This is a genomic window from Planococcus kocurii, from assembly GCF_001465835.2.
Lineage (GTDB): Bacteria > Bacillota > Bacilli > Bacillales_A > Planococcaceae > Planococcus > Planococcus kocurii.
In genome coordinates this window covers 2326108-2383778 of the sequence record NZ_CP013661.2, presented here as the reverse complement: position 1 = coordinate 2383778, position 57671 = coordinate 2326108, and the positions used below count along the sequence as shown (strand labels likewise).

The window sequence follows — 57671 nt, the reverse complement described above, 5'->3', positions numbered from 1 at the left end:
CTGGTCAGCTTACCCAAGTATGGACCAGGGCCAAGTACGTGGCGCACTTGCTCGTACAGGTTTGAAAAACGAGCATATCTCACGTCCAATGACGCAGTTGAGCGGTGGCGAACAAGCTAAAGTTCGACTGTGCAAGTTGATGATGGAAGAAAGCAATTGGCTCATTTTCGATGAGCCTACGAATCACTTGGACATCGATGCAAAAGCTGAATTAAAACGTGCGATGCAAGCATATAAAGGCACAATTGTTTTGGTCAGCCACGAGCCTGAATTTTACGAAGGACTGGCAACAAAAGTCTGGGATGTTGAAGAATGGATTTCTGCGGGTAAACCGGAAGAAGTTTAAGAACCGAAAAAATGCCTCTTCTGGTTTTCCAGAAGAGGCATTTTTTTAATAAGTCGTTAACTTAAACAGTTTTTGGAAGCCATAAATTCCACGTTGCCAAAAGCTGAAATCATCTTGATATTCTTCGACATCGAGTGTATAAAGCGCATCCTCGTTACTCCATAGCCGATCGAAATACTGAGTCATTTCTGTAGTCAGTTCACTGTCATTCGGTGCTTCGATGCGTAATGTACTTTCAAGGTTGTAGTCATTGAATGCTCGTTCCGTATAATTCGTTGAGCCGCCCATGACGACTGTTTCATCTTGCCTTTGAATCATAATAGATTTTGTATGAAACTGGCCGACGACTGCATTATACCAACGCACTTGCAAATGGTCATCTGATTCGGCAAGCATTTCATTCACTACAGGTCGGTTCGGCAATCCTGTTTTTTCGGTACCAAAAGCATTTTCGTTGGCATCTAGTATCAGGTGCACGTCGACCCCGCGATTAGCCGCATCCATTAACGCATTGACCACACTCGTCTCTGAGATATAGAACATCGCCAGTTGAATCGAGTCTCCTTTTTTTGTTTGTTCAATATCGGAAAGTAACGCATCTAACACTTTTCGCTCTGTCAGGTATTGAACTTCGTATTGACCTTGTTGTTCAGTTGCTTTGATTCTCGGAAAGTCCGGTCCGCCTGAAAACCGGGACACGGCTTCTTCAGCTGCTAGTATATCATTGATGATCGGACCACTGACTTTGAAAGCCATATTGCTATGTAACCCACTGGCATTGTGAGGGTTTGCTGAGCTGATGATTGCTTCTTTTTCGGTAATGACCGCTTTTCTGTGATTGGCTTTAATATTCATCATTTCCAGATAAGAAGATGCCGTTAAATCAGGTGCATCACTCGACATGCCGTTTGGTATCCATCCCTTTCCACTGTTATCGAACCATTGAAAAATGATACGGTAAAATCCGGAATAAAGTGGTGTGGAATCGCGTAGCTTGTCCAGATCCGTCACAATGACTTCAACGCCTTCAGTTTCTAATGTATCTAGAAATTGGCTGTCATAAGATCCATAACCGTAATTTAATGGATCGGTGATAAAATAGATTGGCAGATTCGGATTTTTTTCTTTTTTATCTAATAAGTGATCTGTTAAAGTTTCTGCTACTGCTGGAAAATCTGTTTTTTGGTCATTGTAATTATCGAAAAGGAAAAGGTCTATGACGATGAATTCTTCTGCTTGATCAATCATTGCGTAAATTTCATTGAATATCTGCAGTTCACTTTCTGTTTCCGTACCTTCTTTGTCTTGTGCATACGACAAGTCATAGATCATTTCAACTTGGTCTACTTTGTGAAGATCACCTGCAGTTGAAACTCCTTCAGGTAAAGGCTTAAATGTCTGCCAAGCGATAACTGCGATATAAAGGAACGCCAGAACACCGAGACTTCTCATAATAATTCTTTTTCTTTTGCTCCCACTTTTAAACGTTCTCTTTTTCATAGACTTTCCCCCTTAAGTCCATTATAACCAGCAAAAGATTAAAATTCTTATAATTTTTTCCATAAAAAAAGCAACCGAAAATTCGGTTGCTTTTTTAAATGGCTACGACGTACTCGCGTGTCCGAGCATCATCCATCAACATGTCTTTTAAGCGTTGTTTGCCGCGGAACAAACGAGATTTCACCGTACCGATTGACACTTTCATGACATCGGCAATTTCAATCAACGAGTATTGGTGAACATAAAAATACAAAATTGTCGTACGGTAAATCGAATCTAGCTCTGAAATTTTATGTCGAATCATAACGGAAACATCTTGTTTTTCCAACAATTCAGCTACACCTTCTGAATCCGAAGCGATTAGATCAAGCAAAGAAACGTCCAAGCCTTCTGGCTGTTGTATCAAGTGCTTGCTGCGTCTTACATTTTTGCGGTAACGATCACGGAACGTATTCATACAGATGGTTGTCAGCCATGCTTTGACATGGTCCACCTCAGCAATAGAGGATTCGTAGCGTACAACTTTTAGCCAAACTTCTTGCATTAAATCTTCCGCTTCTGCTTTATTGCGTGTTAGTTTTAAGCATAAATGGTAGATGTATCGATTGTATTCTGTATATAACGTTTCCATGATCGTGCCCCCGTCCGTTCTGATTGTCCAGCGAAGCCATCAACGCTTCCGCTTTGTCTTATATCCTTATATTGACGGAAATTTTGCTTTCACTCTATCGCTTGTACTTTCATTCTCCTTACAAATGTGTAATATTGGGAACCTGCAATTTGAAATTGTATAAATTGAACTAATAACTGACAGCTGGAAAGTTTCGGTTGTGGGCACTTCTCAAGTTAGATAAGTTAAATGAAAGAAACCGAATTTCTACACCGCTTTAGGCATGACTTCCGTGGGTAAGTGAACTGCCGAACTCACTTGTGCGTCCAGCCAAAGTGAGTTCGGCGCAAGCCCTTGGCAACTGATACCGTGACGTCCTTTCGCACCAGATGCATATCCCACATCCTATAGGCCCAAAAACACAGCTGTTTTGCGGAATATCGACAAGTAGAAATTATTAGTTCAACCTATTTCTAAATTTCTACTCTGCCCGCTTCCCTACAATAGTATGACTATAGATGATTTCTCTAGTCATCTATCAAAAAAAACCTCTGTCCGGAGACAGAGGTTTTTTAGACTGAGACTTCTTCTTTATCTATTTTTGTAATGGTTAAGCGAACAATCCGGTTACGATCCATTTCGTTGATTTCAACGTAAAGATTTTCATAGGTAAACTGTTCGCCTTCTTCTGGCACATGACCCAGTTGCTGCATGACAAATCCTGCAATGGTGTCATGATCATTTGGCACTTCGACGTTGAACATGTCGTTGACGTCTTCAATTTCAAGACGCCCATGACAAGACAACATCTTGTCGGTCATTTCAAAAACTAATTCATCATCATCTTCATCTGTTTCATCTTCGATATCCTGACCAATCATTTCTTCGATAATGTCTTCGTGTGTAACGATGCCTAGTGTGCCACCGTACTCGTCTAAAATAACAGCCATATGCTTTTTCTTCGACATCATCATCTTAAAGACTTTTTCCACACTAACCGATTGGACGACGAACAGTGGATTATCGTCCATCAATTCTTCTAAGGTCAAATTCGGATTCATCGACCATTCAATCAATTTTTTCGAATAAAACAAGCCAACGACATTATCCATGCTTTCTTCGTAAACAGGATAACGCGTATAAGACGAATCTAAGATTAGATCGCGAACTTCTTCATAGGTTGAGTCAATGGAAATTCCTACCGTATCTGTTCGGTGAGTAGACATAACATCTGATACGTCTTTATGAGGGAAATCCAAAACTCCTTTGATACGTTCGGATTCATCTTCTTCAAAAGTGCCTTCTGTCGATGCAATATCAACCATCGTTCGCAATTCCTCTTTCGTCATAGTCGCTTCTTTTACTGTACCTTTTGAAATGATACGAATAAAAATATTCGTAAATTGCGCCAGCAACCAAGTTAACGGCAGCAATGCAACGACCATAAAACTGATAACTGGGAAAACAATATAAGCCACTTTATCAGCAAATGTAGCTGAAATGGTTTTAGGTAACACTTCTCCAAAAATAATTAAAATGACCGTCAAAATGGCAGTGGCAACTCCGACTTCCCATCCTCTAGTAATAGCGATTGTCGTTACCAGCGTTGGCAACATAATATTGGCAATATTATTACCGATTAAGATTGTTGTAATCATTCGGTCCGGCTTCGCAATCAATTTCTGCAGTTTCTGCGCCTTGGCGTCACCCTGCTCTGCGCGAAGATGGACCTTCATCCTATTTACTGCGGTCAATGCCGTTTCGCTTCCCGATAAGAAAAACGACATGAATAAAAAGATACCTAATGCTATAAACAATTTTATTTCCTCCAGTGTCATAAACACAAAATTTTACGAACTCTTTCCGTAATAAACACTATACCATAGCCAATTTCCACTTGTCGAAAACCAAAACCTGGTATGTTATACTTTTTTTATACGTAAATTTAACGAATCGAGGGATCCTGATGAACATTCAAGCTGTAGACCAATACTTTAAAGACAACCGGGAAACACATTTAGACGAATTAAAAACGTTTTTACGCATTCCTTCAGTAAGTTCTTTATCTGAACACAAAGCCGATATGCACAAAGCTGCAGAATGGCTGGTCACTGCGATGGAACATGTAGGTTTGGAAAATGTTAAAATCGACCAAACTGATGGACATCCTGTTGTTTATGCAGACTGGCTTCATGCAGAAGGCAAACCCACTGTACTCGTATACGGCCATTACGATGTGCAGCCAGTAGACCCTCTACACCTTTGGGAATCAGCTCCTTTTGAGCCACAAGTGCGCGATAACAAATTGTTTGCTCGCGGTGCAAGTGACGACAAAGGACAAGTTTTTATGCACGTCAAAGCCGTGGAAGCTTTACTCAAGTTAAACGATGAATTGCCAGTGAACATTAAATTCATTATCGAAGGTGAAGAAGAAATCGGCAGTCCGAATCTTCCGAAATACGTCGAAGAAAACCAAGAATTATTAAAGGCGGATATCATCGTCATTTCCGATACAGGCATGCAAGGACATGGGCGTCCTGCTGTATGCTATGGTTTGCGCGGACTTGCTGGTATTCAAATTGATGTCAAAGGACCAAAAGGCGATTTGCATTCTGGTCTTTACGGCGGCGCAGTCCAAAACCCATTGCATGCTATTGTGGAAATCTTACAATCGTTCCGCGACAAAGAAGGCTTAATTCAAGTAGACGGTTTTTATGACGACGTTATCGAAGTATCAGACAAAGAGCGCGAAGAATTTGCCGCACTTGAATTTGATCTTGAACACGAAAAACAGGAAATTGGTATTTCGGAGGACTTTGGTGAGGTAGGCTATTCTTTTGTTGAGCGCACCTGGATTCGCCCGACACTTGAAGTAAACGGCATTACTGGGGGCTTCTCAGGTGAAGGCATCAAAACTGTGCTTCCTGCTGAAGCTAGCACAAAAATTACCTGTCGCTTAGTGCCTAATCAAGACCCAGACGACATCGTAGCGAAACTAAAAGCACATGTTGAATCCCATAAACCTGCCGGCGTAACTGTTGAAATTACGGAGTTTGATAAAGGAAAACCTTTCTTGACACCGTTCGATCACCCTGCCATTCAAGCAGCCGGACGTTCTTACGAGAAAGTTTACGGAGTGCCAACTGCCTTTACACGGATGGGCGGATCGATTCCAATTGTTGCTGCATTCGACGAAATTCTTGGCTTGCCTGTTGTCTTAATGGGCTTCGGACTGGCATCTGAAAATTTTCATGCACCCAATGAACATTTCCATTTGGAGAACTTTGATAAAGGACTTCGCGTCATTAGCGACTACCTTTTCGAAGCAGCCAAGCTAAATTAATCTATTCTATAAAGGCCTTCCTGATATGCAGGGAAGGCCTTTATACTTTGAGCTATTTTTGGAATTGGGGGACTTTCTATGATTGTTTACTGGCTAGTATCCTATTTAATCGGTAATTTCCTAACTGCTTGGTGGATTGGTAAATGGAAAGGCGTTGATTTACGTCAGCAACGCAGCGGTAATCTCGGCGCGCGAAATGCCGGCGCTATTCTCGGAAAATCCGCGTTTGTTTTGACTTTTCTCGGCGATGCTGGAAAAGGCGCGTTGGTTGTCTGGATTGGTTTCTTTTTTAATTTTTCTATTTGGGCAATAGCTGTCGCCGGTTTGGCTGTTATTCTCGGTCACTTGTTTCCTTTTTGGCTCAAGTACCGAGGTGGCAAAGGAATTGCTGCTTTTGTCGGTGTAACTTTTTGTTTAACACCGGATTTATTTTTAGTTATGTTTATTTTATTTTTGGCGTTTTATCCTTGGTTCAAAAGCGCCACCTTATCCATGCTTGCAAGTTTTACCGGGTTTGTAGCAATGGCGTTACTCTTGCAGGTATGGTTTGTCATCTGGCCGCTATTTATAGCGATTATCGTTATTGTAATTAAGCATAAATCAGATATCGAAAAATCATTCAATAGCCGATTCCGCTGATTTTCTCATTCGTTAGGAGTAGTTTTTCAACTCGTACTATCGTTGAAATATTATCCATGGTATAGTTTTTGTATTCAAATTATTCTAAAAAAGATAGGGGTTTTTTTATGAAAAAGCCGATAGCGTGGATTATGGATACGACTGGCTTTGTAACTGAAGAATTTAAAGCACATCCGGACGTTTATATCGTTCCACTGAATATTCATTTTGGCACAGAAGAGTTTGTTGACGATGGCATTGATTTGACGAACGATGAACTTTATAAACGTATTAAAGAAGCGACCAGTTTCCCAAAAACTTCTCAGCCATCTGCTGGAAAATTCGCGGAGTTGTATGACAAATTAAAAAATGACTATGAATGCGCTATTGCTGTCCATGCTTCGACAAAACTCAGCGGAACCATTGCCTCTTCTACTGCTGGTGCGGAAATGAGTGACTTTAAAATCTATGCCATCGATTCACTAGCGTTATCCTATGGCTTATCTGGCTTGATTGAACGTGGACTTACGCTTGAAAAACAAGGGCTCGAAGCTATGGAAATTGCGCAGCGATTGGAAAAGGAAACAGCGGATTTCCGTAATTATATTTTAATCGGTAATCTGTCCCAACTTTATAAAGGTGGACGAATGAGTGGCGCTCAATATTATTTGGGAAGTTTGTTGCAGATTAAACCGATTGTTCAGCTGACCCCTGATGGTGAATTAAAACCGATTGATAAAGTTCGCTCACATAAAAAAGCCATTCAGTATTTAATAAATCATGCGAAAAAAGATCATGATGAGTATGGTGTTCAACGCTTCCAAATCATGCATGGTCACGTCATGAAAGAGGCTGAAAGTCTAAAACAAGAGCTCCTAAAAGAAATTCCGGCTGCGGCTATTTTAATTGGTGACTTGAGTTCATCACTGGCCGTTCATGCTGGAGAAGGGACAGTTGCTTTGCAATGGCGAAAACCAGTTTTGTCGAATTAGCATAGGACTAATGACCTGATAGCCATTTAATCTTTTCAGACTTTCCAACTGAATCCACCCGTCCTAAAAGGATATTTAGTATTTGTTCTGCTACAATAAGAGTAGAAGAATGATGGTGAGGTGGATTTAATGCAACATGTAGAACGAGAGCTTACTGAATTTGTAAAACTTTGTGATGCAAGAGGCAAATTAAATCCAAAAGCGATTGGATATGCAAAGCAACCTTTGGTAGAAAGTAATTTACGTGGTAATTTTATGCGTAAAAAAAAATGGAATTCATGGTGCATATTCGGTGATGAAATTTTGTTTTCAGCAACTATTTCTCATCTCGATTACGCGACTGTTTGTGTTGTTTATTTCCTTAATTATGAAACACAACGATTTTATGAAAAAACAGTCATCATGCCATTCACGCGCCATGTGAAATTACCCGAAAACGCATTGGCTCCTTGCTATTTCCGTAGCGATTCTATGACGATTGAATCTATACATAGCCAGAACGCAACCCATCTTACTGTCAACGCGAAAGAATTTGACGGAGAAGATTTAGAAGCGATTTTGGTTATTAGGCACCCTAAAGATTATGACTCGTTGAATGTCGTTGTCCCCTGGAATCGTCATACTTTCCAGTTCACCGGTAAGCATATGTCTTTACCCGTAACTGGCATGGTTAAAATTGGCAGTCAGAATTTTAAGTTTGATCCTCTAGACAGCTTTGCCGTATTGGACTTCGGACGAGGTGTTTGGCCCCGAGAATCTCTTCGGAATTGGGCGATGACTTCCCAACGATCGCTCGGAAAAGTGATCGGCTTGAATTTAGGCGGCAAGTGGACAGATGGCACAGGAATGACAGAAAATGCTTTTTTCGTTAACGGTAAGATGACGAAAATCCATGAAGATGTCTTGTTTCACTATGACCGCCAAGACTACAAAAGACCTTGGTTGATTCATAGTAGGTTTTCTGATGATGTCAGATTGACCTTTTCTCCGTTTTTTGAACGTGTGTCCGCAAATGATGCGCGGCTCGTTAAGTCGGAAATTCATCAACTTTTTGGCTATTACAATGGCTACGTACGCTATGCTGATGGCAAAAAACTAAAAATTACGCAACTTCTCGGCTCTATCGAGGAGAATTATGCTAAATGGTAATTCAAAAAAGCCGAATTGGAAAAATCCAATTCGGCTTTTTTGCCGTTCACTTTTGTGATAAATATCATTTTATTCAGCTTGCTAGTTTTAGTTGTTCACCCAAAATGGGCGAGCATTTTTTCTGGATAATCCGTAAAGATGCCATGAACTCCAATTCTTTGTAATTCCTCTGCATAGCTAATGTCATTGACTGTATAAACATAAACAATCGCGCCTTTTCTCAATGCGTCGGTAGTCATTCTTCTAAAAGCTGATGGCAAGGAAACATTGATCCGCTTTGTCCCAATGACGCGCGCGTAATCATAGACGTCTACCATTACTTCAAATGTTAGGATAGCACTTTCCACTTGTTTTCCTTGCACAACTGTTTGAATGTCTTCGTGATTAAAAGAAGAAATCAATACACGATTCGTAAATCCTCGCTTAGCAGCCAAATCAATTACTCCATCGACTAAGCCGTCATATGGAAAGACATCCGATTTTAACTCGATATTCAGTCGGTGGTTGGTCTCTTGAAAAATGTCGAACACTTCGTCCAACGTAAGAATTTTTTCATCGCTCCACTCTTCAGAATACCAAGAGCCACAATCAAGCTCTTTTAATTCTTTTAACGTTAAGTCTTTTACGTAGCCTTTGCCGTTGGTCGTGCGGTTAACTTTTTCATCGTGGATGACGACAATTTGACCATCTTTGGTCAAATGAACATCAATTTCTACGCCTGTGATTGGCAATTCAGCCGCTGCACGAAAAGCTACTGCTGTATTTTCTGGATAACTACCCGAGCACCCTCTATGTGCATAAATTTTCACAAAAACCCTCCTAGATATCTGTTCGTATTTCCCACAGTTCAGGGAAAAAGTATTGATCTAATACTTTTTTCAAGTAATTAACTCCAGATGAACCTCCAGTTCCTTGCTTGAATCCAATAATCCGTTCTACTGTCTTCATGTGGCGGAAACGCCATTGCTGTAGCCAATCTTCAATATCGACTAATTTCTCCGCTAATTGATACAACTCCCAGTAAGTATCCACGTCACGATAAACCGTTTTCCAAGCTTCACGGACGCTATCATTAGATTCATAAACCATACTGACATCGCGTTGCAATACTTCTTCATCGATCACAAATCCACTTCTTGCCAGTTTCTGAATCGCCGCATCGTAAAGACCGGGAGCATTGAACGCTTTTTCAAGCTGTGCGTGAAGCGGTGCGTCTTTTTCATAAATTTTCAATACGTGTTTCGTTTTATAACCCAGAGCAAATTCAATCATACGGTATTGATAAGATTGAAATCCACTGGCGTTACCAAGATCATCACGAAACTCCATATATTCAGCAGGGGTCAATGTAGACAAGACGTCCCATCCTTGGATAATCTGCGCTTGAATCCGCGATACCCTTGCCAATTGCTTGAATGCTGGCTGCAAATCGTCTTTCGTAATGTTATCGATAGCTGATTGCAACTCATGCAAAATTAGCTTCATCCATAGTTCTGATACTTGGTGAATGATGATAAACAAAGTTTCATCATGATGTCCGCTAACGCCATCTTGTGCTGTTAACAGCTTATCTAAATGCAAGTAGTCCCCATAGGTCATACTTTCTTTAAAATCTGTACGAATATTCTTTTCGGTTGCAGCTGCGATATTTTGTCCGTTTTCGTAATTGTTCATTCAAATCACTCCGTTTGTTCTCAGCTTAGGCTCTGCTAGTCTCAGTTGTAAGGTCTTCTGTAAACAATTGAGTAACCCCTAAAAATCCGGGAATATACACAGTATAAGCTAAATGTAAGGGTGAAGTCAGATGATTTTTAATAACAAGAATACATTGCCTCTACTGCTATCTTCTGTTTGGCTGCTTGCTGTGTGGAGATGATAAACAGGTAACTGACCCTGTAACCAATGACAATCACGTACAACCTCCCCATTCGGACAGTGGTTTGGACCAAAATCATATTGGAGGTAACACATTCGGCTTTATTGAGTTTGATGTCAACGTCGACTATCTAGGGATGGACGATGAAATTGAAGTCGAAGTTACGTATCCGGACGGCATAAAAAAAGAATACAAACAAATCAGCAACTGATTTGTTGAGTAGACTGTCAGTTGCAACGTACTCCAGAAAATCGTTCGCTGATGCGGATGATTTTTTGATTATACAGTTTCGTGTTTCCAGTAAGAAATGGTCTGTATTCTTTGAAATCCGGATTTTTCGTAAACATATAGTGCGTCATTATCCGTTTCGACGTCTAGCAGCACTTCCGTAAGTCCCCGCTGAAACGCCAACTGCCGACACCACGTTAAAAACTGTTGACCATACCCACGGCCTTGCTGATCCGGATGAACGGCAAATGCAGTTACCCATAAGGCGTTCTCTTCGATCACAAGCGTTGCAGTCGCGATTAACTGCTGGTCTTTTTGCAGCAGCCAAATCTCTCTTTCTGGATCTACCATATTGTGCTCCATAATTGGTGTCATTGTATCGTCAAATGACGCGGTCAACAACTCCATTAATTCTTTCGCTGCACCTGCATAAGGAACAAACTCGACGCCTTCAGTTTCTTTATCATCTCGTAATGGCTTAGCAGAAAGCACTATTTCATTAAAGTCTGGGTGATAGTTGATACTTTCCATAAACGCAGAAATTTCCATATCTCCGGCGAAAGCCGCTAGCTTACTTTCCGCTTGGCGCTGTTCCAGGGCATGAGAAACACCATCTGCTAGAGCGGTTCCAAGTGAATGTCTTCGGTAATCCGGATGAACAAATAGTGACCATTCATAATGATGCAACCCGACCATATCTGCTGCTGCGGCAATGCCAATCAACTCTTCTTGATCTGTGTAGGCAATCACGGCAAACCCTCTTGAATCAGCAGCTCTCCACAAGTTGGGATGAAGAACCGTTTGATGCTCAGTCGGCAAGTCGCTCAACAACTGCTCCATATCCCTGGCTGTTTGTTCGTCTACTGGAAATGAAAGGATTGATAACGACAATTCCATCTTACGACCTCCTAAAAATTTAAATTCCACTAAAGCGGTTTGCAGAAAAAATTTTACTATCTCCCTGTATTTTATCCTATCATACAGTAGCGGAATCCGGTATTCGCCTCAAAAGGACAAATAAAGACGGTTAAACCAAAAGGCCTGTTCCGTATTAACCGGAACAGACCTTTTTCTCCAATTAGACTATCTGTACTAGAGCGAATCTGACTTGGAGAAACTCATTTTTATGACTTCGCATCTGCCAGCATAGTGGCATAAATACCGTTTTTATTTAACAACTGCTGTTGTGTTCCCGATTCAACCAGTTTTCCCATCTCCATAACCAGCACCAAATCAGCTTTTCGAACGGTATTCAATCTGTGCGCAATGACGAAGCTCGTTCGGCCCGACATAAGATGCTCAAGTGCTTCTTGTATTTTCAGCTCAGTAACGGTATCAATACTGCTCGTCGCCTCATCGAGCAATAGAATAACCGGATCAGCAATCAATGCTCGTGCAATTGACAGCAATTGTTTCTGTCCTTGACTAATCATCGACCCGTCTCCAGTTAAAATGGTATCGTAGCCATTCGGCAGGTTCGCGATAAAGTCGTGTGCATTGGCACCTTTTGCGGCGGCTATTACTTCTTCGTCGGTCGCGTCCAATTTTCCATAGCGGATATTGTCGCTGACCGTCGCCTCAAACAAGAAAGGATCCTGCAACACAAAAGCGATTTGTTTACGTAAGGTTTCGCGAGGCATAAAAGAAATCGGCGTGCCATCTAGACGGATTTCACCTTTATTGGCATCATAAAAGCGTGCTAACAATTGCATGACGGTCGTTTTCCCTGCTCCCGTTGCACCAACGAGCGCTACTGTTTGACCAATGCCAACGGTAAAACTGACATCGCGAATAGTCCACGCTTCTTCTGAACCTTCGTATTTAAAAGAAACTTGGTCAAAGACGACTTGCCCTTCTAATTTTTTCTCCACATTCAAAACTTGATCGTCTTTTTCTTCTACCTCATCCATAATCGAGAAAACACGCTCAGCCCCTGCTATTGCTGACAACACCGTATTAAACTGGTTGGCCAGATCGTTTAACGGCCGCGTAAATTGCCGTGAATACTCGGTGAAAATAACGATGACACCTATTGAGATGGATCCATTAAAAGCAAGAATTCCTCCTACACCAGCTACTACAGCAAAGCTTCCGTTATTAAGAAAGTTCATCACTTTTGGAATAAATCCAGCATAAGTCCAAGCCCAAAATCCAGCGTGTCGAAGCCGTTCACTTTTTTCTCTGAAATCCTCCATAACACGCGGTTCTTGTGAAAACGCCTTTATGATTTTTTGTCCAGAAATCGTTTCCTCAATCATGCCATTTAATTCACCAATTGCTTTTTGTTGCTCTTTATAAAGACGGCTAGTTCGTTTCGTAATCCATTGAATGGAAATGTACATGAGCGGAATAATAATCAACGTGAATAACGTCAACAAAGGACTAAGTGTTAGCATGACGATCGCTGTACCCGTTAAAGTTAAAATACTTGAAAACACTTGGATAAATGAAGTATTTAATGTCGAAGAAACATTTTCAATATCATTAGTCATCCGACTCATCAATTCACCGTGTTGTCGCTTGTCAAAAAAAGTTACAGGCAGCCGTTGAAGATGTGAGAAGAGTCTTGTTCGTAATCGGTAAATAACTTGTTGGGCAATTCCCACCATCCAAAAATTTTGCAAATACAAAGATGCGGAATGGCCCATATACACAACAATTAACCATAGCACCACAATGCCCATACCCGCAAAAGTTTGCGGGACAATATACTGATCAATAATAAAGCCGATTAAATAAGGACCTAGTAACGCTAGAGATGAGCTGACAAAAACGAGCGCCAACACTACAATGAGTAAGGTTCGTTGTTCGTCCACTAACTTCCAAATTCGCAGCAGTGTCGATTTCCAATTTTCAGCACGTTCATTTTTCTTTTCTTTGTTTTTACTCAAGTCTTCTTTTGTCAGAATCGGTTCATGACCGAAAGGACGACGAATAGCATCAAACATATTCATCCACCTCCTCCTCTTGTTGGGACATCGTAATTTGACGATACAACTCCGAACTCCTCATGAGCTGTTCATGGGTTCCATAACCTGACACGATGCCATCCTCTAGTAGTAAAATCCAATCTGCTCTCATTGCCGTCCGAATTTTTTGAGTGACTATGAGCATCGTTGCATTTTCACGGTCCAGTTCTGCCCATAATGCAGCTTCGGTTTTTACATCCAGTGCACTCGTGCTGTCGTCTAAAATCAAAATAGAAGGCTTGCGTACCAAAGCACGCGCTATAGACAAACGCTGCTTTTGACCACCAGACAAATTGACCCCTTTTTGGCCAACCCGTGTAAAATATCCTTTGGGGAAACGCTCGACGGTTTCATGAATCTGAGCTTTAATCGCGGCATCAGCCAGTTCATCCTGCGCCACTTCATCTTTCCCCCATGAGAGATTGTTAGAAATTGTTCCTGTAAATAACAGTGATTGCTGTGGCACAATGCCAATCGTTTTGCGCAGTGCGCGCAGCGACCACTCTGTGACATCCCGGCCGTGCACCGACACAGTTCCTTCAGTCGCGTCATAAAAACGCGGAAGCAGTTGCAGTAAAGAAGATTTCCCAGATCCTGTCGCCCCCATAATTGCCAGTTTTTCATTGGCTCTTAAATGGAAAGAAACGTCTTTTAGAACTGGTTGCGCAGTTTCAGGATAAGCGAACGATACATGCTCAAATCGGACTTCTCCGCGACGAATAGCTTTGACCTCGCCAATTTCATCTTGTTCATGAACATCTTCTGCTAGCAACACTTCTTCAATTCGCTCAGAAGAAGCTTTTGCTCGTGCAAAAATCATAATGATAAAAGAAAACATCGAGAACGCACCCGTCATTCGCATGGCATAGTTGACGATAGCTACCAATTCACCAATTTGCGCTCCACCACTACGAATCTCAAAAGCACCAAACCATAGAACCGCCAATAAAGAAAGGTTCATGCCAAATAATAAAATCGGCAAAATAATTTCCATAACCCTGAATGCTTTTACCGTATCAACTTTTAATGCTCCCGCCACTTCAGAAAAACGGTTAGATTCATATTTCCCTCGTAGATATGCTTTGATCAACCGCACTGCTTGCAGGTTTTCTTGAACAATACGGTTAACACGGTCTAAGCGTTTTTGAACAAAGCCAAAATAGCTAACGCCTTTTTTAACCATGACGTACAGAAAAATTAGTAGAATAGGAAAAACAATGACTAAATAAAGAGCTAGTTTTGGATTAACGACAAATGCCATAATCATACTGCCCACTACTAGCAAAGGGGCTCGTAGCATAATCCGTAATCCCATGTAGAGAACTTGCTGAACCATCGTTATGTCACTGGTCAACCGTGTGATTAAACCAGAAGCTGGAAATTTATTGAACATGGCCAATGAAAAAGATTGAATGCGCCCATAGAGAGCCTGTCGGAGATCAAACGAAAAGCTGTGTGATGCATGCGCGGCAAAATACGAGTTAACAATACCCGAAATAAAAGCGATGACGGATAAAGCCATCAGTACAATTCCTAATTGAATGATGACACCTTGATCTTTCGCAACAATTCCTTCATCAATGATACGAGCGATGACAAGTGGCTGTATCAATTCAACTATTAATTCCAGAAGCATTAAAATCAACGCAATAACAATGTAAAATTTATATGGTTTAGCGTATGAGAAAACGGTTTTCATGTGAATGCCTCCTAAACGTTTCGAAACTCGAACCTTTATACTCAATAGTATGCCATAATTTTCTGATATCGAATAGGAATTTCTATTTTAAACCAGAAAAACGATGCCTATAAAAAGGCATCGTTCTCTTCAAATCAATACAGACTAGAAAACCAGACAAGAATTATCCTATTAATAAGTTAAAATACAACTATTTTGCGTAATATCAGCGAGTGGAAATGATACGTTCAACCTATATAGTGGAGAATTACTCCATAGTTTGTGGCAAATCAACCTGCTTTTTTTCCTTTTTTGGATTTCCAGCAAGCGATAGCCAAGCCACAAATACTAGCATTGCCAGTGCACCAAATAACTGAATCTTCGTCAATACTTGGCCAAACCAGAACATTGAAATAACCATTGCCGTCAATGGTTCAAGTGACGAAAGAATACTCGTTTCAACTGCAGTAATATAGCGCATGCTGCTGAGGAATAGCACAAAAGCAGCTGTTCCGATAACAATAATAGCAAGTATGGACACAGCAACTGCTGGCTCAGCTAAAATTGGCCATTCATCTGATAAAAAGATTGGATTTACTAACCCTAAGAAAATCCCAGCAAACAGCATTGACCAACCGACAACAACTAATACTCCCCATTCCTGCATAAGACGCGCAGGATAAAGTGTATAAAAAGTAAACGCTAGACCTACTAAGATCCCCCAAAAAACAGCTTCTCCGCTAATAATCAGTTGGTCAGGCTTGCCATTAGTTAACAGTAAAAACAACCCAGCTAACGTGCCTAGCATCCCGATAATTTGATAAACAGGTGGCATTTTTTTATGAGTAATGGAAACAAAAACAATAATGTAAACGGGAGCAAGAAACTGCATTAACGTTGCAACTACTGCGTTACTTGCTTCAATGGCCGCAACAAAACTATATTGAACACCGAGCATTCCAAGAATAGAAAAAATCAGCAAAGGTCGGATCCAGTATTTATTGCGAAAAACGGCTGTGATATGAACTCCTTTTAACTTTAGAAATAATAGCAATAATAAGCCCGCAACCGACAGCCGTATCGTAATAAGAAACGGCACCGTGATAGCATAATTATTCATTATCCACTCCATCAAAGGGCCTGTTGCTCCCCACATCATCGCACCAATCAATATCATTGAAATTCCTTTTAAACGATCCATCTCCGCATCCCTCCACATAGAAAAACCAATCCCGAAAGATTGGCCCGTAATTACTCAAAACGACAGATTCAACATCAATCCTATATAAAAGCAACTGATAAATCCTACACTAAAAAACAGCGACAACCAAGTATTTAATTGTCGGTAAAAGCCGACAACCATTAATGCTAGTAATAACAAACTGAGACCCATTAGTAGAGAGCCGTTCAAAGTCACATCGAGCTCGGCAGCAATGGGAATATAAAACGGACCTGTGAGCTTGTCGATAAACCAGCCGCTTCCTTCAATCCGCAATGTATCATTAACATCATGAGGCGGCGCTTGTTTGCTCATAAAAGCTGTAAACACAAAGACTACCAGTAACAGTAAGCTCTCGACCTTTAGCCAGGTTGGCTGAAAATCTTTTTTCTTGTTAAGAAAACCATTTATGAGAGCGGCTAGCAAAACGGGTACGATGCTTACATGCTTGAGCAACAGCAACTGACCATACGGCAGGGCCCAAGAATTTGTGTAATCCGCAGGTGCTACGAAAAAAAACATAATGATAATTCCGCTGGCAATTACTCCTGCTACACAAAATAAGGCAAGTGGCGTGAACCACACAAGAAACTTGCGCCAGTTCGCTCCATCTTTTGCAAACCACGCTACGTGAAGCAAAACTCCTGTCCAAATCGACATTAAAAGAATATGACTTGAATGAAGAGCAAACCCAACCCATAGATCAATCGTTGAAATGTGGCTGTAAAACCCGACAGTTAATATAAGTAGAAGCAAATACAAGGCTTGAATATAACGGCTGCCATTTAAATAAATTACTATTGCCAAAATGATACTAAGCAATAAGGTAATTAACCATCCTTGTCCTATTCGAAACTCAGTAATAGCATTTTGATAAGCTTCTACTAGCCCCTGACTGCTCTGCAAAAATACAGTCAATTCAAACACAGGGACAAATGACAGCAAAGCTATTCCTGCAATACTAATTAGCAACAAAACTTTAGAGGTAGACAGCGACGGTTTTCGGTCTTCTGGTATGAATTGCAACACAACAAAACCTGCAAGATAGGAAAAAGCAATATACAACAAGACATCAGCAAATCCAGTAAAAAAAATCATTTTTTCTTCAACAGCAATTTATAAATGCCGTAAACCACTAAAATTGCAGCAAGAACCAGTAAGATTGTTACGAGTAGATTGCTGTCACTTTCAGTTTGAGTTTCCGCTACTGTTTCTGAAGCTGCTGTAGTTTTTGCTTCTGGCTCTTCTGTCTTTTCAGATACCACTGCAGGCGTCACTTCTTCTTCAATTTCGATAGAGACCCCAAAAGTAATCTCTCCTTCAATCGGATGACCATCTTCTCCGATGATATTCCAAAGGATACGGTAAGATCCGTTAGGCAATGCTTCATTAAGGGTTCCAACTAACGAATCATCTCCAACGACAATACGGTCAAATTCAAAAGAACCGCTTTCTCCCTCGATGGTCATGGTGCTGCCTTCTTCAATTTTTGTACCAAAAACTAATTGTACTTCTTTTAAAGCTTCCATAATATTCTCGCCTTCAGCAGGTGTCGAAGACAATAAAGTTGTGTGTGCTTGAACTGAAACAGGAACAAGTAAGAGTAGGAATACAAATACAAAAAACTTCTTATACATTTTTTTACCTCAATTTTCATATGATTTATGCCTATTCTCTCACGATTTTCGCGGAAAGGACAGCAAAAATTCTACAAATCTCACTAGAGAATATTTGGAAAAGGATGACGATAGACCTTTTCTTCTCTATAATGAAAGTAAACTACGGTTAAGGAGCGTCAACGAATGAATGAACTGCAAAAAAAACTAACTGACACCCTTGTCTTCAACCATATTCCCTTCCCTATCATCATTAATGACAAAAACGGCTTGATTACGTGGTGTAACCAGCATGCAGAGCGCGTTTTCCAAATACAATCTGAAGCGGTTACAGGAAAAATCTCTCCTTATATGAATCCTGAGAAGGCAGCTCTAAGCAAGCATTCGTGGGATAAGTTATTACATGCCGAGGAACCGGTGAGATTTGAAGATATTGAAATCGAATTAGGTGAAGGAATTAAGGCATATACGACTGTCGTAGCTAAATCCTACACATTCGAAGACCAACAGTTTGTGATGACCATCTATGAAATGGATGAAGCAGATAAAGATGACTCTTCCTCGAAAGAATTAAATCATTTGAGAAATGGTTTAGATGATTCTTTCATGATGCTGTATTTCGATCAAGAATTTTTAATTACCTATGCAAATCCATTATTTTTAAAGCTAAGTAAATGGACACCTAAACGCATTTTAAGCAAGCCTGTATGGCATATGTTTGGAGAGAGCGAAACAGATGTCCGTTTTGTCGACTCAGTTATTACCACTTTACGAGAAGGTAAAATTTGGAACGGCGAAGCAAAAAAAGTAAAAAAAGATGGCGAACTTTACTGGGTAGATCTAACAGCTATTCCTATGCAACTTTCTAATGAAGATACTTATTATATTTTTCTAGAAAAAGACATTACAGCCACTAAACAAGCTCAACAGCATCTTGAGGAAATTGCTTTTATCGATCCGGTCACAGGCTTGGAAAATCGTCATCGTCTTGAGCAGATAGTCAATGAATACATAGAAGAAGGACGCCATTTCTCCTTTATTTTTCTTGATATTGACCGTTTTTATACCTTACGTGATGTGTCGGACACAGCTACTGAAAATGAGTTACTTATTGAATTCACTAAACGTCTACGCATGTATTTTTCCGATTCTATTATTACACGCGCTGGTTTACATGAATTTGCTTTAGTAACGCCATTAAGCAATTGGTTTATTGAAGGATTTCTCCATTATTTGCAACAGCACCCCATCTACTTAGGTGGAACAGCCATGCCACTCACAGTCAGTGGAGCCATTACAAAATATCCGGAAGATCAGCAAAATTTTATGCATCTAATCAAAGCTTCTTATGCGACCATCAAGAAAGTGAAAGATCGTGGAGGCAGCGCAATTTCTGCATTGACATCCGACGATCATGAGCGCTTGAGCCGAAAAGCACATATTGAAAAACGATTAATATACGCATTAGATCGTAAAGATTTGCAGCTTTTGTATCAGCCACAAGTCAATTTGGAAAACGGCAAAGTCGAAAGAGTAGAGGCATTGGTACGTTGGACCGATTCAGAAATCGGCGTGATTACTCCCGATGAGCTAATACCGATTGCCGAAGAAAATGGGTTAATCAATGAAATTGGAAGTTTCGTCGTTGAAACGGTATGCCGACAATTAAAAGACTGGAAATCAAAAGGCATCGATTTGCAAATTAGCATTAACTCCTCAATTCACGAATTCAGAGACAAAGATATGGCGAAGATGCTGCTTGAGCAATTAAAGATTAATGATTGTCAAGCAAGTTCGTTGATGATTGAAATCACTGAAAAATTTGCGCTAGAAGCAGAAGCAGAACGGTCAATCATGACACAGATGAAGAGCCTCCATCAAGAAGGCATAAGCTTTGCATTAGATGACTTTGGAACTGGCTATGCTTCGTTCCGCTATATGCTCATGTTGCCAATATCTTCAATAAAGATAGACCAAATGATTATTCAGTCCATCACCAAACAAGAAAAAATCCAAAAATTAATCAACGGTATGATTCAGTTCGGCAAATCACTTGATTTCCAAGTAACTGCTGAAGGCGTTGAAACCAACGAACAATTCGAACTCCTGCGCGCGATGGGCTGCGACAGCCTACAAGGTTACATCATCGGGCACCCAATGAACGCTACCGAACTAGAAAAATGGCTGGGGTGAAAAGAAAAGCGCACGCGCCCATGTAGATTCGACGGGCATAAGGCGATGTGGCGAAGCGGCATGTTTTCAGCCGCACTGCCGCATTGACTTATGACCCTAGAATCTGGGCGCTTGCGCTAGACAATAAAGAAAAGCGCACGCGCTCGAAACAAAAGTCGTAAAGACTGCTCGAAATATAAAAACAGGCGTTTTAACAACTTAAAAATGGGTCTGACAAACAAGAATTATTCTTGTGTCAGGCCCATTTTTCTTTGTATTCTTTTTGCCTGCCGCTTGAAAAACAGTTGCATCATTACTTCTGCAAAGACCAGGCCCATTGCAACAGCACCCGAAACCATCAATGCTTCAGAAGCAAATGAGATGGCTTCTAGATAATTATGTTCAACAATATTCCGCATCGCATTATACGCCTTGCTCCCCGGTACTAATGGAATAATTCCGGCGATACTAAAAATAATCATCGGCATACGGAATTTTTTAGCCAGCAAATGCGCTACAATAGAGACAACAAATGCACCGGCAAAAGATGCCTGCACCGAGTCTCCAAAGGCCAGGAAAAATGTGCGGTAAATGAGCCAGCCACTCATGCCGACCAGTCCACAGCTGACCAGCGTTCTACGTGGCGTATTGAAGATGACGCCGAACGCGCCGGCAGCCAAAAAACTGAGAAATGCTTCTAATGGCCAGTTCATGCGATCTCCTCCTTAAAATGATAAAACTACCGCGATTCCTGCGCCAATGGCAAACGCTGTTAAAAACGCCTCTGCTCCTTTAGACAATCCCGATACGAAATGTCCTGCCATCAAATCCCGAACCGCATTGGTGATGAGCAATCCAGGAACAAGCGGCATAAGTGAGCCAATAATCAATGTGTCCAAATCGGTCGCAAATCCGCTATATACCGCGATAGAGGCTAAAATTCCGACGATGAAAGCTCCGATAAATTCCGCGAATATCTTCACACGAGTTTCTTCAAGAATGGTTTCTACAATAATAAAACCGGTGCCTCCAAACACAAACGCAAAAGGAAGATCAATCCAACTACCTCCCAATAAAATTAAAAAACAAGCACTTGTTATAGAAGCTGCCAAAGTTTGCACCCATATATGAAATCGATAATTGGTTTGGTCAATGGTCATCAGTTCGTCATAAGCTTGTTGCAATGTAAATTCTCCAGCTACTAACTTTCGCGAAACAGAGTTGACAAGGGCAACTCTCTCTAAATCTGTACTGCGGTTGTTAATACGCACAAATCGCGTAGCCAATTCTTCACTTGGAGAAAACATGATACCTGCTGGCGTCACGAAACAGTGAGAATTTACCATGTTTTGTGAACCAGCCATTCGGATCATCGTATCTTCAACTCGATAGGTTTCTGCTCCACTTTCCATCATAATTCTGCCTGCTAGCAGAAAACAATCCAAGGCGAGCTCACGTCTGGTTTCTCCTACTTGCGTCACATAGTTTGCTCCTCTCGCAGTTGATTTCTGTATTCATCATAACGCAGATAGACAAAAAACTAAACGCCCCGAAGAATCGAGGCATTTAGTCAATACTTTCGTATGCACATTATCAACTATGGTTTCAACACGACTTTTGTACAATTGTCCTGATGGTCATTAAAAATTTGATAAGCATCGCTAGCACTTTCTAAAGGCAATATATGTGAAATAATTTCACGGGGATCAAATTCTCCGTTTTCAATTTTTTGATAAAGCATTGGCATTAAGTGAATTACTGGAGCCTGTCCCATTTTCAATGTGACATTGCGCTCAAACATATTTCCAAGCGGGAACTGATTATAAGTCAATCCGTAAACCCCTGTCAATTGAATCGTTCCAAATTTGCTTACTGCATCTTTTGCGATGTCAATGGCACTAAGTGTTCCGCCCTGCAGCATCAATTTTTGCTGTGCGGCTTCTGCTGGCGATTTTTTGCCATCCATTCCAACACAGTCAATCACAACACGTGCTCCACCTTGCGTGATTTCATGAATCAACGCACCCGTGTTGTCGTGCTTACTGAAATCGACAATCTCCACATTGTTTATTTTTTTAGCGAGTTCCATTCGGTAAGGAATTTCATCTACTGCAATAACGCGACTGGCGCCTTGCATCCAAGCAAATTTCTGAGTCATGAGCCCAATAGGACCACAACCTAGAACAACTACGGTATCGCCTTTTTTTACGCCTGCATGTTCTACACTCCACCAGGCAGTCGGTAAGACGTCTGATAAAAACAGCAACGATTCATCTTCTAACTCCGAGGATTCAGGAATCAACAGGGGTGTAAAATTTCCATAAGGCACGCGCAAATACTCCGCTTGACCACCTGAATAATCACCATAACGTTCTGTCAGACCAAAATAGGCACCGGTATCAAAATGGGGATTGCCGTTTGAGTTATCACACTGGCTTTCCATTTCGTTGCTACAGTAAAAACATTTACCACAACTGATATTGAACGGTAGGACAATGCGATCGCCTTTTTTCACTTTAGTAACGTCCGGTCCCACTTCTTCTACAATTCCCATCGGTTCGTGTCCAATGACCGTGTTTTTGGTTGTCGGTAATGCACCTTGATAGATATGCAAATCTGTTCCGCAAATAGCTGTTGCCGTTATTTTTACAATAATATCATCTTTTTTCTGAATTTCAGGATCTTTAACATTTTTCACTTGCATATCTTTCGTTCCTTGAAACGTTACTGCTTTCATCATTATCCCTCCAATTGTAGTTTTAGAATACTGTTCCTGTTCCCTTTTTATCTTGATTAAAACATAAAAAAAGAAGCGAATAACACTCGCTTCTTTACGTATTAATCGAATACCAAATCGCTGATTGGTTCGAATGTCTCCAATCCATAGCTATGGATTTCGCTAGTAGCTATCGTGTAGAGCGCCTCATCAATATAGAGAATTCGCTGAATAGCTGAATGCCAATCTTCGTACTCATTATTCGTTTGTTCAACTAAACTTGCCGTTTGTGAAATACCATCTGGAGTAATTGTGTAAATCAATGCTCCTTCACCTTCAAATTCTACATACTCACCAGTAGTTTCATCATATAAACTAATTGGAAAGCCAAATAGATTTTTCTCTTGATGAGTAAATAAAGCTTTGTGATCGTATTGAAGTGCAGAGTATGTTCCAGGTCCTCCAATAATTTCAGTGTCTTTTTCTAGTGGATTCGCAAAATCACTGACGTCGAATAAGGAAATTTTCATTCCTCCTGCGACTACTCGCGGTTCTCCGTTCTTAACAGGTATTAGCTTTGTGTCATAGCCAAAACCAATCAAGTGATCTTCATCCAGTGGGTGTAAATAATTAGAGAAGCCTGGTATCTTCAATTCTCCAAGTACTTTTGGAGAAGCAGGAGTCGAAACATCAATGACGAAAAGCGGATCTGTTTCTTTAAATGTCACCATGTAGGCCTTATCCTTAATAAAGCGTGCTGAATAAATTCGCTCACCGGGAGCCAAATCTTCCACCGATCCCACTTGCTTCATCTGCTCATCCAGTACGAATAAATGATTTTTTGAAGGGCTGGTTAAGTCCCACGCAACGCCTTCCGTTGTAGCTGCTCGGAAATGACCCTCGTATTCATCCATGGAAAACTGATTGAGCAAGGAACCGGTTATTTCTGCAGAAGCTAAAAACTCAACATCTACACCACTCAAATTGAATTTAAAGACTTCTGTATTCGCTTGCTGAGGGAGCCAAACATCCATTCTCGGACTATCACGTAGTTTTTCATTCGTTAACGGAACATACACAGGTGCCGTCAAATAAAGATGGTCTTGGTTCATATAAAGCTGGTCACTGCCACCCAAAAATCCTTCTGTTGAAATATCGTTCGTGTCAGGTGCCGTCAAATCAATGGCTGTGATGACGCTATAGCTACCTTCTGCCGTTCCAGGCAAAATGGCAATGCTGTCGTAATCTACAGGTTCAAATTCGCCTCCATGCTTCGAATCATATTGATGAGGACGAAGTTCAGGCTTCTCTTGTTCTTCTAGCATCCAATAATCGGGATAAACGTTTGTAACAAAGTAAAGAATGTTATTCGTCAACCTAGCGCCGCTCATATTCCCTTCCGTTCCAAACTCACGAAGCAGTTGAGGAGATTTTGGGTTGCTGATGTTGTATAAATGGACAGAAGTAACACCCATCTGCGGTCGGTAGTTATGTGGTAGACGGAAATTATCGATTGGTTGAGCTGAGTACCAACTGCCCATGACTACTAATGTGTCTCCTGATAAGAATAGTTGCTGGGGATACATATCATCATTAAACGACAGCTCCGCTGCAACAGTCATTTTTTCTGGATTCTGAACATCTGTCACAATGACACGTGATTCACTAATAGAATAGATATACGAACCATCCGTTTTCACCGAGTCCGCTTCGTCTACCCCTTCCACTTGATTGTTAGTAGTCGAATAACTTCTTTCTGCATCCATACCAGTACCAGACGCCGTGTCTGTGGATTCTGCTGACTCTTCTCCTCCACTTTCTAAAACAACGCCGCCATTTTGTTGGTTATTTTGTTGCATCTCCAATAAACGCACAAAATAAGCTGTTAATTCTTTCTCACCCGACAACTTCTCCAATTGCTCTTGTACAACAAATAAGATTTCTGTGTCTACTAAATTTTTCATGAAGCTGTTTTTCAATGCAGCTTTTTTAACATGTAATTGATATTCGCCGGTAGTAATTTCTGGTATTTCCAATGTCTTGCCGTTGTTCTGAATGCGCATTTCAACTTCCACACGTTTGCCTTGTGCATCCGTAATGTAGACATCCCCCTTATCAACGGCTTTTAGTTGGAGCGGCGAAGAAAAGCTAGCCTTCCACCCTTGTTCTGTTAAAACAACAGGGGAAGCACTTACAGAGACTTTATCATTGAGAAAAATAACTACTAAACCAATTGCTACAGCGGCAATGACAGCAACGATCCAAATCTTTTTCTTCTTCATGACACTTCACACCCTTTCAGACATCCCTTTTCTCATTAGACAGGGAATCACTGGAAAAGTTACACATTTCACTCAACGTTTTTTAATTCTTCCGAAAAATAGATATGAATGTTTCTGGCAATTCAGTAGTCTTGCCGCCTCCTTGAGCAAATTGAGCATTTCCGCCGCCTTTGCCTTCCGTCAAGGCTAAGAGTGACTTTAGCACTTCCCGCATATCTCCTTGTGCTTGTTGTCCTTTTGCACAAACGAAACGTACGTCATTTTCTGCCATGCTCATCAACAGCACCGTTGAAAATGGATGCTGACTGATCACTAGTCGAGCAAGTTGTTGTAATTCTTTAAGTGGACGATTTTCGAAAACTCTCGATACGGCACCATTATCTGGTAAAATCGCATTTGCTTCTAAGTTTAACACTTGTTCTTGAAGACTTTTTATCACTTTGTCAGCTACTGCCTTGTCTGTGAGTAGGGCTTCTGCTGCATTCGGTAGTTCTGCCGTTGGAGCATTTAGCTGTGCAACTAACTGATCAGTCGTTGCTACTAGGAAATTAAAATAGTGCAATGCACGATTGCCGCATAAAAAATAAATACGCATACCGCCTTTTGCTTTCTCAGTCGAAATAATTTTCAACTGACCAATACTTGCTGTATTTTTCGGATGCGTTCCGCCACAAGCGTTCAAATCAATTCCAGCGATTTCAACTAATCGAATATCCCCTTCCACGACTGGTGGCTTTCTCAATGCTAGTTCTTTAGCTTGTTCAGCATTTACCCATGTCGTAGAGATCGGCAGGCCTTGTCCGATGAGGTTATTTGCTTTTTTTTCAATTTCTTGAAGCTGTGCGTTTGTTGCTGTATCCAAATCCAAATCAATGGAAACTCGTTCTTTTCCTAGATGAAAGCTTTGTGTCTTTAAGCCTAAACTATCTTCAAATAGCGCACTCAACAAATGTTGTCCCGCATGTTGTTGCATATGATCCCATCTTCTTTGCCAATCTATTTGGATAGAAAAACTTTCTTCCGGTAGCTGGATATCTACGTAATGACGAATCTCACCTTTCACGGACTGTACATCGACTACTTTGGCTGGTCCAATCTCTCCCGTATCTGCCGGTTGCCCCCCACCTTCTGGATAAAAGCAACTTTGATTTAAAATGACATAGTAACCGGTTTCGTCTTTGCCGCTATTCATTACTCGTACGTCTGCAGTTGAAATTTCAGAATCCTGGTAATACAATTTCGTGGTCATGTAGACACCTCTTCTTTAGTAGATACAGCTTTACTCGCTTTTGTAGTTTATATAATTTGTGTTAGTGGAATTATAAAGATAAACAGACTTACAGGAGGGCAAGAGACATGCCTAAATTCAATCGTTCCGTATTATTGTATAACGGCAATGCAGGACCGTCTACGGTAGACGCTGTTTTAAGACTCGCTGTACCTCATTTGTCTCAAGCATCTCAGTCACTCGAAATAATTCAGACGCACTCTCCAGAGGAATTTGAAACAGCTTGCAAGCTTGCTGCGAAGCGTGCAGATGTTCTGTTCATTGCGGGGGGTGACGGTACTGTCCATTCTGCAGTTCGGGCTTTATCGACAATTGAGTCACCTGCGCCACTTGCCATTTTGCCGAGCGGTACGTGCAATGACTTTGCGCGTACGTTGAATATTCCGCTAGACTTAGATTTAGCAGCATCGGAATTGATCAACGGCGAAATCAAAGAGTTAGATACTGGGAGAATTAATGGAGGATCTTTTCTGAATTTCGCGGGAATCGGTTTGATTACCGATGCGTCTTCTAACATCGATCCTTTCTTAAAAGAACGTTACGGTAGAATTAGTTATTTCATGAGCGCTCTGCAATCCATGCGGCAAGCCACTCCATTTTCCATGCATTTAAAAATCGATGGGATTAGCTATGCTGAAGAAGGTGTTCTCGTACTGGTTATGAACGGCAAATCGATTGGCACTCATAACTTTCCGCTGGCAACGATTGACCCAGCTGATGGTTTATTGGATTTATTTATTATCCAAACCTCATCCTTGGCTGCACTGCGGGAATGGTTTTCATTAGCTCAGCCTGAAGTTGCAACAGAAGAATTGGAGCATGTCGCTCATTACCAGGGGCGCTCTATTTCCATCACGACCGATACAGAATTGGATGTCGATACGGACGGCGAAATTTATTTAAAAACGCCACTCGACATCGAAATACTTCCAAGTAGTTTGAAAATGTTAGTGCCAAAAAAGGGGGAACTGCTTATTTGAACGTCAAAAGAGAGGACCCGATAGGAATCCTCTCTTTTTTTATAGTTGTCAGTCTTTCTGCTGAATTAGACTGACATCGCTAGTTTTTTATTGTTGAAGGGCTGAGCGATGAACAGTTTCTTTAATAGCCACTCCACGTTTCGCCATCTCTGCTATATATTCTTCTCCAGGGACGATCATTTCTGGTGGATAAGCGCCTCGCTTGTCTATTATGCCTTTGCCAATCATCTGCGCTACGACTGAAATAGTAAAAGCCGTAGCTCGTGCCATTGCGGTGACACCGGTTTCAGGATCTTTAATCGTTACCATATTGTATTCGTAGCGGATTTCTTCTCCCGCTTTGATACCCGACACCATTACCCGTAAGACGACCGCGTCCTGTTTGTCTCCAAGCTCTGTTATCGGTTCAAGCACGGCTTTTAAAACAGACCGAAGCTTTATTTCACTTCCGTCCACAGTCACTGTTTTCGTTCGATTAGTGAGACCTAAATCAACTAATAATTTAACCTTCTCGGCATGCCCCTTATAACGTAAAGTTTTGTATTCCAACGAATTGATATCACTGAAAGTATCCGTCAAAGTCGAAGTTCCTCCAGAAGTATGAAAAGCTTCTAGTTCACCAAAATCCTCAAACTTCACATGCTCAATTTCAGATAAAGATTCAACCTCCAATAATTTCCCTTCACGAATGACGTGCGATTTGTCTGTGTAATGATCGAACACGCCTTCTAGTGAAAAAACGTGGTTGTATTCTAATGGTGGTTCTGGATGAACTGGAATTCCACCAACAAATAACCGGATATCGGAAACCTGGTCGAGTTTACTGGCGCCATACCCTGCTAAAATATTAATCATGCCAGGTGCTACGCCCAAATCGGGAATTAGCGTAACCCCTTTTCGCTGAGCTTCATCATGCATCTCTAACACTGCATCTGTAGCACCTCCGATATGGCCGCCTAAGTCTACGGAGTGAACACCACATTTGAGCGCAGTGGCTGCTACTTTTTCGTTAAAAGTATAAAACAGCGCATTAATAACGATATCCCCTTTTGAAATAGCTGCCGATAATGCCTCGTCATCACTAGCATCCAATTCGAATACTTCTAGCTTGTTATTGCCGAGTTGCACCTTGAATGCTTCAGCTTGAGCTGTATTTCGATCTGCTAAAAAGACGTGTTCCACAGCCTCGTCAGCAACCAAATCCCTAGCTGCTTGTTTGCCCATTAATCCTGCGCCTAATACGACGATTTTCATCTCCCCATCCCCTCTCAATCAAGCTTCGTTATCGATTTGCGCACGTTGCAACTTCCCACTGTAATCAACATAGACACTCTTCCATTCTGTAAAAACGTCCAATGCCGCAACGCCTGAATCACGGTGACCATTCCCAGTCCCTTTAGTTCCACCAAACGGCAAGTGAATTTCCGCTCCGGTCGTTCCCGCATTAATGTAGACAATCCCGGTATCTAAATCACGTTGCGCTTTAAATGCACGATTTACATCAGCTGTATAAATTGAACTCGACAACCCGTAAATCACACCATTGTTCACATCAATTGCTTCTTCGAAAGTTGCCACTTCGATAATTGATACAACAGGACCAAAAATTTCTTCTTGCGCAATGCGCATTTCGGGTTTAACATCCGTGAACAATGTCGGAGCGTAATAGTTCCCTCTATCGTAAATACCGCCGGTCAAAATCTCTCCACCAACCAGTAAGGTAGCTCCTTCTTGCTGGCCGATTTCAATATAGGAATGAATTTTTTCGACTGCTTTTCGATTGATAACCGGTCCGATTTTGATGGTTTCGTCTGTACCATCTCCAATTGTCAAAGTTTCCATTTTCGAAAGCAGCCGTTTCTGCAGTTCTTGCTTTACATCGGCATGAACAATTACACGGCTACAAGCTGTGCAACGCTGACCAGCTGTACCAAATGCACTCCAAAGAATACCTTCTACGGCTAAATCTAAATCAGCATCTTCCATAACGATGACGGCATTTTTCCCGCCCATTTCGAGAGATACTTTTTTCAAGTTGCGCCCTCCTGCTTCTGCTACTTTGCGACCGGTTTCTGTTGATCCTGTAAACGAGATAACCCTTACGCCTTCATGTTCGATAAGTGCTGTGCCTACTTCTGAGCCGGCTCCAAAAACAATATTAGCGACACCTTCTGGAAGACCCACTTCTTCAAAAATCTTTGCCATCTCATAGGCCATCATTGGCGTTTCCGTTGCAGGTTTCCAAATAAATGCATTGCCTCCAACAATTGCAGGAAATGATTTCCACGTGGCAATTGCTACAGGGAAGTTCCACGGAGTGATCAATCCTACGACACCAATTGGTGACCGGATGCTCATTGCGAATTTGTCGGCCAGTTCTGACGGAGTTGTTTCGCCGAACATGCGTCTTCCTTCTCCCGCCATATAATAAGCCATGTCAATTCCTTCTTGTACTTCACCACGACCTTCTTCAATCACTTTCCCCATTTCTTTCGTTAACACTTGAGCGAGGTGTTCTTTTCGCTCTTTCATCAGTCGACCAATTTCATATAAATAATCCGCACGTCTAGGTGCTGGTACTTTTGCCCATTTTTTTTGTGCTACTTGTGCTGCTTTTACTGCTAAGTCAACATCCTGTGCTGTAGACATTCGAACTTGCGCCAGCTCTTCCCCATTTGCGGGATTCAAAACAGGCCTAAATTCCGCATGTTCTGCCTGCTGCCACTTACCATCCACAAAATTAGTCAATTTCATCGCCATTACCCCTCTCGACTACCTATCTTTGATAGCGCTTCCACTTTCATTATTTCACAGTTATCTAGAAAATAATAGGAGATATCTGAAATATCTGATTTTTTATTTTATTGATGTGAAAGTCATGTCATAAGACATGTGTTTTAACTTCCTCCCAAACTTAGATCTTCACCCCCGTAAGAAAAGAAACAACACATTTCCTCATCATTTCTTATAAATACTTGACACTAACGGTGCGTTATAGTGTATTTTAAAGAGAGAGGTGATTAGAATGTACAAAGTACAAGAAGTAGCAAAAATAGCCGGTGTTAGTGTGCGGACGCTTCATCACTACGATAGTATTGGCTTACTAAAACCGTCTAACATCGGAACTAACCGCTATCGTTATTACAATGGGCAAGATTTAAAATTGCTTCAACAGATTTTATTCCTAAAAGAGCTGGATTTTTCACTTAAAAAAATTCAAGAACTTGTCGCTGAAGGTTTTGACCGAGAATATGCACTAGCTCAGCATATCGAATTACTTCAACAGAAAAAACAGCGCATCGAAAAGCTGATTCAGACTGCACAATTGACTCAGCGGGAGTTACAAGGTTCAGAGAATTTGACTGATCAAGAACGTTTTTCAGCATTTGCTAGCAGTAAAGCTGAAAATCTGATTCAACAATACCAAAAGCCTGATATCGGTTCCCCAGATGTGGCGCAAGTAGAAACTTCTCAAATCGCTTCTGCTTACGAATCAGATTCAGCTGTTGTCGTTGCTCCTTTTGAAACAGCACTGCACGAAGAATCGCCTTCAACTTCTAGTGAGTCCGTCCAAGTTGCTAAAGAAGAGGAAGATTTGGACGAAATCAATCGTGAAGGAGACCGTATCTACAACACGGTCGCAAGCTTAATGCACTTGCCTCCACAAACACCAGCGGTACAAAAAGAAATGAAAGCTTACTATACGCTGTTAAATCGTTTTTATGACTGTTCGCCGAAAATGTTCCGTGGATTAGGCGATTTGTACGCGTCAGACAGTCGCTTTGCAAGCAACATTGATCAACATGGCCAAGGCTTAGCTAAATACCTCAAAGACGCCATGTACATTTATGCAGAAGACTTACAAGATGTGTGAACTCATCGGACCGTGCAGCAATTGTGGCAAAGATATCTATTGTCGGGATGGTTTTTTGGATGGAGTTTATGTAGACGGAGAACTGATTTGCTTTGAATGTGAAGAACAGCAAGAAGAACTGACGCAAAAGTAAAATCTTTTGCGTTTTTTCTTTTTTAAAAAACATGGAATTTTCCTATTATTGACTATATAATTAGCCCATTAACTATGACAGCATATTGGAAACGAGTGATATTTAGATGCCCTTGCAGCGAAGGATCTTCTTATATGGAGCTTTATTTGTAGCATTTATAATGATTTTTGCTGGATTATCGTTTTATTTTACGATTTCAGAAGCGATTGAAGAACAAATGGGAAAACGTGCTTTGAATATTGCTGTTACCACTGCCGATCGACCAGATATAGTGCAAGGCTTTGCTACTGACAGCCCTCATGTCTCACTTCAGCCAATAGCTGATGAAGTTCAACTACAAACTGGTGCTGAATATGTCGTCATTGGTAATGCAGAAGGAATCCGTTATACGCATCCTCTCCCAGACCGGATTGGTCAGAAAATGGTTGGCGATGATAACGAGCGCGCTATTTCTCAAGGCGAATCGTATGTCTCAGAAGCAGTTGGATCACTGGGTCCTTCTCTTCGAGGAAAGGCACCGATAGTTGATGGGCAGAATAATATCATCGGTGTTATTTCTGTAGGCTTTTTAAAAGCAGACATGACTTCTATTTTCATGCAATATGCGGATTCTATTCTTGTTATTGTGCTAATCGCGATTGCGATTGGAGGAGTCGCTTCAATGATTCTCTCTAAAAATATTAAAAAGATATTATTTGGGTTGGAGCCTGCCGAAATCGCTAGTTTGTTTATCGAAAGAAATACATTAATCGAATCAGTCAGAGAAGGCATCATTATGGTCAACAAAAGCGGTGAAATCACAATGGCTAATGCATCAGCCTATGAAGTTTTATCGTTGCCGAAAGAAAAAAAGCTTATTGGACAACTTATTGATGAAGTACTTCCCAATACCTTACTTCCTCAAGTACTGCTCACAGGCGAGCAGCAATTAGATCGCCCCATGACCATACGTGGTAAGAAAACGATTGTTAATCGTATCCCCATTGTTATTAATGATGAAATCGCGGGAGCAGTTTCTAGTTTTCGGTTGCAGTCAGACCTAGATGGTCTTCGCAATGAACTGACTCAGATTAGGCAATATGCCGACTTGCTCCGTTCACAAACTCATGAAAACCACAACTTCCTTTATACGATTTCGGGACTGATTCAATTAAACTCACTAGATGAAGCGATGGATCTCATCCATAGCGAAGCAAAAGAGCAGCAATCACTCGTTCAGTTTGTTACGAATCGATTGCAAGACCCTCTACTTGGTGGCATTGTTATCGGTCTTTTCAACAAAGCCAGAGAGTTAAAAGTCAAATTTCTTCTGGATGAAGACAGTTATTTAGAAAAACTTCCTTCCTATCTTGAAAAAAGCCTATTTGTCTCGATTCTCGGTAATCTTGTAACTAATGCCTTTGAAGCCGTTGACTATCTCCCTGAAAATGAACGTTTGGTTAGGCTTCTCTTTGTTGATAATGGCCATGAAATTTTGATTGAAGTTGAAGATAGCGGAAAAGGGGTGGATCCACTCATTCTTTCCACTCTTTTTAAAGAACGGATTTCCACAAAAAATGGCAACGATCGCGGCTATGGCCTAGTAAAAGTTTATGGCAATGTTCACGATTTACAAGGAGAAATAACGATGGAGAATGGCGATTTTGGTGGTGCTTTGTTTATTATTTCCATACCGATCGGAGGAAATGAAGATGATTGAGATTCTCATTATTGAAGATGACAAGCGGATTGCAGACATACACAGGCGCTTTATTGAGAAAATCCAAGGATTTCAAGTAATAGGTGCTGCACATAATGGTGCTGAAGCAAAAGATTGGATACAAGTATTAAAGCCACAACTAATTTTGCTTGATGTATTCTTACCAGATATGAAAGGTACTGACTTGTTGCCTTTTATCAAATCTGAAAGCCCTGAGTCCGATATTATTTTTATCACAGCTGCTTCTGAAACAGCCATTGTCAAAAAAGCTTTTAGAGCCGGCGTTTCTGATTATATGCTCAAACCACTGACTTTTGATCGCTTTCAAAAAAGCCTTCTTGCCTATCAGTCGAAAAGCATGTCACTTGAGAAATCCGATTCCTTGAATGAGCAATCGATCGAACAGTTATGGAACAAAAACCACGAAGCTTATATGGAACAAGTGATTACTCCCAAGGGCATAGACCCAAGTACAATGATTAAAATAAAAGAACAACTGGCGATCTCTTCAACTGGCATAACAGCTGAAGAAATGGGAACTGCCTGTGGCATGAGCCGTTCAACTGCACGCCGTTATCTTGAACACTTAACAGCAGACCAGAAAGCCCGAGCAGAATTACTTTATGGAACAATTGGAAGACCTGAAAGACGCTATTTTTTCACTCCGTGAACTTTATGAACAGTATTAACAATATGCACAGTATCCATCTTATGACAATAAACATCGAATTCACCCTATATTCTGATAAGTTGAAGACATCGCTGAAAGCGTTGTCTTTTTACTATTATAAAAGGGGATGAATGATATGTTCAAAAAAATGATTGCTGTTTCTCTTGCTGGTATGTTAGCGGTTGGTCTTGCTGCCTGCTCATCTGAAGAAAATTCTCAAGCTAGTGATGCTGGTTCGCCCGATTATCCCGAACGTGGACTAACAATTGTGGCCCCTTCTGGAGCGGGCGGTGGCTGGGATTTGACTGCGCGCTCTATTGCAAAAACAATGAATACAACAGGCATCATTGAAGAATCAATTATGGTCGAAAATAAACCTGGAGGTGGTGGAGCCGTTTATATGGCAGAATACGCTACGAAAGAAGTCGACAATGACTACATGCTTATGGTTAAATCTCCACCGATTCTAATCAACAATAGTAAAGCTGAAGGAAACAGTCCATACGGTTATAAGGATACAACACCACTGGCTCAACTGACACGTGATTATGGAGCGATTGTTGTTCGTGCAGATTCTGAATTCCAAACATTAACCGATGTTCTCGACGCGGTAAAGACTGATCCAAAAGCGGTTACATTTGCTGGTGGTTCTGCTCCGGGCTCAATGGATCATTTGGTAGGGATTTTACCAGCATTTGAATATGGCATTGATCCAAAATCAGTGAAATACGTTTCTTATGATGGTGGTGGCGAAGCCGTAGCTGCATTGCTTGGCGATAACGCAGATGTCATCGCAACAGATGCATCTACAATTGGAGAATACATGAAATCTGGTGATGTTCGAGTATTGGCCGTAAGTTCTCCGGAACGTTTAGAAGGTGACTTAAGCGAAATCCCGACATTCAAAGAAGAAGGTATTGATACTGAATTTACGATTTGGCGCGGTATTTTCGGTCCTAAGGACATGTCAGATACCGCATACAAGTACTGGTCAGAAAAACTAGAAGAAATGTCTGGCAGCGAGGAATGGAAACAAGAACTTGAGCAAAATGGTTGGCAAAGTGAATACAAAAACGGCGAGGATTTCGAAAAATATTTACAAACTCAAGAAGAATTGATTGTTGAGTTGTTGACTGCACTTGATATGCAAAAGTAATTAGAACAGCGGCTTCGGCCGTTTTCTAATTTAAAAGGAGTGAAAGACAATGAGTAAAACCTTCGATCGGTTTGCTGGCATTATTTTCTTACTAATCGGCCTTTTATTTGTCATGGAAAGCCAGCGAATATCCGAGAGTTCTTACGGTTCAGCAGTCGGACCCGATATCTTTCCAATCGGCTTAGGCACTATTTTGATCCTCTTAAGTGCTCGCTTGCTATATGAAACTTTTCGTTACGAGGCCGTTGCAAAAAACGATGAACCGATTAAATACAAAAAGTTTTTTATCATTTTCTTTAGTGCTGTTCTATATGCTGCTCTCTTAGAGACACTTGGTTACGTCATTACGACTTTCTTATTTTTAGTCATAGCCTTTCAAACGATGGAAAGTGGAAAATGGCTTCACACATTGATTATTGCCACCGCATTTTCGTTTGGTGTCTACTATCTTTTCGCCGAATTTCTCGGCGGCTCATTACCGGGATTCCCTGAATTTTAAAACGAAAGGCGGATGGCAATGACTACTTTACAATTTTTAATGGATGGCTTCAGCATCGCATTCCAGTGGCAGAACATTCTCTTTGCGTTTGTAGGGGTCCTTATTGGAACAGCTGTTGGTGTATTGCCAGGTATTGGACCCATGAGTGGTGTAGCTCTTCTTATTCCAGTAACTGCAACAATCACTTCCGGCATGCCGACAGAAGCAGCTGCAGCAAGTTCCATCATCCTATTGGCTGGAGTTTATTACGGTGCGATGTACGGCGGCTCTACTACTTCTATTCTTTTGAACACACCAGGAGAATCTTCTTCTGTTGTCACAACGCTTGACGGTTATCAAATGGCGCGCCAAGGTAGAGCAGGAGCCGCTTTATCGATTGCAGCAATCGGTTCATTTGTGGCAGGAATTGTTTCTTTGATTGGTCTAGTATTATTGGCAGAGCCTTTATCCAATGTGGCTCTCCAATTCGGACCCGCTGAATATTTTTCACTCATGTTACTCGGACTCGCCGCAGTAAGCGGATTGGCTGGAAAATCGATGACGAAAGCCTTAATGATGACCGTTTTCGGTTTGATTCTTGGCACAATCGGCATTGACGCGGTATCAGGAATTGCTCGCTTTACTTACGATTTACCCGTTCTTTACTCGGGTCTTGAGTTTTTAACAATCGCAGTTGGTTTGTTTGCGCTAGGTGAGGTATTTAAAACGATTTTAGAACGCGAGCATGAAGATGGTACGATTGCTAAAATTGGTAGAATCCTTCCTACTAAACAAGATTTAAAAGATAGTGCAAAACCAATTATGCGAGGATCTCTTTTAGGATTTTTTATCGGTGTACTTCCTGGTGCCGGCGCAACGCTCGCTTCGTTTTTCTCTTATATTGCCGAGAAAAAATTCAGCAAAACTCCTGAAAAATTTGGCACCGGGGCCATTGCGGGTGTTGCAGGTCCTGAATCAGCCAATAATGCTGCATCTGGTGGTGCTATGATTCCACTTTTAACATTGGGCATACCCGGGTCTGGAACCACAGCTATCTTAATGGGAGCACTCATCATGTATAACATTCAACCCGGTCCATTATTATTTGATGATCATCCTGAAGTGGCATGGGGACTTATCGCCAGTATGTTTGTCGGTAACTTGATGTTATTAATTTTGAACATGCCCTTGGTTAAAGTATTTGCCAAAATCATTGAAACCCCCAAAAAATATTTATTGCCCATCATCATAGCGATTTCTTTCTTTGGTGTATATGCTGTCCAATACACCACATTCGACCTCTTCTTGTTACTTGCTTGTGGAATACTGGGATATGTACTCGTCAAAAACGATTTCCCTGTGGCACCACTCGTCTTAGCTTTGGTTTTAGGGCCCATGATTGAAAATAATCTCCGCAGAGCATTGACGATTTCAAATGGCGATTTCATGATTTTCTTTACCAAGCCACTGTCTTTAATTCTACTGATGGTAGCTGCCGCTTGGTTATTAATCCCTTTGCTATTGAAATTGAAAGGTCGCACTATTGTGTTAAACGAAGAAGATTGATATAGATTTCTAATACAAAAAAGCCTCCAAAAATTATGGAGGCTTTTTGTATTAGATTGTTGTTACTTCCTTTAATGCATTTAAACGTTCTTGTACTTGCTCTCCAGTCAACCCGTGCTCGAAAGCATAACGGTTACGTGGATGTTCGCGACACTCGTCTGAACACGAACGCATGTATTTGTGTTCGTTTTCTTCAGAAGTCAACATTTTCGCGTTGCAATCAGGATTTGCACAGTTCACATAACGTTCGCAAGGTTCTCCTGTGAAATGGTCTTTGCCGACAATGACGTGTTCAACTTGATTGACAGGTACAACAATACGCTCGTCGAATACATATAATTGTCCATCCCATAATTCACCTTTTACTTCAGGATCTTTGCCGTAATTAACGATGCCTCCGTGAAGTTGAGAAACATCCTCGTATCCTTCTTTTTTCAGCCAGCCAGAAAATTTTTCACAGCGGATTCCGCCTGTGCAATACGTCAGAATTTTTTTACCTTCAAATTGTTCTTTATTGTCACGCATCCATTCTGGCAGATCGCGGAAGTTTTCAATATCTGGACGAATCGCGTTACGGAAATGCCCAAGGTCGTATTCGTAATCATTTCGCGCGTCCAAAACGATGGTGTCTTGTTCTTGCATTTGTTTATAAAATTCCACGGGTTCTAAATAAGTGCCGGTCAGTTCGTTCGGGTTGATGTCTTCTTCTAATCCAAGATGAACGATTTCATTTTTTGCACGCACGTGCATTTTTTTAAACGCGTGGCCTTCAGCAGCATCGATTTTAAAAGCTGTATCCGAGAAGCGTGGATCACTTTTCAACATTTTCATATATGCTTCCGTTTGCTCAATTGTTCCTGAACACGTTCCGTTAATTCCTTCGTTAGAAACAAGAATTCGACCTTTTAGCTCTAGCTCCTTACAAGCAGCCAAATGCTCGGTAGCAAAGGTTTCTGGATCTTCTACCTCGACGTATTTATAATACAGTAAGACATTGTGTGTATGATTTTGCATGAATCATACCTCCTATTTCTTCAATTTGCTTCTGTAGCAAAAAAGCAACAAAAACCTCAACCATTTTATAACAAATAACGAAAAACTTCAACTTTATATTGATTGAACTCATGATTTCTACTTGTTACTATTCCACAAACCAACTGTGTTTTCGGATCCATAGGTTGAGGATCATGTAACTGGCGCGATCGGACGGCACGGTGCCAGTTGCCAAAGGCTTGTGCCATATCTTTCCGTTACTAACGGAAAAATAGACACTACCTTCTTACTTAACAAGTTACTTCGCCCAAAGCAGCCAGCGATGTAGAAGATTTGGTTTCTTTCATTCAGCTTATATAGTTATTAAGTAGTAATGCTCAGGCTGGTCTAAATTAGCGATGCTTTGGAATAATCCGCGAATTTCCTAAGTTTATAAATGGCAGCTAAAATAACCCAATCAAAAAAGGCAGCTATTACAGCAGCTGCACTTTTTCTACTAGTTAGCAGATTCTATTTTTTACTGATTTGTTTTCTAGACATGCTTTAATGGCTTCAGCATTCAATGCCATCATCTCTAAACGAGTTTGAATCGTGGCACTGCCAATATGCGGCAACACCGTAAGATTTGGCAATGTCAGTAAGGGATGGTCTAGTGGTACAGGCTCTTGTTCAAACACGTCCAGTCCGGCACCCCATATTTTCTGTTCTTTCAAAGCTTCATACAAGGCCGTTTCATCAACAATCCCGCCTCTAGCTACATTAATCAAACAAGCCGTATCTTTCATCAATGCCAGTTCGGCTGCTCCGATCATCCCTTTAGTTTCAGGTGTCAGCGGCGTTAAAATCACCACGTAATCTGAAACCTTCAGCAATTCTTCAAATTCAGCATAACGAACATCTTCAAGACTTTTACGCGTACGATTATGGTAAAGGATATTCATACCGAAACCTTGAGCACGACGAGCTACAGCTTCACCAATTCGCCCCATACCAATAATTCCGAGCGTAGCACCGCCAACATTTTGTCCGGTCATTCCCATCGGTGTCCAAGATTTCCATTGTCCCGAACGAACAGTTTTTTCTGCTTCCATTATGTTGCGGGCCGTCGCAAGTAACAAAGCAAATGTTAAATCTGCGGTCGCCTCAGTTAAAACATCAGGCGTATTGGTTACCGTAACACCATGCTTCCGTGCTGCTTCTAAGTCGATGTTATTATAGCCAACTGCTAAGTTGCTAACGATTTTCAAGTTCGGTGCTGAACTAAACACTTCGTTGTCTATTTGGTCAGATAGCATCGTCCAAAGTGCATGCGCCTCTTTTGCTTCTTCAAGCAATCTCTCACGCGGTGCATGAGTGTCTTCTTCCGGCCACATGCGAACTTCATACTGCTCTGCTAATTCAGCTACTGCTTGATCCGGCAGCTTTTGTGTAATAAATACGATTGGCTTCATACCCATCCTCCATCCTCTATTATTAAACAATTATAACAATTTAAAAAACTGCCGGCAATTGCCAGCAGTTTCCTATTCGTTTGTTGTTTTTATTTTTTTGATGTAATACCCAATAGCTACGACAACACTCAACGCTAATAAGACGTACACAACATTGGAATAAAGACCAAACTGATGCATAATTTGTTCCCGGTTGTCTCCCACTGCTCTTCCGATAAACACCAAAACAGTATTCCACAACAAGGTGCCGAGCGTCGTAAAGCCAACGAACAGTCCAAATTTCATATTCGACATACCCGCAGGAATTGAAATTAGACTACGCACTAAAGGAACTAACCGGCCAAAAAATACAGTCCAAACCCCAAAACGATCAAACCAGCTATCGGCCTTATGAATGTCTTGCTTTTTTACGCGCAACCAACTGCCGTATTTATCTATGATTTTCTCCAGCCGCTCAACGTCTAGTAATAAACCGACACCGTACAACACTACCGCTCCAAGGACAGAGCCCGCAGTTGAAGCTAAAATCACTCCCGGTATTGTCATTGTGGTCGTCGTTGTCATAAATCCGCCGACCGTTAAAATCACTTCTGACGGAATCGGTGGAAAGACGTTTTCTAGCATAATTAGAAAAAATATACCCAAATAGCCATAATCCGACATGACTGAGGTAATCCATTCTTCCATAACAACACTCCTCTTAAGAAGATGAACGGAAATTCATCGTTATCGACCATAACTCTGAACGGCTTCCGATACGCAACGGCGGACCCCAAAATCCAAATCCGGAAGACACAAGAAAATGTGTCTTTTCGATTAAACGGTAGCCGTAATCCAGTTCAAAAATTCGTTTAGTCAATAAATGATTCGGCCACATCTGCCCTTTATGTGTGTGGCCTGACATGTGCAAATCTGCGCCTAATTCTCTGGGCGTTTTCAAATCGGCCGGCGTATGGTCCATTACGATCCAAGGCACCGTGTCTTTTTCAGGTTTCAACTCAAGCAACGACAACCGATTGCCATTCGTATGATCTTCACGTCCCGTTAAATAAAAACGATTCGCAACTAAAATAGTTTCATCTCTTAACATTTTCACACCTGATTTATCCATTAGTCTTACGAGCAATGGAATTTTCTTGCCGTAATACTCATGATTTCCTAACACACCGTAAACACCCAGAGCTGGTTTCAACTGTTCCATGACTTCCGACATGCCATAACGCGCATACCAGACCGGATCGTCATCCACTAAATCACCTGCTAAAAAGACAACATCCGGATCAAGCGCATTTGTTTTAGTAACAAAACGTTGCAAATGTCGCTTGCCCGATAAAAACCCTAAGTGAAAATCGGAACCTACGACCATATGAAGAGGTTCCGCCTCTTTACCTTCTACGGTAATTTCAAGATTTCGAACAACCGGACTGTAAGCCAAGTAAGTGCCGACACTAAATAGCAGCAATAACATAATGGCAGTTAATGAACCTACAACAAACACATCATTTTTTAAATCCACCACTAGCACAATGAGATTTGCCACAGGAATCAACAAAATCGCATACTGCAAAAAAGCGAACCAATAAGAACCTAGCACCGTAAATCCAAGCCATCTGTGACCGATTCTTCCAATTGCATAACTATAGGCAACCACCAACCACAAAGCCGCAAAAATCCACAGATTTACACCCTCTAAAAAACTCATTAGCCAAACATAAACCGCCCAGCCCAAATAGGCAACAAGCGTTGTATAAATCAACAAGAAACTACCGATGCCCGCAACTATTTTCATAAAAACGCCTCTTTCTTCTTTTAAAATAAATCTCTGTACGAAAGATACATTTTTTCAATGTGATAAAAAACAGTATAGCATTCCAACTCATATCCTTCACAAAACAACTCTCCCTCGCCCCTAGCACCACCGCGCACAAGGACGAAGCAGAGCTCGAAGTAGCGTTTTTGCTTGGCTTCTAGCGGGAGCTCCGGCCAAGTGCGATTAAATACATCTCCCGGGACTAGCTCACTCTACATCCCAAGACCTAGTCAAAGATGCAGTCAGAGACCGTATTGAAAAACTCATTCTCTTCGTATAATTAACTTAGAAATCAACGAGGAGGCAAAAAAAGATGAACAAATTTTGGTTAATTACGCTCGGCATCATTGCTGGAATCGTCGTACTCAGCAATTTGGGACACATGATTGGATTGGCCGTATCTTTACTAATCGTCTACGCCGGGGTGCATTACTATTTAAAAAGCACTTCGACATTAGCGAAAGTATGGTGGGTAGCTGTAGGGATTATCGGAGGAATTGCAGCCATTTCGAATGTACCTGCTTTGATCGGCGTCGCCGCCCTTGTCGCATTGTGGATGATTTACCGCAAATGGAATGGCCAAAGCGTTTCTGTCACAGCTGTAAAAGAAAGCGATCCATTTATGAACTTTGAACAACAATGGAACAAACTAACTAAATAAGGAGAGAATGAATATGATAACGTTATGGGAACGTTTTAAATTTGCTGTCGCAACCGACTTGGATGCCGTCGTCGTAAAAAAAGAGGAGAAAAATCCACTTGTTCTATTGAATCGCTACGTTACAGAAGCTGAAAACCAGACAACCACCACTGGAAAATGGGTTGAACGTCAAGCTCAGCTAAATGGTAAACTAGAGAAAGAATTGGCAGAAGCATCCGCCATGCTCACTAAGCGCCACGAACAATTGGAATTAGCACAAACCTCAGGCGAGTCTGATCTCGCTGATTTTGCAAAAATGGAAGTTCAATCTTACGCTACTCGCGTTTCAGTATTGCAAAGCAACTTAAGTGAAAACATAGCTGAACTGACTGGCTTAGAATACCGCTACGAAGAAATGAAACACAAAGTAAAAGACATGAAAGTAAAGCAACTGCAATTGATGGGCAAAGAAAATGCCACGCGTGCTCATCACCAGATGGACAAAGTGCTAAGTCCTGAACTTGTCGCTGAACGTATTGGCTCTTTTGACGACATGGCTCTATACATCACAACACTCGGTGCTAAAGTTGAAGAGCGGCATGAGCGTTCAACAATGGAACGTCGTTTGGATTCTTTAGAAAAAAATAGCACAACTCCAAAAGAACTTGTCTAAAATAGAGTGAGAAGAAGTTTTTTCTTCTTCTCATTTTTTCTGATACAAAGAAGGAGGCAAAAGCCATGCAACATTTTCCAACAAACAGACAAGCATTTTTTTTGCTAAGTGCTTTATTATTAATATTCGTCGAAGCTGCCTTTTTTGGAAATGGCAGTGTGTTTTTGATTCTTCTTGGTATCGGAACTCTTTACTATGCGCTGAGAAACACCAGTAAATACCGAAGATCCTATTTTTGGATAGGTGCTTTTCTTATCGGCGTTTCTATTTTGTCTATGTGGAGTCTGAGACTGATGATTTTCGGGCTTGCCATTTACCTGTTGCTTCGTCTATGGAAAGGGCAAGCATGGCTTCAGACCACCCCTTTACAAGGTTCCGCAGATACAGGTCTAATCCAGAATAAAGTAATGGCCGCTCAAAGTACGCCAATCGAATCTTACGAGTGGAAAGACATTCATGTGCAAGGTTTTATCGGGGATATCCTTGTAGATACTACACATACTGTTTTACCTAAAAAACCTTCATTGATTTCCATACGACAAGGTTTTGGAAAAGTCCAAGTTATCGTGCCGTATGAAGTTCCGGTACGCGTCTTTTATTCTACACTTTTGGGAGAAGCTCGTTTTTTCAATGGGGATAGCCAACGCATTCTCAATACCACCATTCACGCGGAAGACGGCTATCCTGCGGACGAAGGCAACAGAGCTGAGTTGATTGTATCCGTGACTACTTGGATGGGGGACGTCGAGGTGATTCGTAGATGAGACAGATTGTGCCACGCAGCCTGTTTTTCACCTCTCTCTTTGCCTTGATTATCTTCAGCATTCTATTTGCTTTGCTTGGTTTGCCGTCATTCAATAGCTGGTCCGTTCTGTGGGAAGATTTTATCGCCGGCCTTCCTTTGGGTATTTGGTTGCTCGTTCTGATGCTCGCTCTGTCCGTCGGCATATCATGGTGGACCGAATCTTTGTCGCGATCAAAAGTGCAGGAAATCGAACAGATTTTCCAAGCCCTTTTGCGCAATGAAGACAAAACAGTCGTTCAAGCTGCCCAAATGAAAACCTTGCCGCGCAATTTGTCGAGTTCCATTCTAAAATTGCAAAAGTTATTAGAATCACAGCGTAAAAGCTTGACTCGCATTGCCAATGAACGTGCAGAAACGCAGGATCAGATTATCCAGGAGCGCTTAATTATGGAACGTCAACGGCTTGCTAGAGAGCTTCACGACTCCGTTTCTCAACAGCTTTTTGCTGCTTCCATGCTGCTGTCATCGATGACTGAAAGCGAAGAGGTGCAGCCTGGACTGTTGCAGACAGAAAAAATGATTCAGCAAGCTCAGTTGGAAATGCGCGCACTGCTTTTGCATTTACGTCCCGCCGCTCTTCACGACAAAAGCTTGCGTCAAGGATTGTTTGAATTGGTTAGTGAACTTAAAGAAAAAGTCTATTTTACGATTGATCATAAATTAGAAGAAGTGCCCCTGCAAAAAGGAGCCGAAGATCATCTGTTCCGTATTGCGCAAGAAACTTTATCCAATACATTGCGCCATTCCAAAGCAACCGAAGTTCATATTTTGTTTGTTGAACGCGATAATTTTGCGATTTTGCGTATTCAAGACAATGGTGTCGGATTTGAAAGTGAACAATCCAAATCGACTTCTTACGGTCTTAAACATATTGAAGAACGCGCCATCGAAATTGGTGCTACGAGCAAAATTGTTTCTGTTCCTTCTGAAGGGACCATTGTGGAAGTAAAAGTTCCAATTGAAAGGAAGAAGCCTAATGATTCGAATCTTGTTAGTAGATGATCATGAAATGGTCCGTATAGGTGTCTCTGCTTACTTGCAGTCTCAAAAAGATATGGAAGTTGCTGGCGAAGCCACAAACGGGCAAGAAGCCGTGCAATTGGCATTGGACTTGCGACCTGATTTGATCCTAATGGACATGGTGATGCCCATTATGAATGGTGCAGAAGCGACAAAAGCCATCATTGATCAATGGCCAGAAGCCAAAATTATGATTGTCACAAGCTTTCTCGACGACGACAAAGTCTATCCTGCACTTCAAGCCGGAGCCGTTAGCTATATATTAAAAACTTCAAAAGCTTCACGGATTGCTGATTCGATTCGTGAAACGATGAATGGCACTCCCGTACTTGAGCCAGAAGTGATGACAAAAATGATGAAGCAAATGCGTCATGAACGGGTTCTACACGACGAGTTAACTGAACGTGAGATGGAAATCTTGTTGTTGCTAGCTGATGGTCTGACCAACCAAGAAATTGCCGATCAATTGTTTATTGCCTTGAAAACAGTGAAAACACATGTCAGTAATATCTTGGCAAAACTTGAAGTTCATGACCGGACTCAAGCAGTTATTTATGCATTCCAGCATAAACTCATCTCTCCACTTAAATAAACCCCTCAAAAATGGGAATGGGGAACTCATTTAATCGTCTTATAATTGGATGCTCATAAATACACACCAATCAATAAAAAACTCCCAAAGCTACAAGTAGCTTTGGGAGTTTTTAAATAATCTTATAGATTTGGTTTGTCGTTCTCTTTTTCCATTTTCTTCTCAAGATTTTCAAGCTGACGTTTAGCAAACTCACGTCCACCCATACCGAAGGAAATAGCAAAGGCTACTGCAAGTCCCGCAATAATGAACAGGAAGGCAAGGTTAACGATATTTGTTGCAAAGTTCAACTGGTCAAGTGTCATAAATACAGCGATAATAATAATCGCATATTTGACAATTGTACCAAGGAAACGGTTACCTGAAGACTGCTTCACGTAGTTCCCAAGCACACTTCCCCCGATTAATCCAAGACCCAGAATAATTAGCGAACTAATCAGAAGTGGTAAGTATGCGATTACGGCTTCACCAATCCCGTTTAATACATCAAGCTGTAAAACATTCATAGCTTCTACAGTAAAGAAAATGATGATGATCGCCTGTACTACTTTGCCAATGATGTTCGCAATATCAATGCTCGGTGTTTTGGTTTTGTCTGTGTTCAAATACGTTGAGAAGCGATTGATACCTGTTCCGTTCAACAGGCTAATCAACAAGTCTCCTACAAATTTACCGATTAATACACCTACCAAGATCAAGATGATCGCTACGAAAATATTCGGGATCATGTTTAGAACTTGGTTGAGCATATTGACAATTGGTTCAGAAATCGAACGGATGTTTAATGTTTCTAACGCAATGGTCAAAATCGGAATCAAGACGATAACAAACACTACATTAGCCAATACATTAGCTAGAGTTGCTTTGTCTCCAGCGTCCATTCTTGTCGTACTTGTCGAAGCACCACTTGTTTTGTTAGTAAATTTATTGAACCATTTATCAATATTTATCGCTGTTAAAAGACTGAACACAAGGTTCTTCACAAATTTGGCAACAAAATAACCAATGACTAAAATGATGATGGCCATGAACAGATTAGGCAGGAATGCCAATAACTTGTTCATCATATTTGAAATTGGCTGTGCTACGTTGTTCATATCCAAAGCTTGCAAAACGCTCGGAATAAACAAAATGAAAATGAGGTAATAAAGAATTTTCCCTATGGAATCCAACATGCTGTCTGCACTTTCTTTTGTTTTCGCCATATGTCCTTTGACCATGGCCCGGTCTGCACCTGCTTTTTTTAACCCTTTGGTGAAAATGGCTCGTACAATTGTTGCGACAATCCAGGCGATAAGCAGTAATAGTAACGCGCCTAAAACATTTGGAATGTAGTCAATAATTGTATATCCGACGCCTCTAAAAGAATTACCAATATCATTCATACAGTCGTCCTCCTTTTTTTGTATAGTATTCACTAGTACTATCCCCGTACTTTCCTATCGCTAAACGCTTAATATATTAAAACCTTAGTCGCATAAAAAAACTCTTATTAACGAACAGTTCGAAGTCTAGATGTTAAAGTTCTAAAGAAAACAAGGTAATTGATGATTAACATCGTCTACTAACATTCTTTTTTAACGAACACACGATGACACCAATGGTTTGAGGTAGCCGTCTTCTTCTATTATAATAAAAGAAAAGAGGAGGAGATCCCATGTACATGACAGTCCAGGAAACTGCCACTTTTTTATCCATGCCCGAAGAACAAGTAAATCGTTACGTATTAGAAGGTCGTATCCGCGCAGTTCATGACGGGGAACAATACATCATCAATACCTCTCAATTTGAAGCGCATTTTCAACAATTGGAACAGGCCAAGCTAGCGCTAGAAGAATGGCGCACTATGCCCATACCAGAAGATGTGGATATTAAAGACGAAGACTAACTTTAGTACACATAGAAAAGCACCTAATGGACGCGTATCCTTTAGGTGCCTTTTTGTTATCGAAGATAATTTTCAACGTCTTGCTTGCGAAACAGTGCGAGCAGAAATTCACTAATTATCTGGTGAGCTCAGGCACTACTAGGCTTTTTAGCTTATTCTCGATAAATCCGCTCCATTTATCAAATTCAACAAGAAATCCATCATGGCCAAATTCTGTTTCAACGATTTTCCAACTTGCCGTCTTTTGTTTTTCAAGCCACGGAGCCATTAGCTCACTTGGATACAACAAATCGCGCGTAAAAGATAAGGAATAGACGGGAACATCTAGTACAGCATCTTGGATATCATGTGTATTCATAGCTCTCAGCAGTAATACATAGCTATTGGCATCAAAACGACCGGCTAATTTCTTGCCTTGATAATTCAAATATGACTGCACATCAAATTCTTCGCCATCGCCACTACGACCAAAGCGCCGATTGAACATATGACCGCTTCGATAAGTAACCATTCCTGCCATTCTAGCAACATGAAACCCCTTCAAAAGAGACGCATCTGCATAGTCTCCATTATTAAAATCCCCATCACTTTCAATCGCCAATATGCCAATGTGATTAAACGCCACTCCATAGTCACTGTAATAGGGAGTGACAGCTAGCGGAAAAATCGCATCCGTAAAATCTGGATAGAGGTTTCCCCATTCTAAGGTTTTCATTCCACCAAGGGAACCGCCAATGACTCCTGCAAGGTGGTCAATTCCCAATTCTTTTAATGCACGATATTCCGCTCGAACCATATCACGTATCGTCAATGTTGGAAAGTCAGCTCGGTAAGGAATTCCTGTTTTCGGATTTTTCGATAAAGGACCCGTCGATCCGTGACAGCCTCCGAGTACGTTAAAGGTAATCACTTGAAAAACAGTTGTATCCACGGGTTTTCCTGGTCCGATTAATCCTGCCCACCACCCTGGATTTTTTTCAGTACCGAATGCGTATTGGTTACCTGTCAATGCATGGCAAATCAGGATCGCAGGAGCTGTTTCATCTCCGAGACGTTCGTATGCAAGTTCCACATCATCTATCGTCTTAGTAGAGTCCAGGATTAATGAGCCAATGGATACTGTTTTCATGACGATCCCTCCTTATACCTTTTCCAAAACTGCTGCCTGTATGGCCTGTTCCAAATCAGCGATTAAATCTTCTGCATTCTCCAATCCAACAGACAAACGAATCAACTCTTCCGTTACGCCAGATGCAGTTAACTCTTCATCGTTCAATTGCTGATGTGTCGTGGAAGCCGGGTGAATAATTAGCGACTTGGCGTCTCCTACATTGGCTACATGAGACCAGAGATTTATGTGATCAATTACGTTACGTCCTGCTTCTCTTCCACCTTTGATACCAAAATTGACAATCGATCCATAACCTTCATTTTTCAAGTATTTCTTCGCCAATTGATGAGAAGGATGTTCTTCAAATCCAAGGAAGTTTACCCACTCGATTTGTGGATGCTGTTTTAAGTAATCTGCAATAATTTGAGCGTTGCTATTGTGTTTTGGAATCCGTAAATGTAAAGTTTCTAATCCTTGCAGTAAAGCATGAGCACTATCCGGGCTTAGTGAAGGGCCAAAATCACGTAATAATTGAACGCGAAGTTTTGTCGCAAAAGCTGCACCTGGTACATCAATGCCGTACCGCAGTCCATGATAGGTTTCGTCAGGCTGTGTATAATTTGGGAAACGTGGATTGTCCCAATTGAATTTCCCAGCATCCACCGCAACGCCACCAATTGTCGTTCCGTGTCCGCCAATCCACTTTGTCGCAGAATGAATGACGACGTCTGCACCAAACTCAATCGGGTTGCTGCCGTAAGGAGAGGCAAATGTATTATCAATCAATAACGGCAATCCGTTAGCATGGGCAATTTCTGCTACTTTTTCGACATCAAAAACATTCAAGCTTGGATTGCCAATAATTTCACCAAATATCGCTTTTGTTTTATCTGTAATTGCTGCTTTAAAATTTTCTGGATCGGTCGCATCGACGAATTTTGTTGTGATGCCATAGCGTGGTAGCGTGTTAGCAAACAAATTGTAGGTGCCACCGTAAAGACTGCTATCTGCTACGATTTCATCACCCGCTTCTGCAATGTTCAAAATGGAAAAAGCAATAGCGGCCATTCCTGAAGAAAGAGCAACTGCTGCAGTGCCACCTTCTAGTAACGCTACTCGTTGTTCAAAGACATCGACCGTCGGATTCATAATGCGTGAGTAAATATTGCCTGTATCTTTCAGTCCAAAGAGGTCTTGTGCATGCTGTGTATTTTTAAAAACATACGAAGTGGTTTTATAAACAGGAACACCTCTAGAGCCTGTCGTTGGATCTGGTTGTTGTCCTCCGTGTAATAATAATGTTTCTGGTTTAAAGTTTGTCATTTTCTATTCCCCCTGTTTTTTTAGTAGTAACACATGCTAAAGGGGACGAAAAAAGCCCCCTTCGCTAAGAAGAGGGCCGTAAATTACGGAGTTTCCTCCTCTTATCTCTCAGAACCTGTAAATCGATTCTGTAGGAATTAGCACCTTTACAAACAAAATGTCTGTCGGTTGCCGGGCATCACAGGGCCTATCCCTCCGCCACTCTTGATAAGAGTATTTGATTTGATTTTTGATCTTGTTGTGAAGTATAAAAACTTTATTGGCGTTTGTCAAGCTTATTAGTCAAAAAATTTTGAAACCTTGTCTTCTTTCAAACGTTATCTTTTAGTGTAGAGGAGGAATTAATGATGGTCATTTGGATTTTGCTCTTACTGATTACAGGTTATTTTATCGGTTGTTGTCATGGTTCACTTGTTGCACAAGCCGTATCAGGCGTGAACATCAAAAATTCGGGCGTAAAAAATTCCGGTGCTTCTAATGCAGCCATCGTGCTGGGTTGGAAATATGGTTTGCTCGTTGCCTTTATTGACGTTTCCAAAGGCTTTGCTGTTGTTGCGGGGTTACGTTTGTTAGTGGACTTAGGTAGCTTTTCAACTGCAACAATCTGGACCCTATTGTTCGTTGCAGGAGCTGCCGTAATAGTTGGTCATAATTTTCCGTTCTATATGAACTTTGACGGCGGAAAAGGTACAGCATCTGTAATAGGTGTAATGATAGCGCTTGACTGGAAGCTCGGGTTGCTCGGATTATTGTTATTGATCGTTGTTTCACTGGTAACAAATTATCTTGTCATTGGCGTATTCGTTTTGTACGCCGTGTATTTTGTAATTGCCTTTATCCCTGCAGTCGGTCTATGGCCGTTACTAATAGCGCTAGTCCTGTTCACGATGGCTTTATGGAAACATCGAGAAAATATTATCCGAATAAAGAATGGCAGTGAACCTACAGTATCATCAGTTTTTCGAAAGAAACCTACTCCGTCCATTTAGAAAGGAATACAATGAATTTTGAAGATTAAAAAATAAATTTCAATATTCATCTTGACTTTTTTGTTATTCCGCCATAAAGTAGGAATCACGAATCGAATAGCATACATCACTTTCTTATCCAGAGAAACCGAGGGACAGGCCCTATGACGTTTCGGCAGCAGATTTGTTTAACCGCAAAAACTGTGCCAACTCCTGCAAATGCATCCATGCATTTGGAAGATGAGAATTAGATGGTTTCAACAGGAGCCCTCTTTTTTCTTATGGTTAAGAAAAAAGGGGGCTCTTTTTGTCTAGTTTCTCGACGGATTGTGAGCATTAACGATTTGAATAACAATACAGCATGAGGAGGTCTACTTACTATGATTCAATTCGAAGGCGTCGCCAAAACCTACCAATCAGGTAAACAGGAAATCTATGCATTGAACGGCATCGATTTAACTGTCCAAACTGGCGAAATCTACGGAGTTATTGGCTTTAGTGGAGCCGGTAAAAGCTCGCTAATCCGCACTGTAAACTTGCTCGAACGTCCTTCTAAAGGACGTGTATTAATTCACGGAAAGGATATTTCGACGCTATCTAGCAAAGAAATTCGTACTATCAGAAAAGATATCGGTATGATTTTCCAACATTTTAATTTACTCCATTCAAAAACGGTTTATCATAACGTCGCTATGCCGCTCCTGTTAGCTAACACACCGAAAAATGATATCGAAAAACAAGTAAAAGAGTTGCTCGATTTCGTCGGACTTGCAGATCAGGCGCAAAAATATCCAGACCAGCTGTCAGGTGGACAAAAGCAACGCATCGGCATTGCTCGTGCTCTTGCAACGAATCCTTCCGTTCTGTTATGCGACGAAGCAACATCAGCACTTGATCCACAAACGACGAAATCGATTTTGGACCTACTTCGCAAAATCAATAAAGAATACAATATTACCATCCTGCTCATCACACACGAAATGGGCGTCATTCGAGAAATCTGTGACAAAGTGGCCGTGCTTGAAGCAGGGAAAGTTATTGAGCAAGGAAGCGTCTTTAACGTTTTCTCTAATCCACAGCAAGCTACCACCAAACGATTTGTTCGCTCTGTTATGAACGACGAGTTGCCTGAATCGCTGCTAGCACAAATTCAAGATAAACAAAATAATCAGGCCATATACCGGTTGCAGTTTACTGGCACATCAGTCGGTCAACCCTTCATGTCCCGAGTGTCACGTGACTTTAACGTTGATTTGAATGTACTATTCGGCAATATTACCGAATTGCAAGGTGTTCCATACGGCAACTTAATTGTCGAATTCTCTGGAGAGTCAAGCGAAGTGGAACGTGCCTTATCTTCTATTAGGGACAGCACTATTCAAATAGAGGAGGTCATTGATTATGTCCGTTGATTACGAACAAATTTTGGAAGCTTTATGGGAAACCGTCTATATGACAGGTGTTGCGTTTGGATTTTCGTTATTGATTGGCTTTCCTCTCGGTATCTTGTTAGTCGTTACACGTCATGGACATTTGTTGGAAAATGAAATCGTGTCTAAAGTATTGAATGTCGTCATCAATATTTTTCGCTCTATTCCTTTTATTATTTTAATGGTTGCCATTATTCCATTAACTCGGCTCATTGTCGGTACATCGATTGGTACAGCTGCAGCCATCGTTCCACTAGTTTTCTATGCGGGGCCATACATTGCTCGGTTAATTGAAAACTCTTTGCTTGAAGTCGATAAAGGTGTGATCGAGGCCGCACAAGCAATGGGTGCCTCTCCGTTGCAAATTATTTTTCGCTTCTTGATTCCCGAAGCGTTAAGTTCACTTGTTCTTGCTTTGACAATCGCTGTAGTTGGACTTATTGGTGCTTCTGCAATGGCTGGCGCTATTGGCGGCGGTGGTCTTGGGGACTTAGCCATTACATACGGATATCAACGATTCGACACGGTCGTAATGTTCATCACAGTAGCTATTTTGGTCATACTGGTACAAGGCGTTCAATCTTTTGGAAATGTATTATCGAGGCAAGTCAGACGTAATTAGTAAAATACACCTTAAAAATGGAGGAATTACTCATGAAAAAAATTTTAACAGCAACATTACTTTTACTACTGGTATTCATTTTGGCTGCTTGCGGAGACGATAGCAATGCACAAGGCAAAACGACCGTAACACTTGGTATTAGCGGTTCGGATACGACGATTTGGGATTATATTGCGGACAAAGCGGAGAAGGAAGGAATTGAGTTGGAAATCCAAACTTTTTCTGATTATGTAGCTCCGAACCTAGCGCTAGCTGAAGGGGAACTGGATTTGAATGCGTTCCAGACGATTTCTTATTTTGATGAATTTGTTGCTGAGCATAATATTGATATCGTACCGATTGGTTCGACCGTCATTGCACCGATGGGCTTGTATTCTGATAAATACGAATCTATCGATGATATTCCTGAAGGTTCACAAATCGCAACTCCCAATGAAGCGACCAACATGGGCCGCGCACTATTACTTCTCGACGAAGCAGGATTGATCACACTTTCTGACGATGCTGGACTTACTGGAACGGCAGAAGACATTATCGAAAACCCAAAAAACATTGAAATTGTCCCTATGGTGTCTGGTCATACACCACGTGCAATGCCTGATGTGGCTGCTTCAATCATCAACAATGGTGTTGCCGTTGATGCGGGATTAAACCCAACTAAAGATCCAATCGCTCGCGAAAGTGATACGGCTAAACCGTATATTAACTTGATTGCTGCAAACGCTGAAGACGCTGATAATGAAGCTTACCAGAAAATCGTCGAGATTTATCAACAGGAAGATACCGCTGAATTTATTATTGAGCATACGAAAGGTGCTCAAATTCCAACTGTTGTTACAGTAGATGAGCTTGTCGATTACCAATAAGAAGTTATCTATATAGGAGGAATTCCAATGACCCTTATCAAGGAAGCAAGACAGATCATCTCTCAATCCATCGACTCGCAACGTACGATATATATTGAAACAAGCCAGGCAATTCACGCCAAACCTGAACTTGGTAATGAAGAATTTTATGCGAGTTCTTTATTAATTGATTTGCTTGAAGACGCAGGATTACCGTTGACAAAGGCGTCGCCGGTCACGACACTGCTTTTTTTGCCAGTAAAGAAAGCTCACTTTCTGGGCCAACAATCGCTTACCTTGCTGAATATGATGCACTGCCTGGAATCGGTCATGCCTGTGGCCACAACATTATTGGAACCACTAGCGTCGCTGCCGCCATTGCATTATCAGAAACCTTAGACCTTATTGGTGGCCGAGTTGTCGTTCTTGGAACACCTGCAGAAGAAGGCGGTCCAAATGGTAGCGCCAAGGGCAGTTTCGTTAAACACGGCCTGCTCGAAGGTATTGATGCGGCTTTGATGCTACATCCTTCTGGAAATTCAGCTGTCACTGGTCCTTCCCTTGCTGTTGATCCATTGGAATTCCACTTTTACGGTAAGCCCGCGCATGCAGCAGGCTCTCCTGAACAAGGCATTAATGCACTTGATGCGGTCTTGCAGCTATTTAATAGCATCAATGCTTTGCGTCAGCAATTACCTTCAGATGCGCGTATCCACGGGATTATCACTCATGGAGGTGATGCACCGAACATCATTCCTGAATATGCGGCGGCACGCTTTTATATTCGGGGTGATTCTTGGAAGAAAACAGCTGACACTGCTCGTAAAATTCGAGCGATTGCTGAAGGCGCGGCATTGGCAACTGGTGCTACAGTAAAAATCGAACGTTTCCAAAATGAAGTGCGTGACTTGGTCATTACACCCGCTTTGGATGTGATTGTTCGTAGCGAGCTTGAAGCACTAGGTGAGGCGGTGGCAGATTCCCGGATTTCTGGCCTTGGTTCTACCGATGCTGGCAACATTAGTTACGTAGTCCCTACTGCACATGGCTATATTAAAATTGGTCCTGAAAGCCTAATTGCCCATACTGCTGAGTTTCGTGAAGCTGCTAAATCAGAGCAAGGCAATAATGCGTTGATCAAAGGCGCTAAAGCATTAGCTACTACTGGGTATCTATTGCTGACAAAGACAACTCTACTAGAGGAAGTACAAGCTGCGCATACAGAAGCATTAAAACTGAAAAAGCAAAACTAATTGAACGATGTCCCTTGCCGGGCGTCGTTTTTTTGTGACCAGAATTTTCACCATTTTCCCACTTCGTGCTAAACTACTACTATATGGGTTGAAGTTGCTGTTCCATAACGCTAAAAAAGTCGGCAACACCATTCAACTTGTACAGAACTTATTCTAGGAGGATTTATACATGTTAGAGACTTTAATTGAACGACTCGTTCGTTACGCCAAAATCGATACACAATCCGACTTCACTAGTACCACCACCCCTTCTACAACTGGGCAGTGGGACTTGCTCCGTGAATTGGAACAGGAAATGAAAACCATTGGCTTGACTGATGTCGATATGGATAAATCCGGTTACCTTTTCGGCACGCTTCCGGCCAATACCGACAAAGAAGTTCCTGTAATTGGTTTTTTGGCACATGTTGACACTGCGACAGACTTTACTGGAAAAAACGTTAATCCGAAACGTATTGATAATTATAATGGACAGGACATCTCACTAAATAACAGCATTACGATGACTGTGTCGGATTTTCCTTCTTTAAAAGACTACGTGGGCCATACGCTAATCACAACAGATGGCACGACATTACTTGGCGCAGACAACAAAGCCGGTATTGCTGAAATTATGACTGCAATGGAATATTTAAATGCTCATCCTGAAATTGAGCATGGAAAAATCCGCGTCGCCTTTACACCAGACGAAGAAATTGGTCGCGGTCCACATAAATTCGACGTTGAACGCTTTGGTGCACAATATGCATACACCATGGACGGCGGCCCTCTTGGCGAGTTGCAGTACGAAAGTTTTAACGCAGCGAGCGGGAAACTGACCATTCAAGGGAAAAGCGTTCATCCGGGATCAGCAAAGGATAAAATGGTCAATGCGCAAACAGTCGCTATTCAATTCCAACAAGAAATGCCGAAACATGAAGTTCCTGAGTTAACAGAAGGCTATGAAGGATTTATTCATTTGAATAATTTTGTTGGCGATATTGAAACAGCGGAATTGAGCTATATTATCCGTGATTTCGATAAAAATAAATTCGAAGATAAAAAACGGCATATGGAAGAAGTTGCGGAAAAGCTTCAACAGCAATATGGCAAACAAGCCATTCTGCTAGAAATTGAAGATCAATATTACAATATGCGGGAAAAAATCGAACCCGTTATGGAAATTGTCGATCGCGCAGAGCACGCTATGACTGCATTAGAAATCAAGCCGAACATTGTGCCTGTTCGTGGCGGTACAGATGGTTCTCAATTGTCGTACATGGGGCTTCCAACACCAAACATCTTCACAGGTGGCGAAAATTATCACGGAAAATACGAATTCATTTCTGTGGAAAATATGGAGAAAGCAACACAAGTCATTATCGAAATTGTAAAGTCCGTTAAATAAAACAGGTGTATTGGACCCAGTCCAATACACCTGTTTTTTTAGATAACACTTCTGGCGTTTTGTGCGCGTGCACAGTGAATGCCATATTGAAGAAGTTGGAAGCAGTGGAACTTTGATAAGTCGATGCCTGTCTTTGTGGTGGACATGCTCATTTTTACTGACAGATCAAAGCTATATCAAGGGTTAGTTATTTAGAAAATGTGGGTCTACTTCATGTTTCAAAAGTTTCATTTAAGGAATATAAAGACTACTACAAAAAAGAAAGAGGTGCTTTACATGTCAGACAAAAAACCATTTAAGGATGAAGATCGTAACATAAGCGATGGCGGTCCCATGGATAATCCTGAACAGTACAAAACGGATAAAAAAACACTTACGGAAATGCACAAAGAAGAAATGACTGTCGACACCATCCCGATGGAAGATTTGAAACAAGAAAAGCGTGAAGAAAGCGATAAACGTGGAACGAAAAGTAATTCTTCAAGCGAAGAAAAATTCCCAGAATAATAAATATGAACGCTCATAAAAGTAAATACTTTTTTAAAAAAACCATAGAGACTATTCTCTATGGTTTTTTTATGCTATGATTCTCGTTTGAACAGGAGTGAAAGAAAATGAAAAACTGGATTTATCCACTTATGGTTGTCGTAGCAGCAAGCTGTTATGGAATTCTCTCAACTATTATAAAAGTCGCAATGAAAAATGGTTTCACAGCCGCTGAAGCCGTGACTAGTCAATATTTTATAGGGTTCGTATTAGCAGCCCTTTTATTTTTTATAACACAGCGCAAAATGCCAAGAATTAAAGGTTGGAAAATCTTACTGCTGTCCGGCAGTTTCACAGCTGCTACCGGTATGGTTTACGCACACTCTCTTAACTATCTTCCCGCCTCACTAGCAGTTGTTTTATTGTTCCAATTTACATGGATCGGTATGTTCCTTGATTGTATCGTCAATCGGCGATGGCTGAAACGAACAGAAGTCTTTTCTTTAATCTTATTATTTACAGGAACACTGTTTGCCGCTGGAATCATCGGAACAGATCTAAGCGCGATTCCTTGGCAAGGATGGGCTTGGGGAATTGGAGCTGCTTTTTGTTTTTCGGCTTTCATGTTTGTTAACGGCAAGCAAATCGACGGTATGGACACTTCAGCTCGTCTGTTTTACGTATCACTTTTCGCAGCGATTATTGTTGGCTTTTTTCAAACACCCGAAATTGTTTGGAATGGACAATTATTCGCTGAAGGTTTGTGGGTTTACGGCTTGTTACTCGGGTTTTTCGGTATTATTATGCCTATTTACTTTTTCTCCATCGCAGTTCCGCGTGTTGGTTCAGGACTTGCCTCCATTTTAAGCGCGATGGAATTGCCAGTAGCTGTTCTCGCATCGGTTATTATTCTGGGCGAAGTGTTGACACCTCTTCAAATCGGAGGAATCTTCATTATTCTAATTGGTATGGTGCTGCCAAGTGCATTTAATCGAACACCTAAAATAATAGAATAGAACAAACATAAAAGACCCGCTCCTTCTAGCGGGTCTTTTATGTTTAGTTAAAGTTTAAAAAGGAATAGATTAAGTACAAAGACAAAAGGAGTGGTATGGATGAATCAGGAAGATGTTAAAAAAGCAGCGTTAAAAATTTTAGAGGAAAGTTACGTGGGAACTCTCGCAACAATTAAAGGCAATAAGCCTCATTCGCGTTA

General features: G+C 41.3%; 54 protein-coding genes, 1 pseudogene and 2 riboswitches (2 of these 57 only partly in view). Of the genes and pseudogenes, 30 read left to right on the top strand and 25 right to left on the bottom strand.

The window, feature by feature from the left end; translation table 11 throughout:
• A protein-coding gene (locus tag AUO94_RS11730; protein ID WP_058384388.1) for an ABC-F family ATP-binding cassette domain-containing protein crosses the window boundary here: on the top strand, positions 1-346 show its 3' portion. Its footprint begins 1220 nt before the window's first position; the window shows 346 of its 1566 coding nt (coding positions 1221-1566); its start codon lies beyond the left edge, outside the window; it ends in the stop codon at positions 344-346.
• 45 nt (positions 347-391) lie between these two features.
• On the opposite strand, the gene AUO94_RS11725 is transcribed toward AUO94_RS11730, so the two are convergent.
• The 3 genes from AUO94_RS11725 to AUO94_RS11715 all read right to left on the bottom strand — a co-directional run bounded on the left by AUO94_RS11725 (position 392) and on the right by AUO94_RS11715 (position 4273).
• Positions 392-1846, bottom strand: a complete 1455-nt coding sequence (locus tag AUO94_RS11725; protein ID WP_058384387.1) for a phospholipase D family protein — start codon at positions 1844-1846, stop codon at positions 392-394.
• Positions 1847-1940: 94 nt separating this feature from the next.
• Positions 1941-2477, bottom strand: coding sequence for an RNA polymerase sigma factor (locus AUO94_RS11720; protein WP_058384386.1), 537 nt, complete (start codon positions 2475-2477; stop codon positions 1941-1943).
• Positions 2478-3028: 551 nt separating this feature from the next.
• On the bottom strand, positions 3029-4273 hold the full coding sequence (locus tag AUO94_RS11715) for a CNNM domain-containing protein (RefSeq protein ID WP_058384385.1): 1245 nt from the start codon (positions 4271-4273) through the stop codon (positions 3029-3031).
• Between the two features lie 149 nt (positions 4274-4422).
• Between AUO94_RS11715 and AUO94_RS11710 the strand changes: the two genes are divergently transcribed.
• The 4 genes from AUO94_RS11710 to AUO94_RS11695 all read left to right on the top strand — a co-directional run bounded on the left by AUO94_RS11710 (position 4423) and on the right by AUO94_RS11695 (position 8558).
• On the top strand, positions 4423-5799 hold the full coding sequence (locus AUO94_RS11710; protein WP_058384384.1) for a dipeptidase: 1377 nt from the start codon (positions 4423-4425) through the stop codon (positions 5797-5799).
• Between the two features lie 78 nt (positions 5800-5877).
• Complete coding sequence (locus tag AUO94_RS11705) at positions 5878-6438, top strand: glycerol-3-phosphate acyltransferase (RefSeq protein WP_058384383.1); 561 nt, start codon at positions 5878-5880, stop codon at positions 6436-6438.
• Between the two features lie 107 nt (positions 6439-6545).
• Entirely contained in the window at positions 6546-7409 is an 864-nt protein-coding gene (locus tag AUO94_RS11700) for a DegV family protein (RefSeq protein ID WP_058384382.1), read from the top strand.
• A gap of 129 nt (positions 7410-7538) precedes the next feature.
• Positions 7539-8558, top strand: a complete 1020-nt coding sequence (locus AUO94_RS11695) for a DUF2804 domain-containing protein (RefSeq protein ID WP_058384381.1) — start codon at positions 7539-7541, stop codon at positions 8556-8558.
• Positions 8559-8653: 95 nt separating this feature from the next.
• Here the strand turns inward: AUO94_RS11695 and AUO94_RS11690 are convergent, their stop codons facing one another.
• Both AUO94_RS11690 and kynA read right to left on the bottom strand, forming a co-directional pair.
• The gene (locus tag AUO94_RS11690; protein WP_058384380.1) at positions 8654-9367 is read right to left on the bottom strand and encodes a glycerophosphodiester phosphodiesterase family protein; all 714 of its coding nucleotides are present in this window, start codon (positions 9365-9367) and stop codon (positions 8654-8656) included.
• Between the two features lie 10 nt (positions 9368-9377).
• Positions 9378-10232, bottom strand: coding sequence for a tryptophan 2,3-dioxygenase (kynA, locus tag AUO94_RS11685; RefSeq protein WP_058384379.1), 855 nt, complete (start codon positions 10230-10232; stop codon positions 9378-9380).
• A 185-nt stretch (positions 10233-10417) separates the two neighbouring features.
• Between kynA and AUO94_RS17435 the strand changes: the two genes are divergently transcribed.
• On the top strand, positions 10418-10645 hold the full coding sequence (locus tag AUO94_RS17435) for a hypothetical protein (RefSeq protein ID WP_058384378.1): 228 nt from the start codon (positions 10418-10420) through the stop codon (positions 10643-10645).
• Positions 10646-10713: 68 nt separating this feature from the next.
• On the opposite strand, the gene AUO94_RS11675 is transcribed toward AUO94_RS17435, so the two are convergent.
• The 6 genes from AUO94_RS11675 to AUO94_RS11650 all read right to left on the bottom strand — a co-directional run bounded on the left by AUO94_RS11675 (position 10714) and on the right by AUO94_RS11650 (position 18165).
• Entirely contained in the window at positions 10714-11559 is an 846-nt protein-coding gene (locus AUO94_RS11675) for a GNAT family N-acetyltransferase (protein WP_058384377.1), read from the bottom strand.
• A 227-nt stretch (positions 11560-11786) separates the two neighbouring features.
• Complete coding sequence (locus AUO94_RS11670; RefSeq protein WP_149456143.1) at positions 11787-13610, bottom strand: ABC transporter ATP-binding protein; 1824 nt, start codon at positions 13608-13610, stop codon at positions 11787-11789.
• A complete protein-coding gene (locus AUO94_RS11665; RefSeq protein WP_058384375.1) occupies positions 13603-15330 on the bottom strand; it encodes an ABC transporter ATP-binding protein in 1728 nt (575 codons plus the stop codon). The genes AUO94_RS11670 and AUO94_RS11665 overlap by 8 nt, the downstream gene beginning before the upstream one ends.
• 247 nt (positions 15331-15577) lie before the next feature.
• Positions 15578-16510: a DMT family transporter gene (locus AUO94_RS11660; RefSeq protein WP_058384374.1), complete on the bottom strand. Its 933-nt coding sequence runs from the start codon at positions 16508-16510 to the stop codon at positions 15578-15580.
• 54 nt (positions 16511-16564) lie between these two features.
• Positions 16565-17626 carry a copper resistance D family protein gene (locus AUO94_RS11655; protein ID WP_058384373.1) on the bottom strand — a complete coding sequence of 354 codons (1062 nt, stop codon included), beginning with the start codon at positions 17624-17626 and terminating at the stop codon, positions 16565-16567.
• Positions 17623-18165: a copper resistance CopC family protein gene (locus tag AUO94_RS11650; RefSeq protein ID WP_058384372.1), complete on the bottom strand. Its 543-nt coding sequence runs from the start codon at positions 18163-18165 to the stop codon at positions 17623-17625. The genes AUO94_RS11655 and AUO94_RS11650 overlap by 4 nt, the downstream gene beginning before the upstream one ends.
• 165 nt (positions 18166-18330) lie before the next feature.
• Here AUO94_RS11650 and AUO94_RS11645 point away from each other — a divergent pair, with 165 nt between their 5' ends.
• Positions 18331-20337, top strand: coding sequence for a bifunctional diguanylate cyclase/phosphodiesterase (locus tag AUO94_RS11645; RefSeq protein ID WP_058384371.1), 2007 nt, complete (start codon positions 18331-18333; stop codon positions 20335-20337).
• Between the two features lie 224 nt (positions 20338-20561).
• Here AUO94_RS11645 and AUO94_RS11640 read toward each other — a convergent pair whose 3' ends face one another.
• From AUO94_RS11640 to AUO94_RS11620, 5 genes are all read right to left on the bottom strand, one after another.
• Positions 20562-21029, bottom strand: coding sequence for a threonine/serine exporter family protein (locus tag AUO94_RS11640; protein WP_058384370.1), 468 nt, complete (start codon positions 21027-21029; stop codon positions 20562-20564).
• Between the two features lie 12 nt (positions 21030-21041).
• A complete protein-coding gene (locus AUO94_RS11635; protein ID WP_058384369.1) occupies positions 21042-21797 on the bottom strand; it encodes a threonine/serine exporter family protein in 756 nt (251 codons plus the stop codon).
• A gap of 116 nt (positions 21798-21913) precedes the next feature.
• Complete coding sequence (locus tag AUO94_RS11630) at positions 21914-23053, bottom strand: zinc-dependent alcohol dehydrogenase (protein WP_058384368.1); 1140 nt, start codon at positions 23051-23053, stop codon at positions 21914-21916.
• Positions 23054-23154: 101 nt separating this feature from the next.
• Entirely contained in the window at positions 23155-25314 is a 2160-nt protein-coding gene (locus tag AUO94_RS11625; RefSeq protein WP_058384367.1) for a beta-propeller domain-containing protein, read from the bottom strand.
• A gap of 82 nt (positions 25315-25396) precedes the next feature.
• Positions 25397-26563: an alanyl-tRNA editing protein gene (locus tag AUO94_RS11620; protein ID WP_058384366.1), complete on the bottom strand. Its 1167-nt coding sequence runs from the start codon at positions 26561-26563 to the stop codon at positions 25397-25399.
• 107 nt (positions 26564-26670) lie between these two features.
• Between AUO94_RS11620 and AUO94_RS11615 the strand changes: the two genes are divergently transcribed.
• On the top strand, positions 26671-27582 hold the full coding sequence (locus tag AUO94_RS11615) for a diacylglycerol/lipid kinase family protein (protein WP_058384365.1): 912 nt from the start codon (positions 26671-26673) through the stop codon (positions 27580-27582).
• An 87-nt stretch (positions 27583-27669) separates the two neighbouring features.
• Here the strand turns inward: AUO94_RS11615 and AUO94_RS11610 are convergent, their stop codons facing one another.
• Positions 27670-28836 (bottom strand): saccharopine dehydrogenase family protein, encoded by a 1167-nt coding sequence (locus AUO94_RS11610; RefSeq protein ID WP_058384364.1) that lies wholly within the window; start codon positions 28834-28836, stop codon positions 27670-27672.
• Positions 28837-28854: 18 nt separating this feature from the next.
• Positions 28855-30336 (bottom strand): aldehyde dehydrogenase family protein, encoded by a 1482-nt coding sequence (locus tag AUO94_RS11605; RefSeq protein ID WP_058384363.1) that lies wholly within the window; start codon positions 30334-30336, stop codon positions 28855-28857.
• 271 nt (positions 30337-30607) lie between these two features.
• On the opposite strand from AUO94_RS11605, the gene AUO94_RS11600 reads away from it, so the two are divergent.
• The 7 genes from AUO94_RS11600 to AUO94_RS11575 all read left to right on the top strand — a co-directional run bounded on the left by AUO94_RS11600 (position 30608) and on the right by AUO94_RS11575 (position 37158).
• Positions 30608-31456 carry a MerR family transcriptional regulator gene (locus tag AUO94_RS11600; RefSeq protein ID WP_058384362.1) on the top strand — a complete coding sequence of 283 codons (849 nt, stop codon included), beginning with the start codon at positions 30608-30610 and terminating at the stop codon, positions 31454-31456.
• A complete protein-coding gene (locus AUO94_RS17430) occupies positions 31449-31589 on the top strand; it encodes a hypothetical protein (RefSeq protein WP_169793175.1) in 141 nt (46 codons plus the stop codon). Before AUO94_RS11600 ends, AUO94_RS17430 begins: the two co-directional genes overlap by 8 nt.
• A 160-nt stretch (positions 31590-31749) precedes the next feature.
• Complete coding sequence (locus tag AUO94_RS11595; RefSeq protein WP_058386840.1) at positions 31750-33288, top strand: ATP-binding protein; 1539 nt, start codon at positions 31750-31752, stop codon at positions 33286-33288.
• Positions 33281-33958 carry a response regulator gene (locus AUO94_RS11590; protein WP_418054989.1) on the top strand — a complete coding sequence of 226 codons (678 nt, stop codon included), beginning with the start codon at positions 33281-33283 and terminating at the stop codon, positions 33956-33958. The genes AUO94_RS11595 and AUO94_RS11590 overlap by 8 nt, the downstream gene beginning before the upstream one ends.
• A gap of 136 nt (positions 33959-34094) precedes the next feature.
• Entirely contained in the window at positions 34095-35114 is a 1020-nt protein-coding gene (locus tag AUO94_RS11585) for a Bug family tripartite tricarboxylate transporter substrate binding protein (protein ID WP_058384360.1), read from the top strand.
• A gap of 49 nt (positions 35115-35163) precedes the next feature.
• On the top strand, positions 35164-35613 hold the full coding sequence (locus AUO94_RS11580) for a tripartite tricarboxylate transporter TctB family protein (protein ID WP_058384359.1): 450 nt from the start codon (positions 35164-35166) through the stop codon (positions 35611-35613).
• Positions 35614-35631: 18 nt separating this feature from the next.
• Positions 35632-37158 carry a tripartite tricarboxylate transporter permease gene (locus tag AUO94_RS11575; RefSeq protein ID WP_058384358.1) on the top strand — a complete coding sequence of 509 codons (1527 nt, stop codon included), beginning with the start codon at positions 35632-35634 and terminating at the stop codon, positions 37156-37158.
• A 51-nt stretch (positions 37159-37209) separates the two neighbouring features.
• Here AUO94_RS11575 and trhO read toward each other — a convergent pair whose 3' ends face one another.
• The 4 genes from trhO to AUO94_RS11555 all read right to left on the bottom strand — a co-directional run bounded on the left by trhO (position 37210) and on the right by AUO94_RS11555 (position 41391).
• Positions 37210-38172, bottom strand: coding sequence for an oxygen-dependent tRNA uridine(34) hydroxylase TrhO (trhO, locus tag AUO94_RS11570; RefSeq protein WP_058384357.1), 963 nt, complete (start codon positions 38170-38172; stop codon positions 37210-37212).
• Between the two features lie 479 nt (positions 38173-38651).
• The gene (locus AUO94_RS11565) at positions 38652-39602 is read right to left on the bottom strand and encodes a 2-hydroxyacid dehydrogenase (RefSeq protein WP_058384356.1); all 951 of its coding nucleotides are present in this window, start codon (positions 39600-39602) and stop codon (positions 38652-38654) included.
• A 72-nt stretch (positions 39603-39674) separates the two neighbouring features.
• A complete protein-coding gene (locus AUO94_RS11560; protein WP_058384355.1) occupies positions 39675-40289 on the bottom strand; it encodes a DedA family protein in 615 nt (204 codons plus the stop codon).
• A 13-nt stretch (positions 40290-40302) separates the two neighbouring features.
• Positions 40303-41391, bottom strand: a complete 1089-nt coding sequence (locus AUO94_RS11555; RefSeq protein ID WP_058384354.1) for a metallophosphoesterase — start codon at positions 41389-41391, stop codon at positions 40303-40305.
• A gap of 334 nt (positions 41392-41725) precedes the next feature.
• Here AUO94_RS11555 and AUO94_RS11550 point away from each other — a divergent pair, with 334 nt between their 5' ends.
• The 5 genes from AUO94_RS11550 (at position 41726) to AUO94_RS11530 (ending at position 45142) form a co-directional block, all read left to right on the top strand.
• Positions 41726-42073: a lmo0954 family membrane protein gene (locus tag AUO94_RS11550; protein ID WP_058384353.1), complete on the top strand. Its 348-nt coding sequence runs from the start codon at positions 41726-41728 to the stop codon at positions 42071-42073.
• A gap of 13 nt (positions 42074-42086) precedes the next feature.
• Complete coding sequence (locus AUO94_RS11545) at positions 42087-42725, top strand: PspA/IM30 family protein (protein ID WP_058384352.1); 639 nt, start codon at positions 42087-42089, stop codon at positions 42723-42725.
• Positions 42726-42790: 65 nt separating this feature from the next.
• Positions 42791-43489: a cell wall-active antibiotics response protein LiaF gene (gene liaF / locus AUO94_RS11540; RefSeq protein WP_058384351.1), complete on the top strand. Its 699-nt coding sequence runs from the start codon at positions 42791-42793 to the stop codon at positions 43487-43489.
• Entirely contained in the window at positions 43486-44532 is a 1047-nt protein-coding gene (locus AUO94_RS11535; protein ID WP_058384350.1) for a sensor histidine kinase, read from the top strand. Before liaF ends, AUO94_RS11535 begins: the two co-directional genes overlap by 4 nt.
• Complete coding sequence (locus AUO94_RS11530; protein WP_058384349.1) at positions 44507-45142, top strand: response regulator transcription factor; 636 nt, start codon at positions 44507-44509, stop codon at positions 45140-45142. Before AUO94_RS11535 ends, AUO94_RS11530 begins: the two co-directional genes overlap by 26 nt.
• Before the next feature lie 122 nt (positions 45143-45264).
• On the opposite strand, the gene AUO94_RS11525 is transcribed toward AUO94_RS11530, so the two are convergent.
• Entirely contained in the window at positions 45265-46527 is a 1263-nt protein-coding gene (locus AUO94_RS11525) for a mechanosensitive ion channel (protein WP_058384348.1), read from the bottom strand.
• 272 nt (positions 46528-46799) lie between these two features.
• Here AUO94_RS11525 and AUO94_RS11520 point away from each other — a divergent pair, with 272 nt between their 5' ends.
• The gene (locus tag AUO94_RS11520) at positions 46800-47030 is read left to right on the top strand and encodes a helix-turn-helix domain-containing protein (protein WP_058384347.1); all 231 of its coding nucleotides are present in this window, start codon (positions 46800-46802) and stop codon (positions 47028-47030) included.
• A 115-nt stretch (positions 47031-47145) separates the two neighbouring features.
• Here the strand turns inward: AUO94_RS11520 and metX are convergent, their stop codons facing one another.
• Together metX and AUO94_RS11510 are read right to left on the bottom strand one after the other, a co-directional pair.
• Positions 47146-48159, bottom strand: coding sequence for a homoserine O-acetyltransferase MetX (gene metX, locus AUO94_RS11515; RefSeq protein WP_058384346.1), 1014 nt, complete (start codon positions 48157-48159; stop codon positions 47146-47148).
• Between the two features lie 12 nt (positions 48160-48171).
• The gene (locus AUO94_RS11510) at positions 48172-49464 is read right to left on the bottom strand and encodes an O-acetylhomoserine aminocarboxypropyltransferase/cysteine synthase family protein (protein ID WP_058384345.1); all 1293 of its coding nucleotides are present in this window, start codon (positions 49462-49464) and stop codon (positions 48172-48174) included.
• Between the two features lie 98 nt (positions 49465-49562).
• Positions 49563-49678: riboswitch (SAM riboswitch) on the bottom strand.
• A 133-nt stretch (positions 49679-49811) separates the two neighbouring features.
• On the opposite strand from AUO94_RS11510, the gene AUO94_RS11505 reads away from it, so the two are divergent.
• From AUO94_RS11505 to AUO94_RS11465, 9 genes and pseudogenes are all read left to right on the top strand, one after another.
• Positions 49812-50453, top strand: coding sequence for a glycerol-3-phosphate acyltransferase (locus tag AUO94_RS11505; protein WP_058384344.1), 642 nt, complete (start codon positions 49812-49814; stop codon positions 50451-50453).
• A gap of 111 nt (positions 50454-50564) precedes the next feature.
• A riboswitch (SAM riboswitch) is annotated at positions 50565-50679 on the top strand.
• Positions 50680-50812: 133 nt separating this feature from the next.
• Complete coding sequence (locus AUO94_RS11500; RefSeq protein WP_058384343.1) at positions 50813-51844, top strand: methionine ABC transporter ATP-binding protein; 1032 nt, start codon at positions 50813-50815, stop codon at positions 51842-51844.
• Positions 51834-52484 carry a methionine ABC transporter permease gene (locus AUO94_RS11495; protein WP_058384342.1) on the top strand — a complete coding sequence of 217 codons (651 nt, stop codon included), beginning with the start codon at positions 51834-51836 and terminating at the stop codon, positions 52482-52484. The genes AUO94_RS11500 and AUO94_RS11495 overlap by 11 nt, the downstream gene beginning before the upstream one ends.
• A gap of 32 nt (positions 52485-52516) precedes the next feature.
• Positions 52517-53350 (top strand): MetQ/NlpA family ABC transporter substrate-binding protein, encoded by an 834-nt coding sequence (locus AUO94_RS11490; RefSeq protein ID WP_058384341.1) that lies wholly within the window; start codon positions 52517-52519, stop codon positions 53348-53350.
• Positions 53351-53377: 27 nt separating this feature from the next.
• Positions 53378-54582: pseudogene (locus tag AUO94_RS11485) on the top strand (M20 family metallopeptidase).
• Between the two features lie 169 nt (positions 54583-54751).
• The gene (gene pepT, locus AUO94_RS11480) at positions 54752-55969 is read left to right on the top strand and encodes a peptidase T (protein WP_058384340.1); all 1218 of its coding nucleotides are present in this window, start codon (positions 54752-54754) and stop codon (positions 55967-55969) included.
• 276 nt (positions 55970-56245) lie between these two features.
• Complete coding sequence (locus AUO94_RS11475) at positions 56246-56476, top strand: hypothetical protein (protein ID WP_058384339.1); 231 nt, start codon at positions 56246-56248, stop codon at positions 56474-56476.
• A 107-nt stretch (positions 56477-56583) separates the two neighbouring features.
• Complete coding sequence (locus tag AUO94_RS11470) at positions 56584-57471, top strand: EamA family transporter (protein WP_058384338.1); 888 nt, start codon at positions 56584-56586, stop codon at positions 57469-57471.
• A gap of 99 nt (positions 57472-57570) precedes the next feature.
• On the top strand, positions 57571-57671 hold the start of the coding sequence (locus AUO94_RS11465; RefSeq protein WP_058384337.1) for a pyridoxamine 5'-phosphate oxidase family protein. 322 nt of this gene lie beyond the right edge of the window; the window shows 101 of its 423 coding nt (coding positions 1-101); its start codon is at positions 57571-57573; the stop codon falls past the right edge of the window.

What these genes read in the sequence shown, in the direction of transcription:
- AUO94_RS11725 (WP_058384387.1), bottom strand. Translation starts at nt 1,846, where the DNA reads ATGAAAAAGAGAACGTTTAAAAGTGGGAGCAAAAGAAAAAGAATTATT.
- AUO94_RS11720 (WP_058384386.1), bottom strand. Translation starts at nt 2,477, where the DNA reads ATGGAAACGTTATATACAGAATACAATCGATACATCTACCATTTATGC.
- AUO94_RS11710 (WP_058384384.1), top strand. Translation starts at nt 4,423, where the DNA reads ATGAACATTCAAGCTGTAGACCAATACTTTAAAGACAACCGGGAAACA.
- AUO94_RS11705 (WP_058384383.1), top strand. Translation starts at nt 5,878, where the DNA reads ATGATTGTTTACTGGCTAGTATCCTATTTAATCGGTAATTTCCTAACT.
- AUO94_RS11700 (WP_058384382.1), top strand. Translation starts at nt 6,546, where the DNA reads ATGAAAAAGCCGATAGCGTGGATTATGGATACGACTGGCTTTGTAACT.
- AUO94_RS11695 (WP_058384381.1), top strand. Translation starts at nt 7,539, where the DNA reads ATGCAACATGTAGAACGAGAGCTTACTGAATTTGTAAAACTTTGTGAT.
- kynA (WP_058384379.1), bottom strand. Translation starts at nt 10,232, where the DNA reads ATGAACAATTACGAAAACGGACAAAATATCGCAGCTGCAACCGAAAAG.
- AUO94_RS11675 (WP_058384377.1), bottom strand. Translation starts at nt 11,559, where the DNA reads ATGGAATTGTCGTTATCAATCCTTTCATTTCCAGTAGACGAACAAACA.
- AUO94_RS11670 (WP_149456143.1), bottom strand. Translation starts at nt 13,610, where the DNA reads ATGTTTGATGCTATTCGTCGTCCTTTCGGTCATGAACCGATTCTGACA.
- AUO94_RS11665 (WP_058384375.1), bottom strand. Translation starts at nt 15,330, where the DNA reads ATGAAAACCGTTTTCTCATACGCTAAACCATATAAATTTTACATTGTT.
- AUO94_RS11660 (WP_058384374.1), bottom strand. Translation starts at nt 16,510, where the DNA reads ATGGATCGTTTAAAAGGAATTTCAATGATATTGATTGGTGCGATGATG.
- AUO94_RS11655 (WP_058384373.1), bottom strand. Translation starts at nt 17,626, where the DNA reads ATGATTTTTTTTACTGGATTTGCTGATGTCTTGTTGTATATTGCTTTT.
- AUO94_RS11650 (WP_058384372.1), bottom strand. Translation starts at nt 18,165, where the DNA reads ATGTATAAGAAGTTTTTTGTATTTGTATTCCTACTCTTACTTGTTCCT.
- AUO94_RS11645 (WP_058384371.1), top strand. Translation starts at nt 18,331, where the DNA reads ATGAATGAACTGCAAAAAAAACTAACTGACACCCTTGTCTTCAACCAT.
- AUO94_RS11640 (WP_058384370.1), bottom strand. Translation starts at nt 21,029, where the DNA reads ATGAACTGGCCATTAGAAGCATTTCTCAGTTTTTTGGCTGCCGGCGCG.
- AUO94_RS11630 (WP_058384368.1), bottom strand. Translation starts at nt 23,053, where the DNA reads ATGAAAGCAGTAACGTTTCAAGGAACGAAAGATATGCAAGTGAAAAAT.
- AUO94_RS11625 (WP_058384367.1), bottom strand. Translation starts at nt 25,314, where the DNA reads ATGAAGAAGAAAAAGATTTGGATCGTTGCTGTCATTGCCGCTGTAGCA.
- AUO94_RS11620 (WP_058384366.1), bottom strand. Translation starts at nt 26,563, where the DNA reads ATGACCACGAAATTGTATTACCAGGATTCTGAAATTTCAACTGCAGAC.
- AUO94_RS11615 (WP_058384365.1), top strand. Translation starts at nt 26,671, where the DNA reads ATGCCTAAATTCAATCGTTCCGTATTATTGTATAACGGCAATGCAGGA.
- AUO94_RS11610 (WP_058384364.1), bottom strand. Translation starts at nt 28,836, where the DNA reads ATGAAAATCGTCGTATTAGGCGCAGGATTAATGGGCAAACAAGCAGCT.
- AUO94_RS11605 (WP_058384363.1), bottom strand. Translation starts at nt 30,336, where the DNA reads ATGAAATTGACTAATTTTGTGGATGGTAAGTGGCAGCAGGCAGAACAT.
- AUO94_RS11600 (WP_058384362.1), top strand. Translation starts at nt 30,608, where the DNA reads ATGTACAAAGTACAAGAAGTAGCAAAAATAGCCGGTGTTAGTGTGCGG.
- AUO94_RS17430 (WP_169793175.1), top strand. Translation starts at nt 31,449, where the DNA reads ATGTGTGAACTCATCGGACCGTGCAGCAATTGTGGCAAAGATATCTAT.
- AUO94_RS11595 (WP_058386840.1), top strand. Translation starts at nt 31,750, where the DNA reads ATGATTTTTGCTGGATTATCGTTTTATTTTACGATTTCAGAAGCGATT.
- AUO94_RS11590 (WP_418054989.1), top strand. Translation starts at nt 33,281, where the DNA reads ATGATTGAGATTCTCATTATTGAAGATGACAAGCGGATTGCAGACATA.
- AUO94_RS11585 (WP_058384360.1), top strand. Translation starts at nt 34,095, where the DNA reads ATGTTCAAAAAAATGATTGCTGTTTCTCTTGCTGGTATGTTAGCGGTT.
- AUO94_RS11580 (WP_058384359.1), top strand. Translation starts at nt 35,164, where the DNA reads ATGAGTAAAACCTTCGATCGGTTTGCTGGCATTATTTTCTTACTAATC.
- AUO94_RS11575 (WP_058384358.1), top strand. Translation starts at nt 35,632, where the DNA reads ATGACTACTTTACAATTTTTAATGGATGGCTTCAGCATCGCATTCCAG.
- trhO (WP_058384357.1), bottom strand. Translation starts at nt 38,172, where the DNA reads ATGCAAAATCATACACACAATGTCTTACTGTATTATAAATACGTCGAG.
- AUO94_RS11565 (WP_058384356.1), bottom strand. Translation starts at nt 39,602, where the DNA reads ATGAAGCCAATCGTATTTATTACACAAAAGCTGCCGGATCAAGCAGTA.
- AUO94_RS11560 (WP_058384355.1), bottom strand. Translation starts at nt 40,289, where the DNA reads ATGGAAGAATGGATTACCTCAGTCATGTCGGATTATGGCTATTTGGGT.
- AUO94_RS11555 (WP_058384354.1), bottom strand. Translation starts at nt 41,391, where the DNA reads ATGAAAATAGTTGCGGGCATCGGTAGTTTCTTGTTGATTTATACAACG.
- AUO94_RS11550 (WP_058384353.1), top strand. Translation starts at nt 41,726, where the DNA reads ATGAACAAATTTTGGTTAATTACGCTCGGCATCATTGCTGGAATCGTC.
- AUO94_RS11545 (WP_058384352.1), top strand. Translation starts at nt 42,087, where the DNA reads ATGATAACGTTATGGGAACGTTTTAAATTTGCTGTCGCAACCGACTTG.
- liaF (WP_058384351.1), top strand. Translation starts at nt 42,791, where the DNA reads ATGCAACATTTTCCAACAAACAGACAAGCATTTTTTTTGCTAAGTGCT.
- AUO94_RS11535 (WP_058384350.1), top strand. Translation starts at nt 43,486, where the DNA reads ATGAGACAGATTGTGCCACGCAGCCTGTTTTTCACCTCTCTCTTTGCC.
- AUO94_RS11530 (WP_058384349.1), top strand. Translation starts at nt 44,507, where the DNA reads ATGATTCGAATCTTGTTAGTAGATGATCATGAAATGGTCCGTATAGGT.
- AUO94_RS11525 (WP_058384348.1), bottom strand. Translation starts at nt 46,527, where the DNA reads ATGAATGATATTGGTAATTCTTTTAGAGGCGTCGGATATACAATTATT.
- AUO94_RS11520 (WP_058384347.1), top strand. Translation starts at nt 46,800, where the DNA reads ATGTACATGACAGTCCAGGAAACTGCCACTTTTTTATCCATGCCCGAA.
- metX (WP_058384346.1), bottom strand. Translation starts at nt 48,159, where the DNA reads ATGAAAACAGTATCCATTGGCTCATTAATCCTGGACTCTACTAAGACG.
- AUO94_RS11510 (WP_058384345.1), bottom strand. Translation starts at nt 49,464, where the DNA reads ATGACAAACTTTAAACCAGAAACATTATTATTACACGGAGGACAACAA.
- AUO94_RS11505 (WP_058384344.1), top strand. Translation starts at nt 49,812, where the DNA reads ATGGTCATTTGGATTTTGCTCTTACTGATTACAGGTTATTTTATCGGT.
- AUO94_RS11500 (WP_058384343.1), top strand. Translation starts at nt 50,813, where the DNA reads ATGATTCAATTCGAAGGCGTCGCCAAAACCTACCAATCAGGTAAACAG.
- AUO94_RS11495 (WP_058384342.1), top strand. Translation starts at nt 51,834, where the DNA reads ATGTCCGTTGATTACGAACAAATTTTGGAAGCTTTATGGGAAACCGTC.
- AUO94_RS11490 (WP_058384341.1), top strand. Translation starts at nt 52,517, where the DNA reads ATGAAAAAAATTTTAACAGCAACATTACTTTTACTACTGGTATTCATT.
- pepT (WP_058384340.1), top strand. Translation starts at nt 54,752, where the DNA reads ATGTTAGAGACTTTAATTGAACGACTCGTTCGTTACGCCAAAATCGAT.
- AUO94_RS11475 (WP_058384339.1), top strand. Translation starts at nt 56,246, where the DNA reads ATGTCAGACAAAAAACCATTTAAGGATGAAGATCGTAACATAAGCGAT.
- AUO94_RS11470 (WP_058384338.1), top strand. Translation starts at nt 56,584, where the DNA reads ATGAAAAACTGGATTTATCCACTTATGGTTGTCGTAGCAGCAAGCTGT.